We start from the raw sequence: 57,671 nt of genomic DNA, 5'->3' as shown, positions 1-57,671 counted from the left end.
TTGCCTGGGCTTTTTTATTGCCTTGGGTTAGGTGTGGATGACCTATGGCGATTCGGTCGACGGTAGGATCGCGCAACGCCTCCTGTTATACTTGCCGCCTGATTTTTTGGAGGCAAGAATGGACGTATCTTCTTTACTCGACGGCTTAAACGACAAACAGCGCGAGGCCGTCGGCGCACCACAATCTAGCATGTTGGTGTTGGCGGGCGCGGGCAGTGGTAAGACCCGGGTACTGACCCACCGCATCGCCTGGCTGATGCAGGTAGAGCAGCAGAGTCCCTATTCTATTCTGGCGGTGACCTTTACCAACAAGGCTGCGGCCGAGATGCGAGAGCGTGTGGAGAAGGTGAGCGGCAGCAACATGGGCCGCATGTGGATCGGTACCTTCCATGGCCTGGCCCATCGCCTGCTGCGCACTCATTATCAAGACGCCAACTTGCCCCAGAGTTTCCAGATCCTCGACTCGGACGACCAGCTCAGGCTGATCAAACGGATCCTTAAGAGCCTCAACCTGGACGAGAAGCAATATCCGCCTCGTCAGGCCCAGGGCTATATCAATGGCAAGAAAGATCAGGGGCTGAGACCCAAGCATATCGATGCCGGCGGCTTCCCCATTGAGCAGAATCTGCTGAAGATCTATCAGGTGTATCAGGAGTCATGCGATCGTGCCGGCCTGGTAGATTTTGCCGAGATCTTGCTAAGAGCCCATGAGCTTTGGCTCAACAAGCCTCATATTCTGGAGCACTATCAGGAGCGCTTTAAGAACATCCTGGTGGACGAGTTTCAGGACACCAACGCCATCCAGTATGCCTGGATCCGCGTGCTAGCTGGCAGCACGGCCAACGTGATGATCGTCGGCGACGACGACCAGTCTATCTATGGCTGGCGCGGCGCCCAGGTGGAGAACCTGCATCGCTTCCTGCAGGACTTCCCCGCGGCCCAGACCATACGTCTGGAGCAGAACTATCGCTCCAGCGGCAACATTCTTAACGCCTCCAACGAGCTGATCGCCAATAACCCGGACCGGCTGGGCAAGAAGCTGTGGACCGAAGACAAGGATGGCGAGAAGATCGGCCTCTACTGCGCCTTCAACGAGATGGATGAGGCCCGCTTCATCGTGGGTCGCATCACAGACTGGCAGGATATGGGCGGCAACCTCAGCGACTGCGCCATCCTCTATCGCTCCAACGCCCAGTCGCGGGTGTTGGAAGAGGCCTTGCTGCACAAGGGGATGGCCTATCGCATCTATGGCGGCCTGCGTTTCTTCGAGCGTCAGGAGATCAAGGATGCCATGGGGTATCTGCGGCTGATCAGCAACAAGAACGACGACGCCGCCTTCGAGCGTATCATCAACACGCCGACCCGTGGCATAGGCGACCGTACCCTGGAGATCCTGCGCAGCACGGCGCGCCAGCAGGAGCTGACCCTGTGGCAGACCTGTCTGCGTCTGCTCGATGAGAAGGTGCTCTCTGGCCGCGCTGCCAACGCGGTACGTGGCTTCATGGATCTTATCGTCACCCTGCAGCAGGAGACGGCGGAGCAGTCGCTGCATCGCATGACAGATCATGTGATCCAGGCCTCTGGCCTCAAGGCCATGTATGAAGCGGAGAAGGGCGAGAAGGCCCGCGCCAGGGTAGAAAACTTGGAGGAGCTGGTCACCGCGGCGCGCACCTTCGTGATGCCGGAAGATCTCGAAGACATGGGCGAATTAAATGCCTTCCTTTCCCACGCCGCACTCGAGGCGGGCGAGGGCCAGGCCGATGCCTTCACCGACGCCGTGCAGCTGATGACCCTGCACTCGGCCAAGGGTCTAGAGTTTCCCATGGTGTTCATGGCAGGCGTCGAGGAGGGGATCTTCCCCAGCCAGATGGCGATGGATGAGGGCGATAGGCTGGATGAGGAGCGCCGCCTCTGTTACGTGGGCATGACCCGCGCCATGAAGCAGCTCTATATCACCTACGCCGAGTCGCGCCGTATCTATGGCCGGGAAAATTATGCCCGTCCTTCACGTTTCATCAAGGAGATCCCTGGCGACTATGTGCAGGAGATCCGCATGCGAACCAGCGTGTCGGCGCCGGCCAGCAGCAACAGATTCAGTCAGGCCGAGTCCGCCTTTAACGATTCAGGCTTCAATATCGGCCAGCGGGTGAATCATCCCAAGTTTGGCGAAGGCAAGGTGACTAACTTCGAGGGCAGCGGCGCCCAGGCCAGAGTCCAGGTGGATTTTCTCGACGTGGGCAGCAAGTGGCTGGTGGTGGCCTATGCCCGTCTCGAGACCCTGTAAACCCGGGTTGATAAAGCGCTTGAAACTCTTAGGGTGTCAGTCATAATGCCAGAGTATTTTGATGAGCTTGCCCACATAAATCGAAAGGCCAAAGCAGTCGTTAGGAGAGCCTAGAAAATGAGCTTAAGGGATAAATTGGACGCCTATTTGCGTCTGGCGCGGATGGATAGACCCATAGGTACCTTCCTGCTGCTATGGCCATGTTTGATGGCGCTGGTGCTGGCGGCCGGTGGTATGCCGGATCTTAAGGTGTTGATCATCTTCGTTATCGGTGTGGTGGTGATGCGCGCCTGTGGCTGCATCATCAATGACTATGCCGATCGTAAGTTGGACTCGCATGTGGAGCGCACCAAGAGCCGCCCCCTGGCCAGCGGCGAGGTGACGGTCAAAGAGGCGCTTATCCTGTTCGTGGTGATGGGCCTGCTGGCCTTTGGCTTGGTGCTGATGCTCAACCCGCTGGTGGTGCAACTCTCCTTCGTCGGCATCATATTGACCATCATCTACCCCTTTACCAAACGTTTCACCAACATGCCGCAGATGTTCCTCGGCGTGGTGTGGAGCTGGTCGATCCCCATGGCCTATGCGGCGCAGCTAGGCACAGTGCCGGTAGAAGCCTGGTGGCTGTTTGCCGCCAACTGGTGCTGGACTGTGGCCTACGACACCATGTATGCCATGGTGGACAGAGACGATGACCTCAAGGTGGGTATCAAGTCGACGGCGATCCTCTTTGGTCGCTTCGACCGGCAGATCATCGGCCTGTTTCAGCTGGCCGCCCTGGGCTGTTTCATTATGGCTGGGCTCAGCGCCGATCGCGGCCTGGTTTTCGCCCTGGGGATTCTCACCTTCATCGGCTTCGGTCTCTACCAGCAGAAATTGATCTTCGACCGCGAGCGTGCCCCCTGCCTGCAAGCCTTCTTAAATAATAACTGGGCCGGTATGGTGCTCTTCGTGGCCCTGGGCGCCGATTACCTCATCTAACGTCTTTAGGATGAAAAACAAAGCCATGGCACTGCTTATAGGCGCGGCGTCATGGCTTTTTTAATGCCTGTCTCGGGTAAGTTAGCCCGTTCACCAAACTGACATCATCCCCCTATAGCATCTTGTCTGACGAGCCAAGAAGGCTATCGCCTTCTACACTTACTTAACGCAATAGCTCAGGCTACAGGAAAGCTCAATGGGCGCAGCGTTGAGGTGAGGCAAGGGATGATGTCATATTCGAGTCTGGTGTTTGAGGTGGGTGAGTGGCAACTCTATGAGCTGCTCTTGCTGTGTGTCGGCCTGGGGATCTTGCTGCTGAGTCTGCTGATTGGCCATTGGTGGCCACTGGGACTCTGGCGCTGGGCCCTGGTGCTGATCGTCAGTGGCGGCCTAGTAACCCTTTGCGCGCAGAGCCGTCTTCAGGTAAGTCAGCTCAGCGACCTGCTGGTAAGAGGCGCCAAGCTTGAGGTGGTAGAGGGCAACTTTCACTACGGCGACTATCAGTTTTCTAACGTGGCCAAGCATGGCATAGATTACCGCGAGATCAGCCTGGATGAGCGAGCCATCAAGCTGTATCACTCAGGTTATCTTCCCAGCGCCCGCTGCTACCGCGCCCTGTATACTCAGAATCAGTTTCATCCCGACGCCCACCTGCGGCTCTCAATCTACTGGAGCGAGTACCACTACACCTATCGCAGTAATCGCTATACTCTCAAGGCGCCCTGTATCGTCAAGGTGGAGCAGCTGTTCGACGATGAGGGCTTGGCGCTGGCCGCCAGCCGTTAACTGTCATCCTAAAACTTGCGCGCAGAAACAAAAAAGCCAGCGACTCGCGTCACTGGCTTTTTGTTTAAAGAGATAGCCTTACTTGTTATCGGCTTCTTTGAGCCACTGGGCGGCGCGCTTGGCGAAGTAGGTCAGGATGCCATCGGCACCGGCGCGCTTGAAGCACAGCAGTGATTCCATCACGATCGCCTTCTCTGCCAGCCAGCCATTCTCGATGGCCGCCATGTGCATGGCATACTCACCGCTCACCTGATAGGCAAAGGTAGGCACGGCCAGCTCTGTCTTGACGCGGTTAACGATATCCAGGTACGGCATGCCAGGCTTAACCATCACCATGTCGGCGCCTTCCTGAATGTCCAGCGCGACCTCGTGCAGGGCTTCGTCGCTGTTGGCCGGATCCATCTGGTAGCTGTGCTTGTTGCCGCCCTTGAGGTTGCCGGCAGAGCCGACCGCATCGCGGAATGGACCATAGTAGTTAGAGGAGTACTTGGCTGAATACGCCATGATCTGGGTATTCACGTGACCCGCTGCTTCCAGCGCCTGACGAATCGCGCCGATACGGCCATCCATCATGTCCGATGGCGCTACGATATCGGCACCGGCCTCGGCGTGAGACAGGGCCTGCTTCACCAAGATCTCTGTGGTGATGTCGTTCAGGATATAGCCGTCTTCATCGATGATGCCGTCTTGACCATGGGTGGTGAAGGGATCCAGCGCCACGTCTGTCATCACCCCAAGTTGTGGGAAGGCTTCTTTCAGGGCGCGAACCGCGCGCTGCGCCAGTGCGTCGGCGTTGTAGGCCTCTTCGGCCATCAGGGTCTTCTTCTCGGCTGGCGTCACAGGGAACAGGGCCACCAGGGGGATCCCCAACTTAACGAGTTCTTCCGCTTCCTTGAGCAATAGATCGATTGAGTAGCGCTCGATGCCAGGCATTGAAGCGACCTGCTCAGTACGGTTATTACCTTCGAGCACGAACATAGGGTAGATCAAGTCGTTCACCGACAGCTGGTTTTCAGCCATCAGACGGCGACTAAAATCGTGTTTACGCATGCGGCGCATTCTGCGCTGAGGGAAAGCACTGGTAATGATGTTCACATTCGACTCCTAATTTAGGGTTGTTTGCTTTATTGGGCTACACACTTCACAGCTCATCCGTGGATGGGGCATAGCCACTAAGTCGGTTACTTTATTCTTCGAGTTCGGGCGAATAGACGCATACGCGATTTCGGCCCTCATGCTTGGCACGATAGAGTGCCTTGTCTGCCTGGTCGACCAGCAGCTGAGTGTGCTGATCATCGACGATCACTTCGGCGCAGATCCCGATACTGATGGTGAGCGGAATAGCCTGCTCTCCCCATGCCAGTGGCAACTCACAGACGGTGCTGCGCATCAGCTCCGCCACCTGTAGCGCCCCGTCACAGGAGGTATTAGGCAGTATCATAGCAAACTCTTCACCACCGAAACGTGATACCAGATCACTTGGGCGTCTTAATTTTTCCTTTAGCGCCTGGGCTATGGTCTTCAGTGCCTGATCCCCGGCCAGGTGGCCATAGGTGTCGTTTATCGCCTTGAAGCGGTCGATATCTATCATGAGGATCGCCAGCGGCGTCTGTTGACGACGACTCAGGCGGCCTTCGGCCTGCAGGCGTTTCTCGAAGGCGGCACGGTTTTTCACGCCTGTGAGACTATCGACCGTGTTTTGTTCGGTAAGTTTCTGGTTGGCCTCATTTAATTCTCGAAGTGCGATCTCGAGCTCTAACGTGCGCTCCTGCACCATCTGCTCCAGGCGTTCGTTGCTGTCGGCCTCGACCTGCAGCGCCTCCTCTCGGGCCTGACGGATCCGCTGGGCCTGCAGCAAGGCTTCCTGCTGGATCTTGAGCTTGGCCTTACGCTCGTCGTTGTAGCGAATCGCCAATACCGCCGCCATGAAGACGATCTCGAAGCTCAGGCCGACCATGATAGGCGTCTGATGCATGATGGGCAGGTAGATGACCCCCAGATACATCATGGCGGTAACGAAGGAGCCTATCAGCATCCCTGACCAGGCAAAGGTGTAGAGCCTGGCCAGCTTATGGCCTCGCAGGCTCAGCAGCAGGGCGATCAGCATCAACATGCTGGTGGTGATCAGCACGGCGACTATGTTGACCTTGAGGGCCACAGAGTAGCTTAAAAACGGCGTGACTAAGGTGAGGAACAGCCCGGTAGCGGCGCTGTAGCGACAGAGCCTCAACATCTTGAGGTTGTGATACTTGAGCTGCAGCACCTTCTCGGAAAACATCAGCACGAAGGTGAGGGCGATCGGGATCAGTATGGGGATCATCACCGCCTGCAGTACGGGCCAGTTGGGCCAGAGATAACGAAACGACAGGCCATGCAGGCTGGCCACCAAGAGGGTCACCGACAAGACATAGCCAGAGTAATAACTGTAGCTGTAGGAGCGCGAGGTGAGTGCGATAAACAGGCTAAAGAGGCCAATCGCCATCAGGGCGCCCAGCTGGAATCCCTGATAGAGGGACTGAGTCTCAGTGGCCTTGACGATATGGTCCGGCGACAGCAGGGAGATGGGCAGGTTGGCGCTGCCCTCGGTATCGACCCGAATATAGAAGGTGTGTACCACCTCGGGCGCCAGTTCGAAACGATAGAGGAAATCGTTGTTGATGATGGGCCGTTGGCTGAACGGATAGCTGTCGCCCATCTCCAGGTGAACTGTCGGCTTACCTGTCTGTAGGTGGAACAGGCTGACCCTATTCAGGTGTGGGTTGCCTAGCTTAAAATAGCGCCGCATCTGGGTATCTGTGGCGTTGTAGAGGCTTATCTTGACCCAGAAAGGCTCTACCCCCAGGTGCTGGTTAAATTCCGGGGTCAGTCGTTGCCAGTGGCTGGAACTTAACTTGCTGACCTGCTCCAAGCTGGTCAGCGAATCGTCCTGCACATAATAGAGCCAGGAGGCGAGCTCGATAGACTGGTTTTTATTGACCGCCAGCAGCGACTCCCCCAGGCTAAAGCCGGGGAAGCTCAGGGTGATCAATAGTAACAACAGCTTAAAGGGGCTCATAGTCCGCTTCTAGGCCGAAGAAGGCGCAGCTGTTGTGATAGGCCTGACGGGCAAAGGCCTCCTCAGTTTCGCCCCTGAGCTGGGCGATGACCCGGCTGATGTAGGGCAGGTATTGGGGTCTGTTCTTGCTCGATTTCGGCTTGGGTCGCATGCTGCGGGGCAGCAGATAGGGACTGTCGGTCTCTATCATGATGCGCTCGGCGGGAATGTCGACCACCAACTCGGCTAATTCCTGACCGCGGCGCTCGTCGCACACCCAGCCCGTGATCCCAAGGTGCAGATCCAGCTCGATATAGCGCTCCAGGCTGGCGCGATTGCCGGTAAAGCAGTGCAGTAGGGCGCCCTTAAGCTGCGGGCGATAGTTCTGCAGTATGGCGGCAAAGTCTTCATGGGCATCGCGCTCATGCATCAGCACAGGCATCTCTAACTCGACGGCCAGGGCCAGTTGCTCCTCGAAGGCCTCGCGCTGTTTCGGCCGGGGCGAGAAGTCACGGTTATAGTCCAGGCCACATTCGCCGATGGCCACAACGCCTGGCTGCCTTGCCAGCTGTATGAGTCGTTCACGGCTAGCGGCATCCCACTCGCTGGCATGGTGCGGGTGTACCCCCGCCGTGGTGTAGAGGGCGTTTGGATAACGGGCGACGCAGTCGATCGCCTGCTGGCTCTCGTCTAGGCTAGAGCCAATAACAATGAGCGGCGAAACCCCATGGGCCGCCGCATCACTGATTAGCGTGTCACATTCTTGTTCTAACGGGCTGCCAACCAGGTTGACAGCTATGTCTATGTAGCTGGGCATTAGTCGATGCGTTTGACCCTGATGGTGGCGTTAGTGTCATCTTTACCCAGTAGGAAAGAGCCTAGGGCACCCTTCTCGATAAATACGGTTTCACCCGCCTTGAGCTTGAAGCGGTTGGTGTCATTCTGTTTCCACACCTGACCATTGTCGAAGCTGATGGTCAAGACGCCGTGTTGGTTCTTCTTCACCGTTTTGACTGTCATGACAATCTTATCGACTTCGGCTTTCTCTTCCTTATAGACCTTACCGAAACTGGCTTCCGGTGCGGCCGGAGTACTGGCTACGACGGCTGCTGCCTGTGGTGCAGGCTTAGGCTGAGGTGTCGGTGCGGGTTTAGAGACAGGCGCCACATGGCTGCTGGCCAGAGACTGGTTGCCGACCTTGGCTGCCAGGTTGTCGTAGCAGATCAGTCTGTCTAGCTTGTCCTGCTTTGCCGCACATTGGCTGAGTTGCTGCTCGATACCGGCAGAGGCGTTGAGTGAGAAGAGAAGAGTGGAGAGTGCTATCCAGCTGGTTGGTGCCGCAAAACTTAAGCGCATATAGAGTTCCTTTTTATTATGGAGGGCTCGCGGCGAGACAGGCTGATGATGGGGTAATAAATAACGACAAGCTATCCGTTGCCGGATAGCTTGCAGCAAGATTCAGTTTTATTACTCAGCGTTGTCTTGCTCGGAGAGCTCGTCTTCGTCAGAGTCCTTTTTACTGTAGAAACGCGCGGCAATCAATCCCCCCTCAAACAATATCAGCATAGGCACGGCCAACATGGTTTGTGAGATGATATCTGGCGGCGTTAACAGCATGCCGACCACAAAGGCGCCGACAATAATATAGGGACGTTTCGCCCTGAGATCTTCAACCGTAGTAACCCCCGCCCAACAGAGCAAGATCACCGCGATCGGGATCTCGAACGCCAGACCGAAGGCGAAGAACAGCTTAAGCACGAAGCTCAGGTAGCTGCTGATATCGGTCGCCACCTGCACCCCTTCGGGGGCCACGCTGGTGAAGAAGCCGAATACTACGGGAAATACTATGTAGTAGGTGAAGGCGATACCCAGGTAGAAGAGTATGGTGCTGCTAGCTAATAGTGGCACCATCAGACGCTTCTCATGCTTGTAGAGGCCTGGCGCGATAAAGGACCAGATCTGGTACAAGACATAGGGAATGGCGATAAAAAACGCCAGGATCAGTGTCAGTTTAAAGGGAGCAAAGAAGGGCGCGGCCACATCGGTCGCAATCATACTACTGGACTCGGGTAGCGCCTGCATAAGCGGCGTGGCCATGTAGTGATAGATATCGTTTGCCCAGTAGACTAAGCAGATAAAGACCAGGAGGACACTGCCAATGGCTTTGAGCAACTTGTTGCGTAACTCAAGCAAGTGGCTGATTAACGGCTGCTGTTGCGACATGAACTACCCGTCAGATTTTTCGGTTGAATTGCTGGCCTTGGCTGTCTTGGTCTCTGCAGGTTTCGCCTCGCTGCTGGCGGGTTCGCTGCCAGTGGCAATATCTTCTACCTTATAGGGACGATTAACAGATTGGGCTGCTTCTTTTAATTGATCGATTGAATCCTGTAACTCGGGGGAGAGGTTCTTTAGCCCCTGGCTTTCTGCCTTCTTAAGATCTGCGTGCAGCTGCTCAATTTTAAGCTCTTGCTCCAGCTCGTCTTTTACCGAGTTAGCCATGCGCTTCATGGCACGAATCCAGCCTGTAATTGAGCGCACTGCGACCGGTAGTCTTTCGGGGCCGAGTACGACCAGCCCCAAAACACCAATCAACAGCAGCTCCATAAAGCCGATACCGTCGAACATAAGGAATTACGCCTGTTCTTTATCCTTGGACTCAGTCTTTTTCTCTTCAGTCTGAGCTGTTTTTTCTGCGCTGGTGTCTTCGATAGCCTTCTTCTCATCTTCAGAAGACATAGCATTCTTGAAGCCTTTAACAGCACCGCCGAGGTCACCACCTAGAGAGCGCAATTTCTTAGTTCCGAAAAGCAAAACAACGATTAAAGCAATGATAAGAAGTTGCCAAATACTGATGCCACCCATGTAACTTTCCTCTTGATGTAATACTGGTCCTATTATGACCCTTTGGTTATTTAGTGCTAGCTAAAATTTGCGATTCTTTGGTCTAGATCGCCATCCGAGTAACCACAAGGTTGCGCCGATGCCGATACAAGCATAAGAGGCCCATAGTGTAGCGTTTTGGGAAAACAAAATACTGCCACAGATCACTAAAACTGCTGATGTGATTAAAAGGTAGTTGCTTTTATGGGCTTTTTGTTGCTGCTTCAGGTAGCGATCCAGCAGCTGATTCTGACTGTTGACGAAGTTTTTACCCATCTTCAGGTTGTCATAGACCAGCTCAGGCAGCTCAGGCAGCTTATCTGTCCAATAGGGGAACTGCTTCTTAATCTTCTTCGCCATGCCCAATGGGCCCATCTGCTCCGCCATCCAGCTTTCCAGGAAAGGCTTGGCCGTCTGCCAGAGATCCAGCTGAGGATAGAGCTGACGCCCCAGGCCTTCGATATAGAGCAGGGTCTTCTCCAGCAGTACCAATTGTGGCTGCACCACCATGTCGAAACGGCGCGCGGTGCGAAATAGCTCCAGCAGCACGTGGCCGAAGGAGATCTCATCCAACGGCTTGTTAAACATGGGCTCGCACACCACCTTGATCGCCTGCTCGAAGGCGACTAGATCTGTGTCTGCCGCCACCCAACCCGACTCGATATAGAGCTGGGCGATGCGGGTATAGTCGCGGTTGAAGAAGGCGAGGAAGTTCTCCGCCAGGTAGCGCTTATCCTGCTCGGTTAACGTGCCCATGATGCCGCAGTCCAGCCCTATGTAGAAGGGATCTTCCGGATGCTCTGTACTGACAAAGATGTTGCCGGGATGCATGTCGGCATGGAAGAAGTTGTCGCGAAATACCTGGGTGAAGAAGAGCTCGACGCCGCGCTCTGCCAGCAGCTTAAGGTTAGTGCCCTGGGCTTCCAGTGCCGCCCTGTCGGATACGGGCACGCCATAGATGCGCTCCATGACGATCAGGCGGGTAAAGCAAAATTCTTCATACATCTTAGGGATGTAGAGGGCGCCCGAGTCGATGAAGTTGTTTCTGAGCTTGATGGCGTTGAGCGCCTCAAGCTTGAGGTTGAGTTCGCCTTCGATTGTGGTGCGATAATCTTCTACCACCTCGGCGGGGCGCAGACGGTTGCCGTGGCCAAGCAGGGTTTCCAGCACCTGGGCACTCTGAGTCATCAGCAGCAGGTCGGCGTGGACCTTCTCTTCCACATTGGGTCTGAGTACCTTGAGCACCACCTCTTCGCCGTTAGACTTGAGGGTGGCGGTATGCACTTGGGAGATAGACGCCGACGCCAGTGGTGTGTCGTCGAAGTTATCGAAATAGGTCTCTATGGGGGCGCCGAGTTCGGTCTCTATCTGGGCGCGGGCGATGGCAGAATCGAAGGGGGGCACCCTGTCCTGCAACATGGCCAGCTCTTCGGCCCACTCGTCGCTCAGCAGATCCCGGCGGGTCGACAGCATCTGACCAAACTTGATGTAGACGGGGCCCAGCTCCTGCATCGCCAGCTTGAGACGCTCGCCGCCCACCTTGTCTTTATGTTGGTTGGTTAACCAGAAGAAGCTCCAGCGTAGCAGCCTGAAATACCAGGGTTTGAGCTTAGTGGGGATAAGATCATCCAGACCATATTGAAGCACCGTCTTTACGACTTGGTATGCGCGCCGCATGCTTTTGATTGTCATCTGTTGCTGTTTGCCTTGTTTATGAGTCGCTCAATCCGTTGGCTCAAGGCGTTGGTATCGGCCTCAAGTTGCTCGATTCTATCACTAAAATGAACAAGTTCTATCTTGTGTGGGCTCAGGCGATATTCTTCTGTGGCCAGCTGGCCCATATGATCCCAGCTCTTGCTCAGCACCTGACTCAGCTGTTGTTTTAGCTGCTTGGCGCCCTCGGTGAGCAGGTGAGTCGGCGCATCGCCTATGTAACGCGACAGAGGCTCGGCAAAGTCGAACTCCACCTGCTGCATGAAGTGGCTAAAGCTCTGTAGCAGGTTGAGATCCCCTTCCAGGGTCAGCTTGTCTTGCTTGATCAGCTCGGTAAGGTTGGCGCCTTCGGTGAGCTTATAGAGGGTGGTCAGATCGGCATACACCTTGGTGGTCACCTCGCCATCATACTGACTAAAGACTTGAATCTCTTTGGCAAACAACAGGTAGATGGGCCAGCCAAGTTGGCTGAGTTCGAGGCAGAGTACTCGCCCCTGCAGGTTGTGGAGTTTGGCGTAGGCGCCGGGAGACTGCTGTGTCACTTTTTTGAGTGCGGTTTCGAGGGCCGCACAGATCAGCAATGCAATTTCACGTTTCATGCGTTACCTAAGACCTGAGAATCTGTGGCTGCTGGGCTCATCATCAACTGATGACGGCGCAAAGGTGACGCTATTCTACACTAAACTGGCGACAAAAGGGCTAGGTAAAAATGTCATTTATTCAGTGAGATTGCGGCGAGGCGGCCAAAGTAGGCGACAACAAAAAGGCGACAACAAAAAGGCCCCGATTGTGCGGGGCCTCTTTCGATATAAGAATTGGTATTGGAACCAATATTAGAACTTGTAACCCTTGTGCAGGGCGACGATACCGTCTGTCATATTGGTGTATTCCACCTGCTCGAATCCGGCATCTATCATCATTCCTTTAAGGGTTTCCTGATCCGGATGCATGCGGATAGATTCGGCCAGATACTCATAGCTGCCGGCATCCTGAGTGATGATATCGCCCATCTTAGGCAGTACCTTGAAGCTGTAGAGATCGTAGACCTTACGCATCAGGTCGTGCTGTGGTTTAGAAAACTCGAGGATCAGCAGCTTACCGCCTGGCTTAAGCACGCGCAGCATAGAGCGGATCGCCGCATCCTTGTCGGTCACGTTACGAAGACCGAAGGCGATGGTGATGATATCGAAGTGGTTGTCAGGGAAAGGCAGCGCCTCGGCGTTTGCCTGCACATAGTTGACGTTACCCACAACGCCACGGTTGCGTAGCTTTTCGCGGCCCACTTTCAGCATGGAATCGTTGATGTCGGCCAGGGTCACCTGACCTGTGTTACCCACGATATGGGAAAACTTGGCGGTTAGGTCGCCTGTGCCACCGGCGAGATCCAATACCTTCATGCCCGGACGCGCACCCGCACTCTCTATGGTAAAACGCTTCCACAGACGGTGAATACCAAAGGACATGACATCGTTCATGATGTCGTATTTGGCGGCGACCGAGTGAAAGACGTCGGCCACTAGGTCTGCTTTCTTTTCAGCATCGACCGTCTTATATCCAAAGTGGGTACTGTTTGAGCTGCCCTCTGACATTACTGGCTTCCTGTTTATTGCTGCTGTTAACCGCGAGTGTAAGTGATTGACTCAGTTTGCTGAATCATTGGTCTATCACTCTGTGATCGATGTAAATAATCCGTGCACAATTAATTGAAAAATGCGTGATAGCGCAGAGTTTCAACCAGAGTTTCAACCAGAGTTTCAACCAGAGTTTCAAAAACGAGGAGCGCATTACAGCACAATATTAGCAATATGCCAAATGCGCAGAGTGACTTACCCCAGGGGATGCTGTGCCAGTCGTCCCTGGATATAGGCGTAGATCAGCTCGCCGATGCTCTGGCCCGTCTCCCGGCGACCGGCCTCGACACCCGCCACGTGACAGCTTGGCGCCGCCTCGGCCAGATGCAGGTAGGCGGCCGGCGTCTTGCTGGCTACCTGATTCACGTAATAGAGGGCGTCGAGCAGGGGGATCCCCGCCGCCGTCGAGGCGCTGCTGGGCATGTTAGTGATGGCGTCGAGATCCAGCTCCAGCGCCACCGGTAGATCGCTGGCGTTGAGGTCCTCGACTATCGTCTTGAGCGCCTGTTCCAGGCTGATCTCGCGTCTGACCCAGATGGCCTGTAGCGTGTGCCACTTGCCGCCGAAGGCCGTTAGCTGCTCCAGGGTCTGCTGACTGTTTTTCAGCTCATGTAGCCCCAGCACATGATAGTGTCCCAGGGCCCCGCTGGCGGCGGCATAGCTGAAACCATTGCCGCTGTGGCGGCCCTCTCGCGGGCGAAAATCTGAGTGGGGATCCAGGTTGACCGCCGCTACCATTTTTCCTGTCGCCTGCTTGGTGGCCATCAAGAGGCCATAGGCGTTGTTATGTCCGCCGCCGATCACAATCGGCTCCATTCCGGCCGCCATGATCTCGCCGACTATCTCGATCACCCGCTCATCTAGCTTGTCGACGTTCTGTCTCAGGGCCTGCGCGCTGCTGCCCTCAGGCAGTTGTAGATCGTCTGTGGCGATCTGCCCCAGCACCAGGCAGTGGCTGCCGTCGAGAAACTGGTTCGATTGAAAGTTGCAGAACTGCGCCATGGCGGCCTCGAAACCATCGACGGCGCCGCCGCGCCCCAGGTTGGCCCTGGGACCGATATCTTCGCCTATGCCTAAAATGACGAAGCGCACCCCGTCGGCCTTGGCCTTTGTCAGCTGCTCGCCGAGCGGCGCCTTGCCCTCATAACAGTGAATTGTCTGGCCTATCTTGGTTTCGCCCTCGCGCTTGGCGACAAAGCCCTGACAACGCTCGGCGGTAAATGGAATTAGGGTTTGCATTATGGGTTCTGTTTTTTGTTGTTGATGCAAAGGTGGGGTAATTTTAATGGATAAAATTTAGAAAAGTTTGATTTTTTTGTGGGCTGCACAAATTTCAGTTTTTTGGATTAGATTTTGGGTGGGTAAGTTTTGATTATAGTTGTAAAGTTTGGGTGATAGCCCCAGGCAGTATGCTTGTTGGGTGTATGTTTGAAGGTCGTACCTTCATTGTTATTTAACGCCTGCCCGGCGGGGGACGTGCAAACACTATTTTGGCTCGCCACGAGCACATCCATGTGGGCTCTGCGAAATCATCCCTGATTTCGAAGGCCAAAATCGTGTTTACACTGGGTATCTAACGTCTCTTCGATTTGGCTTTAATTGGATTGGCTAGCTTTCTCGTTTTTTCCAACTGTAGCGTTTAGCTGAATGCTTGTTGGAAGGGAGTTTGAAGATCGCACCTTCATGGCAATTTAACACCTGCGGTGGGCATATGTGTAGATATATCTGCTACATGCCGACTCTTTATTACAAAGAGAGTCATCCGTGGAGGCTCGACGACGGCATCCATGCCATCGACGTCCGCAGATGCATCTACACCGGGGTATTTCATCTCTTCGATTTGGCGGCATAGTAGACAAGCATTCAGTCGTATTTAAATTATGTGATTTTTAGTCGATATAGTGTACGTTTTCCCATTGCTGTCAAAATTAACACTCTTAAAATTAATTACTTAAACTTTTGCTTAAGTCGATTATAGGTTTGGAAAACGCGCATGCGCGTTTTTCCAGATGGTGAACTTAGCAAAATGCTGATAAGTTCATTGTATACAGATAGTTAACCGTGAGCGTTTTTACTGGTCCAACGAGATAAACGCGCATGCGCACTAATAAAATGTTAGGGGATTAGCGTGATCCGAGAAGAAATCGTCATTGATCTAGGAAGAATTGGTCGAACTAATGACCATGGCCAGTCGGATGAGATTTTCATAAAAGAAATAGAATTGTGGGGAAAGATTAACGAACGGCTTAATTCTAAAAGCTATACACATGACGGTGTATCAGCTGAAATATACACTGATTGGTCACCAGTTATTGAAGAACTAAAAAAACAGCAGACAAGAGAAAGGGAGTTTAACAAGCTTCTTGAAGAAAATGGAGAAGCAGCATGGGAAATATATAGATTCGACATCAAAGAGCCAAAAGTAAAATTCTTAGTCAGCATCCAAGGTAAGAACGAAGTATCTGAATACAAGTGGTACCCTCGGTTTTTTGTTGAGAAATACTTATACGATATATTCTTGATTGCAAACCTCTCGCTGCCAGGGTCATGTGAATTTCTCAATGTAAGGTTTATATCTGAAAGAGAAAAAGAGAGTGAACGGTATCTTCTTTCCTCATATAACTTTGAAGAGGCGCTATACAACCAATTAGATGGAGTTCGCCCATCGCCAATTTGTTTGCCGGTCAGCTCTGTAATAGATTGGTATGATAACTTAGATACTGGTATTAAACAGAAAGCCGAATCACCAATTGAAAAAGCTATCTTTTCATTATTGCATCTTTGTAAATCAGACGTAGATGAGACATCGGTGGTATGGCTTTTTCATGCTTTAGAAGCAATTTATGGTACTAGAGTTGGGGAAGGTTTCAGCAACTTGATTAATAGGCTTTCCATTCTTCTTCAGCTAGATTCTAAAGAAAAAGCCAAAACGAAGAAGAAATTGAGGTCAATGTATGACTATCGAAGCTCCATTGTTCATGGAGGGTATCAGGTGCATCACCCACTAAGAAATGAAGTTATAGATAAAAGGCTAAATGAAGATTGGTTGCGTACTTATGAGCTATTTCAAGATGGATTTAATTTGGTTGTACTTTCAATCCAGATAATGATCCAAAATGGCTGGTATGGCATAGAGGTTAAAGAAAGCTTAATTGGCGTGAATGCCCCTAACAAGCAAAGTAAGTCGGACGTGTAAATGCGCCGTTTCGTTGGGCGTTAAATGGCAAACATGAATATCGACGCTATTAAAAAAGTTCTGAAGTCTTGGATAAATGAAGGCTTCCTCGAAGGTGAGCTCTCAGTAGAGCCAGAGTGGTATGTCTTGTGGCACCCGGATGAACTGGAAGAGTTCAATCGTGATTATCAGCTCGCTGAATATGTGCCTGGCTTCCTAACCTTCGGTTGCAATGGTGGCGGTGAACTTCTGGTTGTGAATGAATTAGGCGAGGTGTTTTACATGCCGTGTATAGGCATGGCACTAGATACAGCAATTAAAATTGCAAACAGCCTTCAAGAATTCAAAGACTATATGCAACAATGAGCAAAGCATTTAACAAAGCCATTAAATACGCTCCTGACGTCGCGCGGTTTATGGCGGCGTTACTGACCAGATATTCTAACGCGTTTCTGTCCAAAAACGATTTAGCTTTTAATGGGGTTTGGACATCCAGTAAGGTCAAATCGAAGAGATGGAGAATTCGGGTGCAGGTGCGGCTGAGGCCTTCGATTTCAGGGATGAAATCGTAGAGCGCCCAGGGATGGGTCTATAGCGTGCCTCAGCAGTACCTGCACATAAGCTCACCGCAGGTGATAAGTACACCATGAAGTTATGGTTTAAAGCACCCTTTTAAATTTCAAGTTAGTTTGGCGTTTTAATCACTAACAGTGTTCTTTACAATCAAGCCAGTATGGTAATTAACTTATTGATATTAATTGGTTAAGGTCTTATCCTGTCTGCCTCATTTCATGAGAACATTTACTTAATTTTCGAGGTAAGGATGACCCGATTAATTCTCTGTTGCGTGCTGCTTCTGAGTGCGCTGTCCCTGCAAGCTAAGCCTCTGCCTGTCGAGGCTTTTGGCAAGTTGCCCCAATTTGAACAGGTAAAGTTGTCTCCCGATGGCAAAAAGTTTGCCTATGTTCGTCACACTAAAGGGTATTCCCTTGTCGGTGTCATGGACTTGGGATCGGGTCGTAACAGCTATGTTGTCAAGACAGATAATCAAAAGTTTAAGATTAGTTGGTATGTGTGGGCCAACAACGACAAGTTATTGGTCAGTGCCGATTATCCAGTTTATCGTGATGGCGTGAAATACAAAGAGTCTAGGTTGCTTAAGGCGTCGGCCGATGGCGGCAGTGCACTCGAGCCTGTGATTACTATTCGTCAAGGTGAGCAGTCGCCGCAATTTCAAGATAACGTTATCGATCTGCTGCCGGACGACCCACACAATATCCTAATGGGTCTAAGGTTGACGAATGGCAATACTCTGGACGTTTACAAGGTGGATCTCTCTTCCGCTAAAAAGCGACGCATGGTACTGCGGGGAAAACATAATATTTCCAACTGGATGACGGATCAGCAGCATAGAGTACGTCTGGGTTTTGGCCGTGATGAGACGCGGATATTTTATCGTTTGTATGACTTAGCATCGGATGAATGGCGCAGCATTTGGGATTACGAGATTTTTGATGCGCCGGATATCACTCCGCTAGGTTTCGGCTTGGATCCGAATACGCTCTACATCAGAGCCTTACACAATGATCACTACGCCATTTTTAAGGTTGATGTGTCAAAGCCAGACTTGCCTCGAGAGCTGGTCTACGCCGATGACAACTATGACATCGAAGGTTCGCTCATCTACTCGCGTAAGACCCGAGACGTTATTGGCGTCTACCATGGTGAGGCCAATAACGCCAAAATCTTCTTCGATCCTGCCTACGCACAATTTCAAACGGCGTTAAATGCGGCGATTCCAGATGCCTTTAACAGTGTCGTGAGTATGAGTGACGACGAGCAACGTTACATACTCTATAGCAGCAATGTGCAGACGCCAGGCGCCTATTTCTTAGGGGATCGTAAGGCCAACACTATGGACTTCATTCTAGAAGAGTATCCATTGTTGTTTGAGCAGCCGCTGTCCGATAAGCAGAAGGTTAGCTACAAGGCGCGAGACGGCCTGATGATAGAGGGGTATGTCACCCTACCTCCGGCCAATGTCACACCCAATAAGGCGGCACTTGTGATTCCTCACGGTGGGCCTATGGCGCGCAACTATTCGGGGTTTGATTGGTTTTCACAGTTTTTCGCCAGCAGAGGTTATACCGTATTCGAGCCTAACTTTAGGGGCTCTTCTGGGTATGGTTTTGATTTTGAGATGGCCTCGATTCGTCAGTGGGGCGGGGCGATGCAGGACGATCTTGCCGATGGGGCGCATTGGTTAGCCAAGCAATATCCCATCGATTCACAGCGCATCTGTATCCTAGGGGCGAGCTATGGCGGCTATGCGGCCCTGATGGCGGCGGTAAAGCAGCAGGATACCTTTAAGTGTGCCGCGAGTCTGGCTGGGGTGTCAGATCTCGAATACTTGGTGCGAAAGGCGCGACGTTTTACCAATTACAAGGTAGTCAAGAAACAGATTGGTAGTGATTCAGATCTGCTGGAACAAAACTCTCCCATCAACTTTGCCAAGCAAATCAATATTCCTGTGTTACTGATCCACGGTGATAAAGATAGGGTGGTAGATGTTTACCATAGCCGGGAAATGTTTGATGAGTTACAAGATGAGGGCAAAGAGGTCGAGTATATTGAGCTGGAAAACGGCAATCATTACCTCGAAATAGAGGAGAACAGGCTGAAAACCTTGAGTGCATTCGAGGCTTTCTTACACAAGCATCTGTAGCAGATACAAAAAAGGACGACTCTTGGTCGTCCTTTTTGCTTTCAGACTAGGGCTAACTTATCTAGCCTAAACAGCTTAGCCAAAATCATCATGCCATTTCGGGCATCAGCTTAATCGATATCTAGAGGCTCGGGTGACAGGATGATGCCAGTGTTGTCGGCGTAGATATGGTCAGCCGGTAGGAAGGTGACGCCGCCGAAGTTAACCGGGATCTCCAGTTCGCCCACGCCATGGCCGTCTGCGCCCACAGGGATAGAGGCCAGGGCCTGTATGCCTATGTCCAGATCTTCCAGTGCGTCGACATCGCGCACCGAACCATAAACAATAATGCCTTCCCAGTTATTTGCCACGGCGATCTCGGCAATGTTGGCGTCGACCAAGGCGCGGCGCAGGGATCCGCCACCGTCGACCAGCAGTACTTTGCCTTCACCATCCTGTTGCAGCACTTCAGCGATTAATCCATTGTCTTCGAAGCATTTAATGGTGCTAATTGAACCGCCGAAAGAGCTACAACCACCGTAATTACTGAACATGGGTTCAACAACATCGACCACATCAATGTAAGTGTCACAAAGTTCTGAGGTGTTGTATTCCATAAGTCATACTCCTGTAGAGAGGCATTTTACTGGGATAAATCAGCAATATATTGTTACCAGCCAGTATATAAGGGATTCTTAAAAAGAAAAGCGTTATAACTCACGCTATTGGCGATAATAGCGGCGTTTGGCTAACTTGTTGTAATCTTTCTTACATTGCTTTCTTATTGTGCAAAAAACATGACCGAGGTCATTAAATAACGTATTTTAATTACAAGCTGGGGCTAAATTTGTTAGCATGTAGGCAGTCAACGATTAACTTAACTTTAACTTGCTTTAGGGGCACGGATCCCCCAGTTAGCTTATGGATGGCAGAGGGCCTTAAGAAGGTGCCTTATGGAAGCTTCAAACACAATTGAACTAATTGGCTATTCCGCCTCAGTAATGGTGGCTATCTCTTTGATGATGAAAGATATAGTTTGGCTAAGATGTCTTAACTTTACCGGTTGTGCACTGTTTGTGATCTACGGGATCTACATCTCGGCCTGGCCGGTTGCCGGCATGAATGCCTTTGTTGCCTGTATCAACGTCTATCACCTAGTGAAGCTGTTCCGTGCCAAGACTCAGGTGGGTAAAACCGCCGAGGCCTAGTGTCTGCCGAGCTTTGCTGTCATAAATATTTAGGCTAGATGTCACCTAGGCGTCATAGCGAGTTTTTAGGCTCCTGATCATATCATCATGATCCGGAGCCTTTTATGTTTCAGACCTTAGCTAAGTTCGATCGTCAGGCCTTTGCCGCGATCAACGCCTATGGCGTGGCTTACCGTCTAAATCCTAAGGCCAGAGTCATCTCTGCCACGGGCGACGGGCCATATTATCTTTATCTGTGTGTGCTCCTACTGCTGCTCGATGAGCGCGGCGAGACACTGTTCGACGCGGCGCTCACGGCCTTCATCATAGAATTGCCCCTCTATCTGGTGCTGAAGAACAGCATTCGGCGCACGCGTCCCTGCCATCAGTCGCTGCCCGGCGGCGATAGCCTGATGCTGACTTTCGAGCCGTCAGACAAGTTCAGCCTGCCATCGGGCCACACAGCTGCGGCATTCGTGATGGCCAGTGCCATCGCCTGGTGTTATCCCACTTTTGCCTGGCTCGCCTTCGCTTGGGCCACGGCTATCGGTGTTTCGCGTATCATCTTGGGCGTGCATTACCCGCTGGATATTCTGGCTGGTGCCCTTCTGGGCGTGACGAGTTGCTACCTGGCATTACCTCTCGTCGGTCAATAAATCACTAGCAGGAGTCAGCACAAACATGCGTATTCTTTACGGCGTGCAAGGCACAGGGAATGGCCATCTTAGTCGTGCCAGAGTCATGGCAAAAGCCTTTAAAAATCAGCAGGTCGATGTCGATTTCTTCTTCTCGGGACGTGACAGTCAGCGCTACTTCGACATGCAGTGTTTCGGCGAATATCGTACCCAGGCCGGATTAACCTTCGCGACCCAAAATGGCTGCGTCAGCATTGCCAAGACGGCGCTGCAGAACTCGGTGAGCGCCCTGGTGAGGGACGTGCGCGGCCTGGATCTCAGCGGTTACGATCTGGTGCTTAACGATTTCGAGCCCGTCTCTGCCTGGGCGGCGCGCATCCAGGGGGTGCCCTCTATCGGGGTGAGTCATCAGGCGGCGCTGCAATATGATGTGCCTAAGGTGGGCAACGGTTGGTTTAATCAGATGTTGCTCAACTACTTTGCCCCGGTTGATAGGGCGCTAGGCTGCCACTGGCACCATTTCGGCTTCCCTCTGCTGCCCCCCTTCGTGGAGGTGAGCGAGGCGGTGGCCTACAACTCCCACGATATTCTGGTCTATCTGCCGTTCGAGTCGCCCGAGGATATCCATCAGCTGCTCAAGGACTTTAGCGAGTATCGCTTCTACGTCTTTCACGGCTCCGGCGCGCCTGTGGAGTGCGCCGACAATGTGATCTGGTCCGGCTTTAACCGTGAGGGCTTCAAGGCCAGGTTGGCCCAGTGCGGCGGGGTGATCGCCAGCGCCGGCTTCGAGCTGGCGAGTGAGGCGCTGACCCTGGGCAAGAAGCTGCTGGTGAAGCCGCTACACGGTCAGTTCGAGCAGCTGTCAAATGTGGCGGCGCTTGAGCTGCTTGGTGCGGCCGAGAGCATGAAGTGGCTCGACCCTGCGGCGGTTAAGCGTTGGCTGCGGGCCTCCAAGCCCGAGCCTATAGACTATCCTCAGGTGGGGGATGCCCTGGTGACCTGGATAAAGCAGGGCAACTGGCATCAGGGAGAGCAGCTGTGTCAGGAGCTGTGGCAGCAGGTGGAGTTGCCCGAGTCCTGGCGCAAGAAAAGTCCCTAATCTGTGATTTTTTAGGGAGTTAATTCACTTTAATCGTGAGGCATGTGGATCTCTGACTATACTCATTGGGTCGGATACTCATGGGACAAGGACACCGCATGCTGGGCCTCACCTTAGCCAAACCCAAGCGGCTTACCATACGCGTTACCGTGGTGGGCACCTTTATCATCGCCACCCTGTTCACCGCCGTGGTGGCCATCGGCCTGCAGTATTATTTCAGCCAGCGTCTGGCCACCGAGGCCAGCCTCAAGCTCTACAACCAGAGCGCCGACAGCACAGGCAGTTACCTCAATCAGCTCGATAGCCAGGCGATCAATACCACTAAGCTGGTGGCTAACTTCGAGGGCCTATACACCCCCATGGGGCTGAGCCAAGAGGCCAAGCAGGTATTTAGCCAGGCGATGCGCTCGGCCAGGTTTATCTACGCCATCTATCTTGGCAGCCCAGATGGGGATCTGTTCGAGCTGGTGAATCTCGATGCCCACCCTATAGTGCGGCGGCAGCTCAAGGCCTCCCTGGAGGATCGCTGGGTGATCATCAGCATTCAAGGTAAGGGGCAGGGGCGTATCCGCGCCTTTCATTACTTAGATGCCGATTTTAATCAGCGCGCCAGCAGGATGGAGCCCACGGATTACGACGCCAGCATTCGGCCCTGGTTTATCGACGCCCGCCCGGACAAGGTGTTTAAGACAGAGCCCTACCTGTTTCAGAACCTGCAGGCGCCGGGGATCACCTATTCGATCCGCCTGCCGGGTAGCGACGCCGTACTGGCGGTGGATGTGGCCCTGTCTAGCCTGGATGATTATCTGGCGCAGCTGGGAAGGGGAGATACACAAGATGGGCGCGAGGTCTATGTCTACCGCGCCAGCGGCGCCCTGGTAGCTTCCAATCGTCAGCAGGCGACTCAGGGGGATATTCCCATGGCTAAGCCGCTGGCCCTGACCCCAGAGGAGCAGGCGTTGGTGGCCAATACCCCGGCGCTTATCGCCTCCAACGAGACCGACTGGCCGCCGATCGACTTTGCCGTGGCCGGTCGCCCCATGGGTTACAGCATAGACGTGCTCAATCTGGTGGCCGAGATGACGGGGCTAACCATCAACTACAACAATGGCTTCACCTGGCCGGAATTTGTCGACAAGTTCAAGGCGCGAGAGATCAACCTGCTGCACTCTGTGCTCAATAGCGAGGCGAATCAATCGCTTGGGGTCTTTAGTCAGCCCTTTCTGAGCATGCCCTTCGCCGCCGTGACAGAGCCGGGCCAGGCGCCGATTAAGCATGTGGCCCAGCTGGCGGGCAGGCGGGTGGCCATCCCCAAGGGCTGGTCTATCATCCCCATCATCAGACAGTATTTTCCCGAGATCGAGGTGGTCGAGGTGTCATCGACCCGAGGCATACTGCAGGCGGTGAAAGAGGGGCGGGTGTTTGCGGCCATAGATAACAGCATAGTGCTGCACTACACGGCGCAGCAGTACTTTATCGACGATCTGCAGTTTCACGAGGATCTGGATTATGCCCCCATCGACATTCACGCCGGGCTGAGCATAGTGATGCATCCAGAAAACGCCGATCTTATTGCGCTGATCGACAGGGCGATCGCCCAGATCAGCCCAGAGCAGGTGCGGGCACTACGTAACAAATGGTTTGCCGAGGGGCAGCAGGTGGCCCCGGCCAATGTGCAGGGCACTGTGCCCTACAAGGCGCTGATCGATATCGCCGCCGATCCGAGTCGGCAGAAGCAGCTTATCGCCATCTCGCTCGATGGCGAGCCCAGTTTTGTCTATGTCTCGCCGCTCGGAAGTCATGCCGCCGAGCAGGAGTTTTTTGCCATTCTGGTGCCCCAGGAGATGCTGCTGGCTTCCAGCCTGGATAAGGTGAAGAAGTCTATTGCCATCACAGGCCTCTGCTTGCTGCTGGCGCTGCCATTTTCCTGGGTGTTTGCCTCCCCCATCATCTCGCCGATAAAACTGCTGGCGCTGGAGAACCTCAAGGTGAAGTTTCGCCGCTATGACGAGGTGACCAAGGTGGATTCCTACATCAAGGAGATCGATGAGCTGGCGATCTCCCTGGTGGATATGTCCGAGTCGATTCGTCAGCACGAGCAGGACCACAAGGCGCTGATGGACGCCTTCATCAAGCTGATCGCTCAGGCGATCGATGACAAATCGCCCTACACCGCAGGTCACTGTAACCGGGTGCCCGAGCTGGGACTGATGCTGGCCGAGTATGCGGCCAAGTCGGATCTGCCCGCCTTTAAGGAATTTCGCTTCAAGAACGCCGACGAACACAGGGAGTTTCGTATCGCCGCCTGGCTTCATGACTGCGGCAAGATCACCACGCCTGAGCATATCGTGGATAAGGGCAGCAAGCTGGAGCTGATCTACAACCGCATCCACGAGGTGCGCATGCGCTTCGAGGTGCTGTGGCGCGACGCTGAGATCCATTATCTCGAGCAGTGCCAGGCAGATCCCGAACATGAGGCCGAGCATAGAGCTGAGCTTGAGCGGCGCCGCGAGCAGCTGACGGAGGATTTCGCCTTTGTTGCCGGGGCCAACGTGGGCGGCGAGTTTATGGAGCAGGCCGATATCGTCAGGTTAAAGGCCCTGTCTAAAATCACCTGGCTGCGCCACTTCGACGATCGTCTCGGGCTGTCGCCGGTGGAGGAGCTCAATCACCCTGAATTTTCCGCCGAGATCAGCCTGCCGGTGACAGAGCAGCTGCTGGCCGATAAGCCTCAACATGTGATCGCCCGTCATCGCCCCGAGCTGTTCGACCCTAAGTTTGGCATCAAGATGACCGTACCCGAGGCGCTCTACAATCAGGGCGAGATCTATAACCTCAGCATCTCCCGCGGCACCTTGACCGATGAGGACAGATTCAAGATTAATCAGCACATTACCAGCACTATCAAGATGCTGGAGAACCTGCCCTTCCCGCCAGAGCTGGCCCGTGTGCCTCGCTATGCCTCCACCCATCACGAGACGCTGAAGGGAACCGGCTACCCGAGAAAGCTTACCGGCGATGAGCTGTCGATACCCGAGCGCATCTTGGTGCTGGCGGATATCTTCGAGGCGCTCACCGCCGCCGACAGGCCCTATAAGAAGGCCAAGCCGCTGAGCGTCGCCATCGATATCCTGCATAAGATGGTGCTGGACAGCCACGTGGATGGCGAGGTGTTTAAGCTGTTTCTCTCTAGCGGCATCTATCTGGAGTATGCCGAGCGTTATCTGGAGCCGGAGCAGATAGACGTGGTGGATATCGAAAAATATCTGGCGGCTTAGCTTGTTGGCATTAGCGGTTGTTGGCATTAGCGCGCGGAGAAAGCAAGGACACTCATCTTCCAGGAACTTAACTTCCAGGCATTTATCGTCTAGGCAGGAAGGTATCTTCCAGATAATGAATCGAGGTCTCTCCCTGCTGCACTTGAGGATCGGCCAGCAGCGCCCTAAGTAGGGGCACATTGGTCTTAACGCCAGTGATAGTCAATTCATCCAGTGCGGTGCGCATGCGGGCAATCGCCTGGGCTCTGTCGTCGCCCCAGGTGATCAGCTTGGCGATCATGGCGTCATAATAGGGCGGCACACTCGCGCCGGGGGACAGGTGGGACTCCCAGCGCACCCCCAAGCCGCCGGGCACCATCAGTCTGTCTATTCGCCCTGGCGAGGGGGCGAAGCTGGCGGGGTCTTCGGCGTTGATGCGACACTCGATGGCGTGGCCCTGAGGCCGAATTAACGACTCTTTCAAGGCCAGGGGCTGGCCCTGGGCAATAAGCAGCTGCTGCACTAACAGGTCGACTCCGGTGACCATCTCAGTGATGGTGTGCTCCACCTGAATGCGGGTATTCATTTCCATGAAGTAGAACTCGCCATCCTGATAGAGAAACTCCAGGGTACCGGCGCCGCGGTAGCCGATGGCCTCACAGGCCCTGATGCAGCTCTCACTTATCTGCTGGCGCTGCTCGGACGTTAACCCGGGCGCCGGGGCGGATTCGATCACTTTCTGCTGGGCTCTTTGCAGCGAGCAGTCTCGCTCGCCGAGTGAGATGCAATGGCCCTGATGGTCGCACAGCACCTGCACCTCGATATGACGTGGGCGGGTGAGGTATTTCTCCAGGTAGACGCCGCCATTGCCGAAGGCGGCCTCGGCCTCCTGGCGGGTGAGTGCAATGGCCCCAAGCAGCTGAGCCTCATCCTCGACGACCCGCATTCCCTTACCGCCGCCTCCGGCGGTGGCCTTGATGATTAGCGGGTAACCTATCTGGGCCGCGATCTCTAGACTCTGGGCTTCGTCATCACCCAGCAGGCCGTCTGAGCCGGGCACGGTCGGCACGCCTGCGGCCTTCATGGCGGCGATGGCGCTCACCTTGTCGCCCATCAGGCGTATGGTGTCGGCCTTGGGGCCGATGAAGTGAAAGCCGCTGTCGGTGACTTGCTGGGCGAAGTCGGCATTTTCGGCCAGAAAGCCGTAACCTGGATGGATGGCATCGACCCTGGCGAGATCGGCGGCGCCTAGGATGGCGGCGATGTTGAGGTAGCTTTCTTTGGCGGGGGCGGGGCCGATGCAGATCTGCTGGTCGGCGAGCCTCAGGTGGCCGCTATCTTTGTCGGCGCTGGAGTAGACGGCGACCGTCTTGATGCCCAGCTGGCGACAGGCGCGTATGATGCGCAGGGCAATTTCGCCGCGATTGGCGACCAGGACCTTGTCGAATCGACGCATCAAAGCTGTCACCTTAGCCTCCTGGAATTTAGATCTGCCTCTAATCAATCACCATAAGCGGTTGATCGAACTCGACGCCATCGCCGCTCTGGCAGAGAAGTGCGGTTACCACTCCAGCGTGGGGCGCCTGAATTTGGTTCATCATCTTCATCGCCTCTATGATGCAGACGGGTTCGCCCTGTTCGACCCGCTGACCCAACTTGACCAGCGGCGCGGCATCGACTGCGGGGGCGAGATAGAAGGTGCCCACCATGGGAGAGCGCAGCAGCGTTTCCTCATCATAATCTTCCTGCTCGGACGGTTCTCCTGCGCCGGGGGAACTCACGAGAGTGACGCCAGCCTTTTGCCCGCTGGCCGAGGCGGCTGGCTGGCGGCAGAGGCGAATCGACTCCTCGCCCTCTTTGATCTCCAGCTCTGTGATGTCCGATGCCTGCACAAGCTCGATCAGTTTTTTTATCTTGCGAATATCCATGGCTGGCTACTTCTCCTGAGCGGCTCTGACGCGGGCGATGGCCGAGTCCAGGGCGTAGCGATAGCCTTGTTCTCCCAGGCCGCAGATGACGCCGACCGCCTTGTCGGAGAAGTAGGAGTGATGCCTGAAGGCCTCTCTGGCGTGCACGTTGGAGAGGTGCACCTCGATGAAGGGAATGGCGACGCCGAGCAGGGCGTCTCTTAGGGCCACGCTGGTGTGGGTAAAGGCCGCCGGATTGATGATGATGAAGTCGGCGTCGCTCTGATGGATGGCGTCGATCAGCTCATGTTCGGCGTTGGACTGAATATGATCCAGGCTGGCGCCTTGTTCGGCAGCCAGCAGCTTAAGCTGCTCGACGATCTGCGCCAGGGTGTGATGACCATAGTGGCCGGGCTCGCGTCGACCCAGCAGGTTGAGGTTGGGGCCGTTTACCAGGAGAATTTTCACCGCTTTACTCATGCACAACACCTTATGGATTCAGTCTTTTAAGTCAGATACCTGCAACTTAGCACACTTATCGGCGATTTTGGCGTCCCGTTAGCAAAAATCAAGGTGAGGCAAAGAGAGAGGATGGATTAGAACTGCTTCTGTCTGAGGGCCTTGGTGGCGCCGCGCTGTTTCTTGGTATCGATCCGTCTGCGCTGACTGGCCTTGGTCGGCTTGGTGGCGACACGTTTCTTGGCGGTATGGCCGACGCTGGCCACCAGGGCGATAAATTGTTCCAGCGCCGTCTGACGGTTGGCGTCCTGGCTGCGGCTTGCCTGACACTTGATGATGATCTTGCCGCTCTTGGTGATGCGGTGGTCGGCCTTGGCGAGCAGGCGTTGCTGGTAAAACTCCGGCAGCGAGGATTGGCGAATGTCGAAGATCAGCTGAGCCGCGGTGGAGACCTTGTTGAGGTGCTGGCCACCGGTGCCGCTGGAGCGGATGAATTGCCATTCCAGTTCGTTATCGGCTATTTGGACGCGCTGAGAGATCTTTATCAACTAGGGCTCGCTTGCGGCATGTTCGGCTTATTTGATCTAGACCTGTATCATTGGCTAGTCAAAATGATGCAAAATGGTCGCCAAATTAGGCGCCTTCTCGGAGTGTGAGTATGTTATGTCAAATCGCCGATATCACCAATGGGGTGATCAGTTTATTTGCCAGCGGGCGATTGTCGACCCAGGACTATTGCAACAAGATAGTCCCCATCATTGAGGAATATCAGCAGGCCTCGGGTAAGGTGTGCCTCTATATCGAGGCCGACGTGCTGCTGGAAGGCTGGGAGAGCCAGTCGCTCTCGGGCGTGGGTGAGCTGCAACTGCCCAGGTTCGATGCCTTGGTGCTGGTGGGCGGGCCCGATTGGTTTGGTAACGCCGTGCGTCTCATGGGCCCCTTTATGCAAGGGGAGGTGGCGTGGTATGCTCTCGAGGATAAGCCCCAGGCTATTGAGTGGATCACCGCTAAGCTGAGTTGTCCGCTGGTGCGCGAGTCTTAGGCTCGGTGACTGGGAACAACATTATCTGACCTCCTAAAGGAATATCTTCATGTTAAAATCTTCACTCTCTCTGACATCTGCTGCACTGGCCCTGGCTCTGATGGCGTCACTTTCTGGTTGTGCTCCCGAGGTAGGTAGCGAAAAGTGGTGTAAGCAGATGGAAGATAAGCCTAAGGGTGACTGGACGGCCAACGAAGCCGCCGACTACACCAAGCACTGCGTATTCAAGTAATGGCGTAGCGGGTGGCAAGTGTGATCTGGCTGGCATGACGGGAGGAATCTCCTGTCAATTTAGCGATAGCCGTGGAACTATTTGCCACCCCTTGAGTCTGATTACTCGACCTTTTTACGCTTTTCCCCTTTGGAGTTTGCTTGAGTCGCTTCTTTCGACAACTGGTTTACAAGATTGCCTTGATGATGATCGCCGTGGTCGCACTGCAGTTTGCAGGGGCGAATCTTGGCGCGCATCAGTTGCATCTTGGCAGCCATGAAGAGGAGAGCGAAACCCATCCCCATCTGCAGTTTACTGCCGAAGTGGTGAGCCTGGCTCAGTGTGTCGATTGCCAATGCGCCTTCGATGAGCCCGAGCTAGAGACGCCACATCAACACCAGATCAGCAAGACAGAGACTCAGACCTTCGATCTCTGCCTCGACTGCCAGTGTCATGGCGGTCACGTGACCTTAGTGTCTCAGCTGGCCCTGACCCCTTCTGTGCCCGTGAGCGATGAACCCGCGAGCGCCAGATTGCACTACCTGCCACCAGAGCAACAAGCGGCCTATCGCCCACCTATCTTACTTTCTTAATCTTCTGAAAATAATGCCTTTTCAGGCCCTGTGCATGGCGCGGGCGCTGTTGGGTTACCGTTTTTTATCGGGCGTTTTCTGTTAACTGCCAGCCCTGGGCCGTGGTGAATTATCTTGCCGCAGGTCGATGCTGTGCATTGCCTGCCTGGCTAAGGTTAGCCATGCCTTGGCGGGCAGCAGAGAAGCCTGATCCTTAAGATTAGGAATTGCGATGAGAAAAAGCTTAATCGCCACCGCATTATTGGGCGCGATATGGGGCGCGCCACTGTTCGCCGAGCCCCTTTACTCAGAAGCGGGAGAAATTGCGCCGGCCCCCTTGCTGGCACAGATAGAGCAGACAGGTTTTCAGGGCTGGGTCGCTCCCTTGATGAGCAAAGTGAATCAACTGCCTGAGATCCAGGCGCAGCAGGCCAAGGTGCGTCAGGCCCAGTTGTTGGTGGAGGCCGCCGATAGGCCCGTCTATAACCCAGAGCTGGGGGTGAGCTACCAAAATGCCAGCGAAGATACCTATACCCTGGAGGTGAGTCAGACCCTGGACTGGGGCGACAAGCGCGGGGTGGCGACACGTGTTGCCCAGCTTGAGGCCGAGATCTTGCTGGCCGATAATCGTCTGGCCCGCAGCCAGCTCTATGGCGAACTCCTGATGGCGTTGGTGGAGCAGACCCAGCAGGCGAAATTACTCGCCTTTCAGGGACGTTTGCTAGAGAGCGCTAAACAGCAGGTCGCCATCGCCAAGCAGCAGCTGGAGGCGGGGGCCATGTCACAAGCCGAGTTGCAGCTGATGCAGCTGGATCTGGCCAGTAAGGCCGCAGATCACGCCGCTGCCGAGCAGGCCTCGCTGGCCGCCGATGCCAGCGTGCTCAGCCGCTTTGGCGAGCTGGAGCTGCCTTTCGCCGAGTTCATCGGCGCCCTCAGCGTCGACACCAGTCAGGAGGTCGGCCCGGATCTGCCCGCCCTAGCCGGAGCCTACCAGCAGGTGATGATGGCCAAGTTGGCCAGCCAGCAGGTGGCGGCAGATACCAGCGCCGATCCCAGTATCAGCCTGAGCGCCGAGCGTGAAGGCGAGGAAAACAAGCTGGGGCTGGGGCTGTCGATCCCGATTCAGATCCGCAACGATTATCGCGAGGCCAAGGCCGCGGCCGGAACCCAGGTCGCCATCGCCGAGCAAGACTATCTGGCCCGTGAGCGTAGCCTCACCCAGGCCGCCAAACTTTTTCACCTAAGCCTACCCAGGCTGCAGCAGCGTTACCGCGAGTGGCGTGAGTTGGTGCTCACCTCTGGCGCTGGTGTGCAGGATGCCCTGTCACAGCAGTGGCGTGCGGGCGACATCAGCACCAGCGACTACCTGCAGGGGCAGAGGCAGCTGGCTAACAGCTATCTGGCTGGCCTCTCTCTCGAGAGCGCCCTCTACCGCAGCTGGCTCGACTGGATGGGGCAGAGCGGTCAGCTCGAGAACTATCTGCAGCGTCAGCTCGGCCGCGAAGGCGTTTAGTCGCGCTAAGACGCTAAAGCTAGCGAGCACATTTTAGCGAGCAGGCTTTAGCAAAACGGATAAAGAATTTAGGTGAAAAGTATGAAAAATCAATCAAATAAAACACGTTTCCTTCAGTTAAGCCCACTGATGCGGGCCATGGGTTTCGGCGTCTTGATGAGTATGACGGCCGTGGGCGGGGTTGCCCTCGGCGCCGAGGTGCATGATCACAAAGCAGAGTCAGCCGAGGGGCAAGTGTCTCAAGAGCAGGCTCACGACAAGGAAAGAGAGCAGGGCGATGAAGCAGCGCTGGGTGGTGAAGAAGCTCATGGCGGTGAGCTGGTGCTCAGCGAGGAGCAGCGCCAGCTGGCGGGAATTCGTGTGGAGCAGGTGAGCAGTCAGGGCTTCAGCCTGGCGGCAGTCGCGACAGCCACACTAGTGGTGGACAGGGAGCGTACCGTGACCCTGGCGCCCCAGCTGGATGTGCGGGTGTTGGCGCGTCATGTGGTACCGGGACAGGAGGTCGCCAAGGGCCAGCCCCTGTTGACTCTGGGGGGCGCAGCCGTGGCTCAGGCCCAGGCGGATTACATCAATGCCGCGGCCGAGTGGGACCGGGTTAAACGCATGAGCCAGAGCGCGGTAAGTGCCAGCCGCCGTCTGCAGGCGCAGGTGGATGCCGAGCTCAAGCGCGCCATACTCGGCGCCCTCAAGATGACGCTGGCGCAGATCAAGGCGCTGGAGTCTGATCCCGAGACCATAGGCAGTTATCAGCTGCTGGCGCCGCTCGGCGGCCGGGTACAGCAGGATGTGGCCATGAAAGGTCAGGTGTTCAGCGGTGGCACCGCCCTGATGCAGCTCACCGATGAGTCTCACCTCTGGGTCGAGGCCCAGGTGACGCCGACCCAGTCTCAACAGATCAAGGTAGGCAGTAAGGCGCTGGTGAAGGTGGGCGACTTTAGCCTGGAGGCCGAGGTGATCGGCCGCTCCCATGAGATCGACAGTGTTACTCGTACCGAGCAGATCCTGGTGGCCTTCGCCAATCCGGGCCACGTGCTGCACGCCGGTCAGTTTGCTGAGATCTATCTGGCCGACAACAGCCAGGATGGGGTGATCTTGCCCGATGCGGCGCTGACCCGCGGCGGTGACGGCGACTGGCAGGTGTTTGTCGAAGAGGGGGATGGCTTCGAGGCCGTCGAGGTCGAGGTGAGTGAGCGCCAACGCGGCATGAACCTGGTGCAGGGACTGAGCCCCAAGATGCGGGTGGTGGTCTCGGGCGCCTTCTTCCTGGCGTCAGAGCAGGCCAAGTCAGGCTTCGACATTCACAACCACTAAGAGGTAGCCCTTATGCTTCAGAAACTTATCGATAGCGCGATACGCAATCGGCTTCTGGTGGCCCTGGCGCTGCTGTGTGGTGTGGTAGCCAGCGTCGCCATGTTACCTAAGCTCAATCTCGATGCCTTTCCCGATGTCACCAATGTGCAGGTGACGGTTAACACCGCCGCCGAGGGGCTGGCGGCCGAGGAGGTGGAAAAGCTGATCAGCTACCCGGTGGAATCGGCCATGTATGCCTTGCCGTCGGTGACCGAGGTGCGCTCTCTGTCACGCACCGGCCTTTCCATAGTGACTGTGGTGTTTGCCGAGGGCACAGATATCTACTTTGCCCGTCAGCAGGTATTCGAGCAGTTGCAGGCCGCCAGGGAGATGATCCCTGACGGGGTGGGGGTGCCCGAGATAGGCCCCAATACCTCGGGACTGGGACAGATCTATCAGTATATATTGCGGGCTACGCCTGAGTCCGGTATAGATGCCGCCGAGCTAAGGAGCCTTAACGACTATCTGGTGAAGCTCATCATGATGCCGGTGGGGGGCGTGACCGACGTGCTCTCCTTCGGGGGCGAGGTGCGTCAATATCAGGTGCAGATAGAGCCCAACAAGCTGCGCAGCTATGGCCTCTCCATGGCCCAGGTGACCCAGGCGCTGGAGAGCAACAACCGCAACGCAGGTGGCTGGTTTATGGACCAGGGACAGGAGCAGCTGGTGGTTCGCGGCTACGGCTTGCTGCCTGCGGGTGAGGCTGGCCTGGCGGCGATCGCCCAGATCCCACTCACAGAGGTGGGCGGCACGCCGGTGCGGGTGGCCGACATCGCCAAGGTAGACTTTGGCGCCGAGATCCGTGTTGGCGCGGTCACCATGACCCGCCGCGACGATGCCGGAACGCCAAAGGCGCTGGGCGAAGTCGTCGCCGGCGTGGTGCTTAAGCGTATGGGGGCTAACACCAAGGCGACCATTGACGATATCTCGGCCCGCACCGCCATGATAGAGCAGGCCCTGCCCAAGGGCGTCTCCTTCGAGGTGTTCTACGATCAGGCGGATCTGGTGAACAAGGCGGTAGAGACGGTGCGCGATGCCCTCTTGATGGCCTTCCTGTTTATCGTGGTTATCTTGGCGCTCTTCCTGGTGAACCTGCGTGCGACGGCACTGGTGCTGCTCTCTATCCCAGTCTCCATCGGTCTGGCTTTGATGGTGATGGCTTACTTTGGCATGTCGGCTAACCTGATGTCCCTCGGCGGGCTGGCGGTGGCTATCGGCATGCTGGTGGATGGCTCAGTGGTGATGGTGGAGAACATCTTCAAGCACCTGACCCAGCCGGACAGACGCCATATCGATCAGGCCAAGGCGCGGGCCTCTGGCGAGTGTGACCCCTACCACGGCGAGGAAGATGGCCTGGGAGAAGGAGAGCGCAGCGGCATCGCCCTGAGGGTAATGCTGGCGGCCAAGGAGGTGTGCAGCCCCATCTTCTTCGCCACCGCCATCATCATAGTGGTATTTGCGCCGCTGTTTGCCCTGGAAGGGGTAGAGGGCAAGCTGTTCCAGCCCATGGCGGTGAGCATCATCCTGGCCATGGTGGCGGCGCTGTTTGTCGCCCTGATCGGCGTGCCAGCCCTTGCCGTCTATCTGTTTAAGCGCGGCGTGACCCTGAGGGAGAGCCCGGTACTCAAGCCGGTGGAGGCCCTGTATCGTCACCTGCTCAGTGCCACCATGGGCAGGCCCAAATTAGTGCTAGTGACGGCGGTGACCCTGTTCGGCATCAGCATGGCGCTGCTGCCGAGGCTAGGTACCGAATTTGTGCCCGAGCTCGAGGAGGGCACCATCAACCTGAGGGTGACCCTGGCGCCAACCGCCAGCCTGGCCACCTCGCTGGATGTGGCGCCCAAGCTAGAGGCCATGTTGATGACCTTTCCCGAGGTCGACTATGCCTTGAGCCGTATCGGCGCCCCGGAACTGGGGGGCGACCCTGAGCCTGTGAGCAACATAGAGATCTATATCGGCCTCAAGCCGATCGAGGAGTGGGAACACGCCGAGACCCGTCTCGAGCTGCAGCGCAAGATGGAAGAGAAGCTGAGCGTCTTCCCCGGCCTGCTGTTTACCTTCTCCCAGCCCATCGCTACCCGTGTCGATGAGCTGCTATCTGGGGTGAAGGCCCAGCTGGCGATCAAGCTGTTTGGCCCGGATCTCGAGGTGCTCTCCAGCAAGGGGCAGGAACTTAGTGAGCTGGTGTCGAGTATCGAGGGGGCGGTGGACGTCTCCCTGGAGCAGGTGTCTGGCGAGGCCCAGCTTGTGGTGCGTCCCAAGCGCGATCTGCTGGCCCGCTACGGCATCAGCGTCGATGAGGTGATGAGCCTGGTGAGTCAGGGAATAGGCGGTGTCAGCGCCGGGCAGGTGATCGACGGCAACGCCAGATACGACATCAATGTGCGTCTGGCCAGCCAATATCGCAGCGCGCCCGATGCGCTGGAAGATCTCCTGCTCAGCGGCGTAAACGGTGCGACCGTACGCCTGGGCGAGGTGGCCGATGTGGTGGTCGAGATGGCGCCGCCTAATATCCGCCGTGACGATGTGCAACGCCGGGTGGTGGTGCAGGCCAACGTGTCGGGACGCGACATGGGCTCTGTGGTGAAGGATATCTACGCCATAGTGCCTCAGGCGGATCTGCCGCCGGGTTATACGGTCGTGGTCGGCGGTCAGTATGAGAACCAGCAGCGGGCTCAGCAGAAGCTGATGTTGGTGGTGCCCATCTCCATCGCCCTGATCGCCCTGCTGCTCTACTTCTCTTTCGGCTCCATCAAGCAGGTGGGCCTGATCATGGCCAACGTGCCGCTGGCGCTGATTGGCGGCGTGGTGGCCCTCTATATCAGCGGCACCTATCTGTCAGTGCCCAGCTCTATCGGCTTTATCACACTGTTTGGCGTGGCGGTGCTTAACGGCGTGGTGCTGGTGGACTCGATCAACCAGAGGCGTGCCTCGGGAGAAGCCCTCTACACCAGCGTGTATGAAGGCACTGTGGGCCGCTTACGCCCCGTGCTGATGACGGCGTTGACCTCGGCGCTGGGGCTGATCCCAATACTCCTGTCTAGCGGTGTGGGCAGCGAGATCCAAAAGCCGCTGGCGGTGGTGATCATAGGCGGCCTGTTTAGCTCTACCGCGCTGACGCTGCTGGTGTTGCCGACCCTGTATCGCTGGCTCTACGAGACCAAGGCGCTTAAGGGGGGCAAGGAGTTGGAAGCCCTAGACTAGTTTGTTGCACCAAGACCAAGTGATTCGATGGGGCCAGGGACGGCCGGAGGCAGCGGTGCTTTCAGTTTGCCATCGCGGTTGCGTCTCCTTGGTGACGCTTTGGGGCACAAGAAGTCTCCTTTTCTGTTTCTCCCTATCCCTAACCTGTGGGGAGAGGCTGCAAAGGGGAGTGCCCTTTAGTGAGCACGCGCGGCAGGATGCCGCGCTTTTTCCTATTATCTCCTATCTCCTGTAGCAGAGGTTTTGTTACATTTTATTGACAATTCTGGACTCCCACTTTAGATTGACCGCCAAGGAATTCTCGTCAAATTAAGGATGATAGATGTTTGCCATCACCCGTAAATTATTGCTCCCTCTACTTGCTCTTTTGAGCGCTTTTCCGTCTCTTGCGGTCACTAACTGGGTCGATTTCAAGATTATCGACGGCCACATAAACCTTCCCGTGACCATTAATGGCATAGAGGGACGCGCCATCTTAGATAGTGGCTCCCAGGTCAATGCCATCAATTTGAGTTTTATCAATCGCCATGGTTTTGAGTTTGCCAAGGGGGGCAAAATCAATATCAAAGGGGTTTACGGCACCGAGACACGTCAGCTGTTTAACAATGTTAAAGCCAACTTGTTTGGCGCCGATATCGAGCTCGATCAGCTGGCGGGCCTGAGGATCGGTCATCATGAGGTACAGCTGCTACTCGGGGCCGGATTGCTTGAGAAATTTATCTTTCAGATTGATTATCCTAACCAGAGAATGAGGTTATTTGAGCGAGACTCGGTGGATCTGGCTAAGCTGGAAAATATTCGCATGGAGATGGATCGTGGTACGGGTCAGCCAGTTGTTCAGGTCGGCCTCAATGGCGAGAAGAAAGCCTGGCTTATCTTAGACACTGGCAACAGCGGCGGCTTGTTTCTAAAGCGACTGATGGCCACGGAAAATGATTGGTTAGACAAGTTTGGCAAGGAATCCGGTATGGGTGTTGGGGTGAATGGCATGGCGAGTACAGACAACTTTCGCATGCCCGAGGTGGAGTTTGGCCCCTTCACGCTGGAAAATGTAATGGTAAGCGTACCCGGTGAGGGAGAGGTTGAGCAAATATCTGGCCAGGCGAGTACCAGCTTCTCTCACATCAGAGGCAAGAATATTAAAGGTCTAGTGGGTTACGACGTGCTTAAACATTTCGTGTTAACCATAGATTATAAGAGTGGCCATATGCATGTCGGTCTGCCAGAAGAGTCGTAAGGCGCTAAAGTTTTTCACTTCGATTTTATCTGAAGCTGACAGAAGCTGTGCTTCTGTCAGCGCACGTTTTATGCTTGATAGGTTCAAGGTTCACAGCAGTCTCTCTAGTCTCTGTCGACAGAGAATCCGCTTCAGTTCACTTTAGTTGTTGGTCCGGCATTCACAAATTTCCTAAAGAAATCTAGCCGCATTTGATGACAAACTGTCCGTTGCGATAGCTAGGCTTGAGGGTTATCGAATGTCGCAGCTGTATCTCTCTTCTCTAGTTTATTTGACGTTTTGTCACTCGTTTCTCTGAGCCCTCTCTTTGGGCAATTCTGCCGTTTAAAATAACTTTTAAACTAGTCATTATTTCGAGCGCCTACTCCTTGCTTGGTTTGAGTTATTATTAGTTTTTTCAGGTTTCATCTCGATGGTTAGAGTTTCATGGTTTTGGTTAATATGTAATTTATGGGCTATTTGTGTTACATTTTTGCCTATAAGCTTTCACTTGCGCCCTGTGTTGTCGGATTTTGTCAGGTCAATATGTTGGTTCTGATGGCGCCGACAGTTATTTTTATAGTTTGAATTAAAATGATTATGACTAAGTCTTTATTGGGGCTTTCCGGAGTTACTAAGCCTTGATGGAGCTCAGTCTTGATGGGGTAAGGCACAGTGGCGGACATGTCCCTCACTATCCATGGGGCAGATGGCAGTGTGAAAGTAGAAACCTAAGTCAATCGAAGAGGATGAATCATGATTCGCTATACCCTTGCGGCCAGTTGTATTGCGCTGGCGCTGAGCGCTAACGCAGGTGCCACCACGGTAGATGAAGAGCTTAAGGCGCTCAAGGCACGCATCGAGCAGCTGGAGGCCGAAAAGGAGCAGGCACCCGAAGCAAAGGAGATGGACAAGTCGATCAAGTTTGGCGGCGCGGCCCGTTTCCAGTATTCCTATGAGGACTATTCCGATGCCAACGCCGATCGCGGTGGTGATTTCGACTTCGATCTCTTCCGTATCGATGTGAACGGTAATCTGGATGACGTTATCTTCTCCGCTCAGTACCGTTGGTTCGAGTATATGAATGTGATCCATCACGCCTGGGTGGGTTACAACTTCGACGATGAGCAGCAGGGTAAGATAGGGGTGACCCAGGTACCTTTCGGTATCCTGACCTACGCCTCGAACAACTACTTCTTCAGCTCTAACTTCTATCTCGGCCTGGAAGACGATTATGACCTGGGCCTGAACTACACCTATAAGAGCGACAGCAACCGACTGGATCTGGCCTTCTACAAGAATGACGAGCAGGGTGGCCTGGACGGCTACGTGTCGGACCGCACCCACAGATATGCCTATGACGTAGTGGGCGTTCGTCTGCCGGGCGAGGGGATCTACGATGCGCCAACGGCGGGCTATGCCGCCGGTGAGAAGAACACCTTCAACGCCCGCTACAGTCATAGCTTTCAATTCGATGAGGTTAAGCTTGAGCTGGGGGTATCGGGCCAGCTGGGTCAGCTTGAGATCGAGAACGGCACAGATGGCGATCAGGTCGCGGCGGCGCTGCACGGCGTGGTCAACTACGATCGTTGGAATCTCAAGTTGCAGCTCACTGACTACAAATATGATGTCGATGGCATGGATGTGGAGCGCATGGTGGTGGCCGCCTATGCCTTCTATGACTCGATCCCCGCCGAGGCGACCAGTTATGTGGCCGACCTAGCCTATAGCCTGCCGGTGGCCTGGGGGCCTGTGTCAAACCTGACCTTCTACAACGACTACTCGCTTGTTACCGATAAGCCTGGCGGGCAAAAAGATACTTTCATGAACGTGACTGGGGTGGCGGTCACCGCAGGTGGCCTCTATACCTATTTCGATTTCGTGGTGGCCGAGAACCAGCCCTTCATCGGTGGTTCCATGGTGGGTGATGGCGGTACTAATAAGCGCTTTAACATCAACTTTGGCTACTACTTCTAGTGGGCTAGTGTGTGAGCTAATAAAAAACCGCATCACTTGATGCGGTTTTTTTGTGTTGGTCAGCTAAGGGGTAATAGCAAGCCTTAACTGTCGCTCAGCGCGTAGCCGCCTTTGAGGTGGGCTATCTTGTTAAAGCCGAGTCTATGTAGCGCCTGGGCTGCCACCAGTGAGCGGCTGCCGCTACGACAGACCAGCACCCATTCGGCGTCGCTCTCCTGCTTATGTTCCTGCACGAACTGCACTAGCCTGGTCATAGGCACGTTGATCGTCTGCTCACCCAGAGCCCCCAGCTCATGTTGCAGGGCGTATTCGTGGGGCTCGCGAATATCCAGTAACTTAAGCTGCGGCGACTGACCCACCTGTAGCTGCAGCGACTGGCTATCGTACTCTTTCACCTTGGCCTTGCTGCAACCGCCGGTGTAGGCGCCGCAGATGATCTCGCTGCCGGCTTCATCCTTGAGATGGGTATCCAGTCTCGCTTTTTGCTGCTCGAACTGCGTCATAGAGATGGTGCCGTTGATCACCTCGTTGAGCAGCGGATTGACCCTGAACTCGGCGGCGAAGCTGGTGGTGAACTCGTTGTTGTAGTCGTGGCTCGGGCAGAGCAGGGTGTCGTCACCAATCAGGCTGTGTAGCAGCTTGAGGCTGTTGTACATCTGCTTGGCGCAGCTGCTGTCGAAGTTGGTGCGGCCCAGGCTGCCCATCAGGACGAGGTCGCCGCAGAAGGCGTAGATCACCTCGCCTTGGGGCGAGCATAGCAGGAGGCTAATGCTGTCATTGGTGTGGCCAGGAGTAGCCAGCTTCACCAGAGAGTACTGACCTAGGGAGATTGCCTGCGCCGGTCTGGCGCCTATCTCGGTGAGCTGGTGATCCACTGGCCAGCCCAGATGATCGCTTGCCTGCTGTGGCAGATAACGGGCGGCTAATGCCACGCGGCCCGAGACATGATCGGCGTGACCATGGGTGTCGATGAAGGCGATAGGCTCGAGCTGCTGGCACTGCAGCAGGGTGTCGATACGCTGATCGAGTTCCGGCAGGGGATCGATAACCACCGCCTGTTTACTCTCTTGGTCGGCATAGATCCAGCTGCAGCTGGAGCCAGACTTGAGCTGGACCAGGCCGTTCAGCGGCTGCTTATCTGCTGCTGCCTCATTACTGCTCAGGGTGAGACAGCTGTTGCCTAGGGCGTTGGCGGCAGATTGAATGCGCTCGCAGGCTAGATCCACCTCAGATTGGGTCATGGCCGGGCCGAAGGAGAGGCGAATGGCTGACTCGCTCTGCCAGGCCGGGAGGCCCATGGCATCGAGCACGAAGCTGCGGGTGACCTTAGAGCTACAGGCCGAGCCTGAGCTGACACGGATATTGGCGGCGTCGAAGAGATCCATGATCTCCTTGCTGCTAAAGCCGGGCACGGCAAAGTTTAAGGTGGTGGGCACGCTGTTGTCGAAGCTGTGGTTAAACACCAGGGTCGGGAAGGCGCGCTTCAACGCCTTGGCCAGCTGCTCACGATAATCGATGAGGGTAGACAGGCTATGGAAGGCGCTGTCTTGCTCGGCCAGCAGCATGGCGAACACCTGATTCAGGGCGGCCATGCCCGGCAGGTTCTCTGTGCCCGAGCGTAGTCCGCCCTCCTGGCCGCCACCTGCGATGAAGGGGGTGAAGGGGGCGCCATCACGTATATAAACGAAGCCGATCCCCTTGGGGGCATACAGCTTATGACCGCTGAATGGCGCATAGTCTATGCTGGTCTGCGCCAGGGCTAAGGGGCGTTTGCCCAGGGCCTGGACGCAATCCACCATCCAGAACACCTCAGGGTTGTGCTTACGAATGCAGGTATCGAGTGCCTTAAGATCTTGATAGACGCCGGTTTCGTTATTGACCGCCATGGTGCAGATCATCAGGGCGTTGGGCACCTCTGCGGCGATGAAGTCGAGATCCAGTGCGCCCTTGTCGTCGACGGGAATCGCCTTGAGCTCGGCGCCTATCTCTAATAGTTGATTCCAGTGGGCCAATGAGTTGGGCACCGCCTTATGTTCGGTCGCGCCATAGAGTAGGCTGTACTGCTTGTTGGGATCCAGGCTGGCCTTGGCCTTGGTGAGGGCGGAGAGAATGGCGGTCTGTATGCCTTCGGTGGCGCCGCTGGTAAAGATGATATTGCCCTGGCCGCTTCCCAGGATCTGCTTGGCGCGCAGGCGGGTCTGCTCCATCAGGCTCTTGGCTTTCAGGCCCGTGATATGGCTGCTCGAGGGGTTACCGAAAAGATCTTCCATGGCACCCAGTGCGGCCTTGGCTGCCTGAGGCAGTACCGGAGTGGTCGCGTTGGCGTCTAGATAGATCTGGCTAAGCGGGGATGTGTGGTGCATGGGATACTCGCTTCTTGCTGTTTTTATTATTAGAAAAAATTCCCATATAACAAAAAGGTATATGTAATTCGATGTGGCTATATTAGCAGCTTGTGAGTATTGATCAAGATCATGTTTTTGGCGCCAAACAGGCATTTCTAAGTGAGGTTTGTACAAGAGGCTTGGAATGAGAATGCAGTGGGAGTCGCATAAGAGAAGCGGCATCAGAGGCTATGTGGCTGGGGCTGAGCGTCGGTATCCGGCATGGTGGGCGAGGATAAGTCCAGGTAACATTTTGTATCAGATGGGGATGAGGCGAGAATGAGATAATGCAAAACGCCCGCGACAGGCGCGGGCGTTAACATACAGCAAGAGCCAATAGACTCTAAATCTTTACCTTGATGACGACCTTGCGCACCTTCTGCGGCGTCGCCGACACGCCCGGCATATGCATGTCCTGGGGGAAGAAGAGGGCAAACATCCCGGCCTTGAAGGGAATAAAGGCGGCGCGCGCCTTGTTCGACTCATAGTCAAACTCGGCGTAGTCGTGTTTGTCGTAGTAGGGTTTCGATGGGGTCTGATCCGCCAGGGGCAGATAGCCAAACTCCTCTTCGCCGCTCACCACATACTGGACGTCGATATATTTGCGATGCACCTCGAAGGGTTCGACCTCTCTGGGTTTGGTCTCATAGTCGTTGACGATGACAAAGATATCTTTGCCCTCCAGCTCATAGTTGCCCACCGGTAGCTGGTTGAAATCTGTCTCTTTGAGGTGTTGCAGTGCCTTGGCAATGCGCGGTCCCAGGTGGGTGTAGTGTGCCAGGTTATCTAAGGTGTCTAAGATCATGATTGGAGGCTCGGGCTTGTAAAGAGCCGATAGTGTAGCAGGCTTTTTGGTCGGCAAGATAGCCTGGGGTGTAGCAGCTTATCTAGCGGTTAGGTGGAGGAATTAGGCGGGGGAATATTGCAGCTCTCCCTGAAGGCCTGCCACCACTTGACGTGTCTGCGCATCTGGGATTTTAGCTGCTCCGGCAGGGCGCCTGGTTGCTCGCCGAAATAGTGCTCGATGAAGGCCTGATGGTTACTGCCTGCAAAGAGGGCGAGTAGCGGTTCACTCAGGCGATAATGCAGCTGATTGAGCTGTGACAGATAGGCCTGAGTCTGGGCCAGGTAGTATTTATGAAACACATTCTGCAGTATCTCCTGTTTGCGGTTGGCATGATTGGGACGACAGGCGACCGACGCGCTGTGTCGCTGCAGATAGTCGTTGAGGGCAACAAGTTGTGCCTGACTGTAGGCGAGGGATCTCAGGTATCTCTGTAGAAGTGTTTGGTGAGCCATGAGAGCGAGGGCGGGCTCTATCTGGGCCGTGTCTATCTGCTGCCACTGGCGCTGCTTGATGTGACCTTTGATGCTCAGCAGCTGGCCGATGGATGATTCGAGCTCGAAGCGACCAGCGCGCATCTCATCGAGTACCAAGGAGTCGTAGCCGATAAACAGGCTCTTGGTGATGCTCTTGTCTCCGGTGAGCACCCGATTAAAGTAGGTCATCGCATCAGCTTGTTTCTGCTGGAGTGCCTGTGTCAGCTTGGTCTTGAGCTCCCCCTCATCCAAGGTGTCGATACAGGCGGGTGCCAGCTGAATAAAGCTTATCTGATAGATGAGTTGTTGACTGGGCGGTGCCACCTTGCCCAGGGTGCTGTTGTGGTCGGCGATGAGGCGGCCCAGGGGGCAGTGGCCCAGAGACAGGGTGTCGAGAATCGAGATGGTGATCGAGGCCTGTTCCTGCCTGTCGGCCTTGCCAAGCTGCATGGGCTTAAACTCCGGGGGCGAGTAGGGCTGGTCTATCACATGGGCCAGTCGCTGACTGTAGTCCTGCCAGAGATAATCCACATCCTTGGCGCGCTGACAGCCAGGCAGCCAGAGCAAGAGACAGAGCAATAGCAAGAGACAGAGCATCAGCAGGCCCTTGGTCGTTCGTCTGATGTGAGTCTGTGGCAAGTTGACTCCTTCCGAGAGTGGGGTGAATTCAGGCTAGGTTTTTCTGCACAGCCTCTCGGGTCGCTTGCAGGCCGTGGCGCTCGAAACTATCACTGAGGCAGGAGATGAGCCTGTCGTTGAGCCTGAGGCTAACCCTGATGGCCTCTGTGTTTGTGGCTATCTCCAATCCGGCGAGCATTAGGTGGCAGCCAGAAATATCTCTATAGGCGATCTGGGTTTCCTTGCCAAGGCTAGCCCTGCCTGTGAGGGGGATATTGATAAAGGCGATCGCCCGAGGGGTAAAAACGATCTCTTGTTTCAGTAATGCGCCAGCCCAGATGAGCATGGCCAGGCAGTAGCCTATGAAGAGGCACCATTGGTCATCGAAGGCGCTTAGGAAAAGCTGCTTTATGATAAACAGGCTGGCCGTCAGCGTGATGATGACGTAGGCGAGTGTTTGATAGGGCTTAATTGTTACCGTGTCGTCCATTTTGATCCTCAGTGACCTCCTGCCACCGGCCTATTTTAATCGCGCTGACAAGTTTAGTGCAATTCTTATAGAATGGCTTAAGTCACGCACACAGATAAATTCAGGGAGCCGAGTTAGGTGCTTAAGTTACGTTTTCTTGCCGGGCCGACCGCCTACAAACAGATCGCCGAGCAGGGGCTGAAACCCGAGCTCTTCACCCAGGTGTTGGCTGCCTCGGGTGGGCCAAAATGGCTTGGCATAGCCGCGCTGGATAAGTATCTGTTTGGCACCTTCTTCAAGGCGAGACAGACGCCGCTCTATACCCTGGGTGCCTCATCTGGCGCCTGGCGCCTAGCTTGTTTGGCACAGCAGGAGCCCCTGGCGGCCTATGAGCGGTTGGAGCGGGAATATATTGGCCAGCGTTACGAGACCAAGCCCACGGCGAGCGAGGTGTCGCATAAGGTAGCCGGTATCGTCTCTGGCATATTGGGGGCGCAGCAGGGGGCGGATATCGTCGGCAATCCTGTGATCAAGAGCCATTTCATCGCCTGTCGTGGCCGTCATCTCAACCGTTTGTCCCACAGAGCGGCACTTGGCGCCGGTCTTGCCACCACGGCGGTCACTAATCTGCTGAGTCGTCGCACCCTGGGATGGCACTTCGAGCGTTACCTGTTTGGCAGCGGCGGCGCAGCCTCGCCTTTTAATGAATTAAAGGATCTGCCTGGTCGTCACCTGGCCCTGACCGGGGAGAATATTGCCCAGGTTCTGCTGGCGACCGGCTCTATCCCCTGGGTGCTGGCACCTGTTGAGCGCATCGAAGGCGCTCCCGCCGGGCACTATTACGACGGTGGCATCACAGATTATCACTTCGATCTGCCCCTGGCCCACGCGCCTGGATTGACCCTGTATCCCCACTTCTACAGCAAGATCCTGCCCGGCTGGTTCGACAAATCCTTGCCCTGGCGACGGGCCAAACATAACTATGACAATGCCCTGATCTTGGCTCCTAGCCAGGAGTATTTGAGCCAACTTCCCTATGGCAAACTGCCGGACCGAAATGACTTCAGTCGCCTTAATACAGAGGAGCGGATACGCTATTGGCGACAGGCGGCGCAGATGAGTGAGGTGCTGGCAGAGGACTTAGATAAGGTATTAAATAGTGGCGATATTATGCGTCACATTAACACTTTCTAATGAAGTGGCTGCAACAAAAGGGAATCTTTCTGGGTCTAATAAGCGAAGGACCTGGTATTTTGATTGGCATGGCATCGCCGATCCAATAATGGCGTTTCGAGCAGTAATTTTGACAACTGCTACACTTTATCATTATTGCTCCTTGGTTAATTTTTAGTCGCACTGACTCGACACTCACGGCGATCACCGACCAAGGGGGAGGAGGTTGCTATGTTGACTCAAGAGATGGCGTTGATCACCCGCGACGAACTACTTTTGCCCGACGGCAGAATAGAGATACGAGTGGCGGGGCCTAGCAGCTTGAAACTGATTGCCGAGGTGCTCAAGGGGCACTTCCCCCTAGCCTTTGCCATGTCCCGGCCTCAGGCCAATCCCCCCTGTTATCCGCTGGCGACTCAGTGCGAGATCATAGATTTTAATCAGCTCGAAGACGATTGTTTAGGCCTGGTGCTGGAAGGCAAGCAGAGGGTGAAGATCTTCTCGGCGGCCAAGCGGCGCGACGGTAACTGGATCGCCAGGACGCTGAGCTGTAACAATTGGCGTGAAGAGCCTATCAAGGGCGAATTTGAGCTGATCAGTGCAGCACTAGAGCAGTTCTATCTGGTCAATCCCGCCCTGCAGGAGCTATATGCGGATCTGCACTTGGAAGATGCCACCTGGGTCAGCCAGCGTTGGCTAGAGGTGCTGCCCCTGTATAATCGTGACAAGCAGGTGTTGGTCAATCAGCCCGATTGTCACAAGACGATGGATTTTGTACTCGAATTGATCAAGTCCCACGCCGGGCAATAATTTGCTCTCATCCGGGCTGCAATTTTTGTTACCATGGCCACTCCTTCATCTTTAGGCCTTTCTGTCATGGTTCGCGCGGCTCAAGCCTCCTTCATAGTCTTACCTCAAACCCAAAATCCCCCGGCGAGTGTTTACGACTATTTCTGTCAGCGGTTCGATAATATTTCCGCAGATATTTGGCGCGAGCGCTTCATCCAGGGCAAGGTGCATTGGCAAGATGGTCAGCCGCTGGAACTTACCACAGCCTATCGACCCCAGCAGAAGGTTTACTATTACCGCGAGGTCGCCCATGAGGAGACGCCTCCCTTTAGCGAGTCGATTCTGTATCAAGATGAGCAGATAGTGCTTGCTAACAAGCCCCATTTCATGGCCCTGCATCCGGGTGGCGAGGTGATCAATCAGTGTTTAATCAATCGGCTAAGGGAGCGCACCGGCTGTGAGACGCTGATCGCCGCCCATCGTCTTGATCGCGCCACCGCGGGCATAGTCCTGCTGGTCAAGCAGAGTGACAGCCGCGACGCCTACCATGGCCTGTTTCGCCATGGACAGATCACCAAGGAGTATCAGGCTTTGGCGCGTCTTACCCCAGAGCTACTGGCTGAGTATCACGCCGGTAAACTTAGCCTGCCCAGACGCTGGACGGTGAAGAATCGCATCGATAAGGGCACCCCCAGCTTTACCATGCGCATCGTCGACGGTGAGGCCAACAGCCACTCGGAGATCGTCCTGGTGAGCGTCGAGGGAGAGATTGGTCGTTTCGAGCTGATGCCGATCACCGGCAAGACCCATCAGCTGCGCCTGCACATGAACAGCCTGGGGATGCCGATCCTTAACGATAATTTTTATCCGACTCTATTACCCAGAAGCGCCGAGGATGTTGCCCAGCCGATGAAGCTGCTGGCGCGTCGTCTCGCCTTCACAGATCCAGTCACCGGTCGAAAGCTGGATATCTGCCTGCCGGAACTGTCTCTTTAGCTCTGTTGCTGACCGGGCCTAGCCCTTGCGAGACTTAGTCTTTGAGGGACTGGCGCGGCGGCAGAAACTCTGTGGTGCTCATGTCGCCATGGAGTACGGCTATCTTGGACGGCGCCCCATCTTTGGCGAAGCTGACCAGGCCTATGCCGCTGGCGTTGATCAGCCGCTGACTGCGCATGCCGTTGGGGCGGCGGCCGCGAATCGACATGCGTTTGCGTTTGGTGAACCAGTTCAGCGGCGAGAAATGGCCATAGAGCCAGCCGTTAAACTTGTCGAACACGGGTAACAGCTTCTCGGGAAACTGATTCTTGATGCCGCTCGAGGTGATCTGATAGATCTGCGGCCCCTGAGTGCGAAAGCGAATGCCTATGTCGTAGGCGAAGGAGTAGTGCACATCGCCGGAGAGGATCACGAACTGCTGCGGCGTCTTGCGGTGCAGGAAGATGCTCAGCAGGGTGTTGGCCGTGCCAGGGTGCGCCATCCAGTTTTCGGCGTCCACCAGGAGAGAGGCGCCGATAAAGGTGGCGGTGCGCTGCACCGCCTCGATCAGCTTGACGCCGAACATGGGGGCCGCCGAGACGATAATCACCTTCTCCTGTCCCACCAACTGCTGCTGAAATTCCATCAGGGCTTCCCAGTCCATCAGGCCAGAGGGCTTGGCCAGATTGGATTCGCTGCGCCATCTCTGGGTGCGGGTGTCGAGCACCACCAACTTGGGCGAGGTATTGAGGCTATAGTGCCACTCGTCGAAGCCGAGCAGGGCATCGATCAGCTCATCGTGCTGCGCCTCCTCTCGACCGGCGAGAAACTGTTTGAGTTTAGGCAGAATTGCGGCGCTAAACTTGTTCTTCTGATTGCCCAGCCCCTGAAACACCAGATAGCCGATCAGCGCATTACCTATGATGCGTTTAGAAAAAGCATGGCCGTAGGCCGCCTGTTCCCATTTTGCCGTGAGGTTCCAGTCGTCTGTGATGTCGTGATCGTCGAAGATCATATAGGTCGGCAGATGCGCCAGCAGACGTCTCACCTTGGTCAGCCCCGCCTTAAACTCGAGTAAGTGAACCCACTCCCTCTGCCATCTCTGCTGATTGGCGGGCGACAGGCCGGTCACCTCCTTAGGAATATCGATGAGCTGCCACAGCTCCGGCGACCAGGAGAGCAGATAGAGGGCGACGATTTCCGCCAGACTCACCAGGTGATTCTCGGCGATGGAGGAGGTAAAGATGGGGTGGTTGATATACCAACGCACCAGGGCGCTGCCGGCCGGGTATTCGGTGCGCGGCAACAGCTTCTTGTGCCTCTGGTACATGGCCGCCGGGTGGTAGCTTATCTGCTTGCTATGGGTGAGCGGCGCCTGTTGAAACTCCTCCTCATACAGGCCCAACATCTCTATGACCCTGCCGATGGCGTAAAGCATGGGGCCGGCGACATCATCGACATAGATCTGATCGCCACTCAGCATCATCAGCGCCGGCCGCTCGGCCGCATCCGGGCCATTCTCGAGCAGGGTATCGGCGGCGACCATGGCATCGCTGCTGTGATGATGGGCGTTGCGGCAGGAACCGTGCAGCAGGGTATCGATCTCTGGCTTGATCACCAGATTCGGCGTCTGATTGTCGCCATAGGTCAGCTGTGCCAGCGACGTGAGCAGGTCGCCGTGGCGACTGTCGCTAAGGCCATAGGGAATGCTGGTGCCGACAGGGTTGAGCCCGGGCTTGCTCAGATAGATGAGGTAGAAGAAGGCGTGAGTACCTAGCTCCAGACACTCGATTGCGTCATCAGCAAGCAGGTGTTGAGTCTCACCCAGGGTGAGGGTTAACTGCGACAGCGGCTCACTGGTCACCAACGTCAGGGTGAAATGGTCTGCGTCGCAGTGACGCAGCATGGGGCCTGTCAGCAGCAGAGGCAGGGTCATGATCAGTCGGCGAGCTTACAGAGCATCGGCTCGGCGCCATAGCCCCAGGTGATGCGCGCCTCACCTTGGTGCTCCCATAGCGACTCGTTGCGCCCCTGATAGCGGCTACCGCTGCCACTGGGCTGGCTGTACATGAGCGAGACGCTATCGCCGAACTCGGCGATCAGGGTGGCAGGCTCGCTGGCAAAATAGCTCACCACCACCTCTTTGGCGGCTATGCCATCGCACTGGTAGCTGACCTCGGCGCTGGGGGCAATGAGGCGATACCTGGCCTGCAGCTCGGCGATACGCATCTGGTAGTTGTCAAACGCGCACCTATGTTTGTCGTCGCTCTTCCAACACTCGTCGCGCCCCTTTATCCAGCCTCTCTGTTCGGCTTTCAAGAGTGGCGGCTGCTCGTTGACGGCCTTGGCGCTGGCGGCCTGGTAGACCTCGGCTAATTGGCGGTCCAGCGCGGCAAGTTCGCTGTCTTGGCAGACAAGGGCCTCTATGCTGGAGAGTTTGTCGCCGTTACAGTCGAAGCTGGGCTGGTTGGCCGTCTGATTCTCTGGCTTGTTAGGCGCCTGGCTCTCGGTTTGCGGCGCGCTTTGCACTGCAGAGGGCACTGTTGAAGAAGACTCGCTATTGGCTTGTGTGGCCTGCTGGCTGCAGGCTGGCAGCAGTATGCTGGCAATGGCGAGTAAGACTAATCTGTTCATGGTTAAGCTCCGAGCTAGGGCCTGATATCCTTGATAATTTAAGAGGATATCCTGTTGCGCCGAGCGCGGCAAATTCCCTTGGATTAAACTCGTTTAATGCTGTCGTCCGGCTGCAAGTCAGGTTTAGCCCGTCGCGGCTTGCTGCTATCATGGGTCGAGTGCTTGGCGCCTTGTCAAAGGCAATTCAGTAGGAGAGTAAACGTGAAGCTTCGCATCATACTCAATGGTAAGAAGGCCGGTGACGAGCTGCTGCGCCAGGCGATTGCCAGCGTACGCGTCGATCATGAGATTCAGGTGAGGGTCACCTTCGAGGCCGGGGATGTGGCCCGGCTGGTGGATGAGGCTATCGCCGAGGGCTGTCAGCGCTTGGTGGCGGCGGGCGGAGATGGCACACTCAACGAGCTGGTTAGCGCCCTGATGGATCATGATAAGGATAAGCGCTGCGAGCTGGCAATTTTGCCGCTGGGTACCGCCAATGACTTTGCCACCGCCGCCCGGGTGCCAGTTGATCTGGAGGCGGCGCTGAGGCTGGCGGCCGAAGCTTCTGCCTACAGCGTGGATGTGATCCGCGCCAACGACAGGTATGTGGTGAATATTGCCAGTGGCGGTTTCGGCGCCCAGGTTACCGCCAACACGCCGCTGGCGCTGAAACACTTTCTCGGTGGCGGCGCCTATACCCTGTCCGGGCTGGTGCAGGCGCTCAATTTCAAACCCTATGACGGCGAATTTACCATACATGGCGAGGCCAGCCAGCAGCAGTTGTTGGTGGGCGCCGTGTGTAATGGCCGTCAGGCAGGTGGCGGCCAGGTGCTGGCGCCGGACGCCTATATCAACGACGGCCTGATGGACTTAGTTGCCCTGCATCAGTTTCCCATCGAGGCCCTGGCCCAGGTGATCGCCGAGTTGCAATCGCCCAAGGCTGACAATGAGTATGTGAAATATCACCGCGATACCCAGGCCAGCTGGCGCTCCAATCCGCCAATGCCCATTAATCTCGACGGTGAGCCTATCGCCGAGTCTCATGTGGAGTTCGAGCTTAAGGCCGGTGCGATCGCCATGGTATTACCCGAAAAATGCCCCTTGCTGCAACCGGGCAGCGAGCCGATTAACAGAGAATCCCATTAATGTTGAAGATAATGATAACCGGCGCCACCGGCCTGCTGGGGCGCGCTTTAGTAGAGCGATTTGCAAAGGAGCCGGTGACTATACTGGCCTGCGGTTATTCGCGCGCCGGTAAAGATACCCATAGGCTGGATCTGACCGACGAGGGGGCGGTGAACCGATTTATCGAGACCCACAAACCCGAGGTGATTCTACACTGCGCGGCCGAGCGGCGACCGGATGTATCCGAGCGCGACCCAGAGGCGGCAAAGGCCCTCAACCTGGCCGCGACTCGCCAGCTCGCCCAGGCGGCTAAGGCTAATGGTGCCTGGCTCTGTTACATCTCCACAGATTATGTGTTCGATGGCACCTCGCCCGATTATGGCGAAGAGGATCAGACCCACCCGCTCAATTTCTATGGTGAGACCAAGCGTGAGGGGGAGATAGCCTTGCTTGGGGGGTCCAGAGAGTTTGCCGTGCTGCGCCTGCCCATCCTTTATGGTCGGGTCGAGTCGCTGGAGGAGTCGGCGGTGTTGGTGATGTTAAAACAACTAGTCAATCAGGCGCCTACCCAGCAGGATGATTGGGCGGTGCGCAGCCCCACCTCGACACTGGATATCGCCAACGCCCTGGTTAAGCTGGTGGCACGTCAGCAACAGGCGGGCGATGTGGCGGGCATCTATCATTTCACCGGCGAAGAGCGCATGACCAAGTATCAGATGCTGCTTAAGATGGCCGAGATCCTGGGGCTGAGCAGTCAGCACATCTCGCCTCAGTCGAGCCCGAGCGACCTGGCCAAGCGACCCAAGGATTGCAGCCTGAGTATGGCGCGCCTCAAATCTTTGGCAATAAAGAGTGAAATCGACTTCGAACAGGGCGTAAAATACAGCCTGTCCCGCTCGGGTGACGCCCTGGCGAAGATAGGATTAGTCTTTGATCTCAAATAGGAAAGCAATGTGACGACTCTGAGTTATGGCCGCTACCGGGCCGCCGACCAACTGGCCTTGCTGCGCATCATGGCCTTGATGCTAAAACTCTGTCTCACCTTCCTGTTTGCCGACACCTTCGGCCTGTCGCTTCACAGCCCTGCGCTGAATCTCACCCTGATCCTCGAGGCCTTCTATTTAAGCTTCACCTTCTGGTTGAGAAAGCCCTTGCTCAGTAGCGAGTCTGGGCTGTTTATCGCTCTGGTGCTCGACACCCTGCTATGGATCTCCTGGCTCTATTTCTCCGGTGGCGCCACCAACGCCTTCATCTCCCTGCTTCTGCTGCCGATAGCCATCGCCGCCGTGCTGCTGCCCTTCTGGGCGCCCTGGTCATTGGCCCTGCTGTCGAACCTGGCCTACAGCCTGATGCTGTTTACCATGCCTGAGAGTGCCATGAGTCATCACGGCATGGATATGCAATCCCACTATCTGGGGATGTGGGTCAACTTCATCATCTCATCCCTGGTGTTGACCACGAGTGTGGCCCTGCTGGCCAAACGCATGCGGCGTCAGGATGCTCAGCTCGCCTTCATGCGTGAGGCGCAGTTGCGTCAGGAGAAGTTGATCGCCCTGGGCACCGCCTCGGCGCAGATGGCTCACCGGCTGGCGACCCCACTGGCTAGCATGAGGTTGCTGGTGGATGAGTTGCAGGAGGAGGCTCATGGTAATGGGCCTGCGCTGCAGGAGATGCAATCGGCACTGACGGTGTGCGAGTCCACCCTGACGGCGCTGCGCAGCGCCACCGAATCGATCCGCGAGGGGGCGCAGCGGCTGGAATCCGCCGAGCAACTGCTGAGCGGCTTGAGTGAGCAGGTCAACCTGCTGATGCCGGCGGTGAAACTGTCGTTGGAGCCAGATGATGGCCTCGACAGGCTGCTGTTGCGGGTCGATGCCAGCCTGCAGCCCGCCTTACTGGCGCTCATCGAAAATGGTGCCAGGGCCAGCCAGGAGGCGACGGGGGAGCAGAAGGTGAGCTTCTCCGCCCAGCGTCAGGGGAATGAACTGGTGCTTGGGGTGCGCGACTTTGGCCCGGGTATTCCGGCGTCTTTGGTGCAGCAGCTCGGGCATCAGATAATCGAGGAGCCCAAGGGGATGGGGGTTGCCCTGTTGCTCAGCCATGCGAGCCTGGAGCGTCTGGGCGGGCGCTTGATTCTCGGCAGTCATGTGGATGGCGGCGCCGTGGCTCAGGTCTACCTGCCGATACAGGGGGCCGCATGAAGCGCTTATTGATCATCGAAGATGAGCAGAGTTTCGCCGGGATCCTGGCACGGCGCATGGGTAAGCACGGTTTTGAGTGTGAATTGGCCCACGATGCCACCCAGGCGCTGCTTAAGGCGCGTCAGTTTAAGCCCAGCCATATTCTGCTGGACATGAAGCTGGCCGAGGACAATGGCCTGGCACTGATCGCGCCGCTCAAGGGGGCCGTGCCCCAGGCCGTGTTGGTGCTGCTGACCGGCTATGCCAGCATAGCCACCGCCGTCGAGGCGATGCGTCTGGGGGCCGATAACTATCTGACCAAGCCGGCGGATACCGCGACCCTGCTGAGGGTGCTGGACGATAAGGCGCCCAAGGCGATCGCTCCCGAGGTGGATGAGGCGCCACTGAGCCCTAAGCGGGTGGAGTGGGAACATCTGCAGCAGGTGCTGACCGCCAACAAGGGCAATGTGTCGGCGACGGCGCGGCAACTGGGAATGCATAGGCGAACCCTGCAGCGCAAGCTGCTTAAGAAGCCTCAAGATATCAGTCAATAAGCTTGTTAGAGCATTGCTCTAGTGAGCATTTCATCCCATAATTTAATAAAAGATGTATTTATAATGTTTATTATTTGGGTTTGAATTGCTCTCCGTTGACCTCTATGCTCTAAGGCATGGCTAGTTCACAGGCAGGTGTGTTTGACCTGAGGTCAAGACGCTAGGAAGGCGATTTCGTTATCCTCAAGATAAGGAAAGGCGATGTCGACAGAATCTTTGTATAGCAGTGAACGCTTTCTTCTCGATAATCCTATCGATCTCATCTCGCTCGATAAATGGCAGAAAACCGTTAACCTGCTGGCCCATGTGTTTAACGCGCCGGCCAGTTTCTTGGTGCAATACACCCCGAAGGGATTTCAGGTGACCATCGCCAGCAAGCAGGTCAGCAATCCCTATCCGTCCGGGGTGGTGATCCCGCCCGATACCAATATCTTCTGTCGGCGCATTGTCGAGACCCAGGCGGCGCTCTATGTGCCCGACGCCAAGATAGATCCCTGCTGGGACACCAATCCCGAGGTACAAAACGATGGCTTCTCCTCCTATCTCGGGGTGCCGGTGTTTTGGCCAGATGGCCGCTGTTTCGGCACCTTCTGTGTGATGGATTATGCCAAGACTGAGTATCAAGACAGCTATATCGAGCTGATCCACGAACTCAAGGAGATCCTCGAGGCGGATCTCGCCCTGCTGGATATTTACGGTGAGCTCAAGCAGCTGGCGCATCTGGATGACCTGTGTCATATCAATAATCGCCGTGGATTTAGTGGGTTAGCCAGGCAGCGAATGAAGCTGGCTCAGCGCAACGACAGCCGTCTGGCGATGCTCTATATCGATGTCGATAACTTTAAGGGGATCAATGACGGTCACGGCCACTCGGTGGGCGACGAAGTACTCAAGCTGCTGGCGGGGATCATCAAGCAGAGCGTCAGAGGGTCAGATGTGGTGGGGCGTATCGGTGGCGATGAGTTTGTGGTGCTGCTCATGTGTCAGAGCGATGAGGATGTGATTGCCACCGAGACACGCATCATGCAGGGGCTGGATAATGCCATGCTCGACAGCCATCTGCCCGAGGTGACAGTGACCATAGGCCATAAGATAGTGGATCAGGATGCGCGACTGGATACCCTGCTGGCTCAGGCCGACGAGGATATGCTGCGCCGTAAACGTGACAAACAGGCGTTGTAGATAAAAAAAGCCCCGAGCGTGCAGGGTGCTCGGGGCCGGGAGCGCAGTGGAGGGTTCCCAAAAACGAGTTAACTATTAGAAGCGATACTCCCCGGTGAGCCAGGCATTCATGCCAGTGCCCGGCATGCGTTGGCCAGGCGCCAGGTCGGCATTGAACACCCGGTTGTAGCCGCCGAGATGATCTTCGTAGTCGGTATCGAACAGGTTGTTGACCCCAGCTTTAACCAGCCAGTTTTGTCTGTCATAGGCCAGTACCAGGTTGACCAGGCCGTAGCCCGCGCTTGCCTGCTCGGATTGACTCTCTGATACCTTGTCCTGAGCCGCCACCATCACCCCTTCGATGCGGGCAGACCAGTTGCCTTCTCTGAAGTTGAGCCCCAGATTCACCTTTGGCGGCGCTATGCGGTAGAGGTTGTCGTCGATGTCGCGGCGCTCACCGCTGACATAACTGGCCAAGAGATCTAGCTGCCACTGATCTGTGATCTCATAGCTGGCGTTAATATCCATCCCTAGTAGTTGGGCATCGACATTGGCAAATTCCATCGGATCTTGGCTGCCCATCATGTTGGCGGCCATGATCACCGCGGGATCGGTAGACTTGACCCCCTGGATATAGTCGTCGATGCGATGCAGGAAGATTCGTGGGCTGATGCTTAGTCCCTGGCGGTTGAAGTCGGCGCCCAGCTCCAGCTGATAGGCGGTTTCCAGATCCAGATCCATCTTGCCCACATAGGTACGGCCATCGGCGAGTCCACCGGTCGATTGCATCGGGATCCACAGGTATCTCTGCTGATAGCTGGCGCTGTCCTGTTTGCGGGCCAGCCCGAGTATCCAGGTTAACTCCTCATTGACCCGATAACGGCCGTTGATCACCAGATCCAGCCCAGTCTGGGCCTGGGTGCGATCTGCCTGGTTATATCTGTCCATCAACACCTTGATGGCCGGCATGGCGCCAGCCATCGAGTGGCTGACCTCATCGGCATCGGTGCGGTAGTGTTTCACCCTGGCACCGAGCTGCCAATGCCACTGGTCGATATCCTGTTGCCATTGGGCGAAGGCGCTGTAGGTGTCGTCCTGCACCTTGTTGAAGTTGTCGACTCTGAACATGGGCTTGGTGGGATCTGTGATCAGCGAGTTGTGTTCACTCAGCTGACTGTCCAGGCCAAACAGCCAGGCATCTCTGCCCAGTGTCAGCGCCATATCATAACTCTGGCTCTCGGCGTTGTTGTAACGGGCGTTGGCACTCTCGGGCTTCTGACGTTCGCTGAAGTTGTCCATGCCGTGTCTGGCATCGCTATAGGCCAGATGCCAGTTGAGATCCCAGGTGTCGAGTCTGTGTTCACCTTCCACTTTTACCCTGTCGGTACGGATGAAGTCGATATCCATAGGCAACGCCGGAGTGCCCGCCTCTGTGGTTTCCAGATGTTGATAGCCGATGGCGATGGATTCATCGTCTAACCCCTTATCGCTGAGGTTGAAGCGGTATTGGCCGCCGATGATCTGCTTGTCGTAGCCGGTGGGAGAGAGGCGAAGATCGCCGCCGGATTTCATATCCTCATCTCCATGCATGAGGTCACCATAGATCAATAGGGCGTGGTTCTTGCCGCCCACATTGACCTTGGCTCCCAGATGGCTCTGGCCGCCATTGCCTTGATACTGGGCGGCGATGCGGCCCTGAGTATCGTTAAAGCTGGCCTGGGATTCGATCACCTTGATGCTGCCGCCCACTGTGTTAGTGCCGGCCGAGACGGGGGCTATGCCGCGGTGCATCTCGATGCGCTCGCTGTTGATCAGGCTGGCATAGCTCAGCGGCGTGTCCATGGCATTGGGGCCGGCGCCGGCGAGAGAGACACCATTGACCTGGGTATTGACTCTGTCGCCGAACAGGCCGCGATATTGGGCTATGCCGGTCAGCGGGCCGTTACCGTTGACGGCCGTGCCTGGGAGCTGGGTGAGCAGACCGCTGATGTCACTGACGGGTGCCTGGGCCTCGGGCGTCACAGAGGTATAGCTACCCTGATGGGCACCATGGACTTCGATGATCTCGAAAGCGGCTTCTTGAGCCTGGGCAAAGGGAAGGGTCAGCAAGGCTGTGCCGATTGAGAGCGTAAGGAAAGAGAGACGCAGCGCCATAATCTTGTAGTTCTTAGGGATTTAGGTGGCGGCATTGTGGCAGTCCTATTTAGGCCTGACAAAGGCAAACTCAGATAGTGCGACAAGGTGTCGCACCCGGTGCGCGCCCGAGTGGTTTGGCTTCCGATTCTTAGCTTTTAGGCTCGCCAGGAATTGATATTCAAACAAGTGTTTGCTTTATCAATCGGGTGAGTGGCGTTAATTTTGATGGTCAGAAGATTAATTTTTTTAAGGATACGAGTAGCTTGGTTTATGGTTTTTAAAAGATTGAATACAGGATTCAGTTTATAAATTTCTTTAAAATTAATACTTTGAAATTTACTGGTTTCTGCGCGCAGCTTTTGTTGGTTTATTTGTATGACCAATAAAATTCATTGACATCAATAGTTTTCAGTCATTTAATCAAATTTAAGTGTTTGATAAATTAAACGCGGTGGGCGTTTTGTTGTGCTCTCAAATGCTTAATTAGGGCCGGGTGAATTACCGGCGGGTGAAGATGAATTGGGTATTGATTATGGAACACGAAACAAACACAGCACACAGGGTTACCGAGACTGAATCTGATCATGGCGCCATGACACGTCGTCAATGGCTGCAGGAGATGTTGGCGGGCAACGAGACAGATCTTAAAGATGAAGAGCCAGATTGCTATATCCTGGGGTATAACTGATCGCCATTATCGCCAGCGGTAACCGCAGCCAAATCGGCCTTGTCTTGATATAAGAGAGTTAACCCTTTAGGTTAGGCATGACTTAAAAAATAAGGATATTTTGACATGCAGCTCTCTTGTCATTGTGGGCAGGTACAACTGACCCTGGCGACGCCTCCAGAAACCCTTACCTCTTGCAACTGCTCCATCTGCAGCCGCTATGCCGCCCTGTGGGGCTATTTTGATCCCAAGGAGGTCAGCCTGAACGAGCTGGCACCGTCCGGCCAGGAGGAGAGCGCGTCTGTGGGGTATAGCCATGGGGATAAGTATCTGGTCTTCTACCACTGCAAGCGCTGTGGCTGCGTGACCCATACCCTGACGACGGACAAGGTGAGTGAGCCCAGGATAGCGCTGAACTTCAGGATGGCGCCACAGGCGCTGCGCGAGAATATTCAGGTCCGCCACTTCGATGGTGCCGACACCTGGCAGTATCTGGATTAAAGGCGCCTAGATTAAAATCGCTGAGATTAAAGCGTCTCGATTTTATCGTTTAGACTAAGCTGTGTCGGCATAGGGCATCTGTTCTAACTTTCCAGCCCTATGCCTAAATCAATCTCGAAAGAGTGATTAGTCGACGGCGATCATCACATTGCTCGCCTTGATGATGGCATAGGCTTCGCCGCCCACCACCAG

At 55.4% G+C, this 57,671-nt stretch carries 52 protein-coding genes (1 of these 52 only partly in view); 28 read left to right on the top strand and 24 right to left on the bottom strand.

The annotated features are described in order from the left end of the window. The first annotated feature begins 118 nt into the window (after nt 1–118). From uvrD to K0H80_RS17265, 3 genes are all read left to right on the top strand, one after another. A complete protein-coding gene (gene uvrD, locus K0H80_RS17275; RefSeq protein WP_220072399.1) occupies nt 119–2,284 on the top strand; it encodes a DNA helicase II in 2,166 nt (721 codons plus the stop codon). A gap of 117 nt (nt 2,285–2,401) precedes the next feature. Then, complete coding sequence (gene ubiA, locus K0H80_RS17270; RefSeq protein ID WP_220072398.1) at nt 2,402–3,262, top strand: 4-hydroxybenzoate octaprenyltransferase; 861 nt, start codon at nt 2,402–2,404, stop codon at nt 3,260–3,262. Nucleotides 3,263–3,487: 225 nt separating this feature from the next. After that, nucleotides 3,488–4,048: a hypothetical protein gene (locus K0H80_RS17265; RefSeq protein ID WP_220072397.1), complete on the top strand. Its 561-nt coding sequence runs from the start codon at nt 3,488–3,490 to the stop codon at nt 4,046–4,048. A 78-nt stretch (nt 4,049–4,126) separates the two neighbouring features. Here K0H80_RS17265 and hemB read toward each other — a convergent pair whose 3' ends face one another. The 11 genes from hemB to K0H80_RS17210 form a co-directional block, all read right to left on the bottom strand. Continuing rightward, nucleotides 4,127–5,143, bottom strand: a complete 1,017-nt coding sequence (hemB, locus tag K0H80_RS17260; RefSeq protein WP_011867178.1) for a porphobilinogen synthase — start codon at nt 5,141–5,143, stop codon at nt 4,127–4,129. A gap of 91 nt (nt 5,144–5,234) precedes the next feature. Next, nucleotides 5,235–7,103 carry a sensor domain-containing diguanylate cyclase gene (locus tag K0H80_RS17255; protein WP_220072396.1) on the bottom strand — a complete coding sequence of 623 codons (1,869 nt, stop codon included), beginning with the start codon at nt 7,101–7,103 and terminating at the stop codon, nt 5,235–5,237. Beyond that, nucleotides 7,090–7,899: a TatD family hydrolase gene (locus tag K0H80_RS17250; protein WP_220072395.1), complete on the bottom strand. Its 810-nt coding sequence runs from the start codon at nt 7,897–7,899 to the stop codon at nt 7,090–7,092. Before K0H80_RS17250 ends, K0H80_RS17255 begins: the two co-directional genes overlap by 14 nt. Next, a complete protein-coding gene (locus K0H80_RS17245; protein WP_220072394.1) occupies nt 7,899–8,438 on the bottom strand; it encodes a hypothetical protein in 540 nt (179 codons plus the stop codon). Before K0H80_RS17245 ends, K0H80_RS17250 begins: the two co-directional genes overlap by 1 nt. A gap of 111 nt (nt 8,439–8,549) precedes the next feature. Continuing rightward, on the bottom strand, nt 8,550–9,305 hold the full coding sequence (gene tatC / locus K0H80_RS17240) for a twin-arginine translocase subunit TatC (protein WP_011867174.1): 756 nt from the start codon (nt 9,303–9,305) through the stop codon (nt 8,550–8,552). A gap of 3 nt (nt 9,306–9,308) precedes the next feature. Continuing rightward, nucleotides 9,309–9,707 (bottom strand): Sec-independent protein translocase protein TatB, encoded by a 399-nt coding sequence (tatB, locus tag K0H80_RS17235; RefSeq protein WP_220072393.1) that lies wholly within the window; start codon nt 9,705–9,707, stop codon nt 9,309–9,311. Nucleotides 9,708–9,713: 6 nt separating this feature from the next. Then, entirely contained in the window at nt 9,714–9,944 is a 231-nt protein-coding gene (tatA, locus tag K0H80_RS17230; RefSeq protein WP_011867172.1) for a Sec-independent protein translocase subunit TatA, read from the bottom strand. Nucleotides 9,945–10,004: 60 nt separating this feature from the next. After that, complete coding sequence (gene ubiB, locus K0H80_RS17225) at nt 10,005–11,654, bottom strand: ubiquinone biosynthesis regulatory protein kinase UbiB (RefSeq protein WP_220072392.1); 1,650 nt, start codon at nt 11,652–11,654, stop codon at nt 10,005–10,007. Next, nucleotides 11,651–12,274, bottom strand: a complete 624-nt coding sequence (locus K0H80_RS17220) for a ubiquinone biosynthesis accessory factor UbiJ (RefSeq protein ID WP_220043455.1) — start codon at nt 12,272–12,274, stop codon at nt 11,651–11,653. Before K0H80_RS17220 ends, ubiB begins: the two co-directional genes overlap by 4 nt. A 234-nt stretch (nt 12,275–12,508) precedes the next feature. Beyond that, nucleotides 12,509–13,264 carry a bifunctional demethylmenaquinone methyltransferase/2-methoxy-6-polyprenyl-1,4-benzoquinol methylase UbiE gene (gene ubiE, locus K0H80_RS17215; protein ID WP_220043454.1) on the bottom strand — a complete coding sequence of 252 codons (756 nt, stop codon included), beginning with the start codon at nt 13,262–13,264 and terminating at the stop codon, nt 12,509–12,511. A 237-nt stretch (nt 13,265–13,501) separates the two neighbouring features. Further along, on the bottom strand, nt 13,502–14,545 hold the full coding sequence (locus tag K0H80_RS17210; protein WP_220072391.1) for a formimidoylglutamase: 1,044 nt from the start codon (nt 14,543–14,545) through the stop codon (nt 13,502–13,504). Nucleotides 14,546–15,434: 889 nt separating this feature from the next. Between K0H80_RS17210 and K0H80_RS17205 the strand changes: the two genes are divergently transcribed. The 3 genes from K0H80_RS17205 (at nt 15,435) to K0H80_RS17195 (ending at nt 19,206) form a co-directional block, all read left to right on the top strand. Continuing rightward, on the top strand, nt 15,435–16,502 hold the full coding sequence (locus tag K0H80_RS17205; RefSeq protein ID WP_220072390.1) for a HEPN domain-containing protein: 1,068 nt from the start codon (nt 15,435–15,437) through the stop codon (nt 16,500–16,502). Between the two features lie 24 nt (nt 16,503–16,526). Further along, entirely contained in the window at nt 16,527–16,847 is a 321-nt protein-coding gene (locus K0H80_RS17200; RefSeq protein WP_220072389.1) for a hypothetical protein, read from the top strand. Nucleotides 16,848–17,304: 457 nt separating this feature from the next. Then, nucleotides 17,305–19,206 (top strand): alpha/beta hydrolase family protein, encoded by a 1,902-nt coding sequence (locus K0H80_RS17195; RefSeq protein ID WP_220072388.1) that lies wholly within the window; start codon nt 17,305–17,307, stop codon nt 19,204–19,206. 110 nt (nt 19,207–19,316) lie between these two features. Here the strand turns inward: K0H80_RS17195 and rraA are convergent, their stop codons facing one another. Then, on the bottom strand, nt 19,317–19,802 hold the full coding sequence (gene rraA / locus K0H80_RS17190; RefSeq protein ID WP_011867166.1) for a ribonuclease E activity regulator RraA: 486 nt from the start codon (nt 19,800–19,802) through the stop codon (nt 19,317–19,319). Nucleotides 19,803–20,138: 336 nt separating this feature from the next. On the opposite strand from rraA, the gene K0H80_RS17185 reads away from it, so the two are divergent. The 4 genes from K0H80_RS17185 (at nt 20,139) to K0H80_RS17170 (ending at nt 25,384) form a co-directional block, all read left to right on the top strand. Further along, nucleotides 20,139–20,393 carry a YgjV family protein gene (locus K0H80_RS17185; protein WP_011867165.1) on the top strand — a complete coding sequence of 85 codons (255 nt, stop codon included), beginning with the start codon at nt 20,139–20,141 and terminating at the stop codon, nt 20,391–20,393. A gap of 104 nt (nt 20,394–20,497) precedes the next feature. Then, on the top strand, nt 20,498–21,028 hold the full coding sequence (locus tag K0H80_RS17180) for a phosphatase PAP2 family protein (RefSeq protein ID WP_220072387.1): 531 nt from the start codon (nt 20,498–20,500) through the stop codon (nt 21,026–21,028). A gap of 25 nt (nt 21,029–21,053) precedes the next feature. Further along, nucleotides 21,054–22,106: an MJ1255/VC2487 family glycosyltransferase gene (locus K0H80_RS17175; protein ID WP_220072386.1), complete on the top strand. Its 1,053-nt coding sequence runs from the start codon at nt 21,054–21,056 to the stop codon at nt 22,104–22,106. Nucleotides 22,107–22,186: 80 nt separating this feature from the next. Next, entirely contained in the window at nt 22,187–25,384 is a 3,198-nt protein-coding gene (locus tag K0H80_RS17170; protein ID WP_220072385.1) for an HD domain-containing phosphohydrolase, read from the top strand. An 82-nt stretch (nt 25,385–25,466) separates the two neighbouring features. Here K0H80_RS17170 and accC read toward each other — a convergent pair whose 3' ends face one another. From accC to arfB, 4 genes are all read right to left on the bottom strand, one after another. After that, entirely contained in the window at nt 25,467–26,819 is a 1,353-nt protein-coding gene (accC, locus tag K0H80_RS17165) for an acetyl-CoA carboxylase biotin carboxylase subunit (protein ID WP_220074019.1), read from the bottom strand. Between the two features lie 40 nt (nt 26,820–26,859). Then, a complete protein-coding gene (gene accB, locus K0H80_RS17160; RefSeq protein WP_220072384.1) occupies nt 26,860–27,291 on the bottom strand; it encodes an acetyl-CoA carboxylase biotin carboxyl carrier protein in 432 nt (143 codons plus the stop codon). Between the two features lie 6 nt (nt 27,292–27,297). Beyond that, nucleotides 27,298–27,750: a type II 3-dehydroquinate dehydratase gene (aroQ, locus tag K0H80_RS17155; RefSeq protein WP_220072383.1), complete on the bottom strand. Its 453-nt coding sequence runs from the start codon at nt 27,748–27,750 to the stop codon at nt 27,298–27,300. A gap of 116 nt (nt 27,751–27,866) precedes the next feature. Beyond that, a complete protein-coding gene (gene arfB, locus K0H80_RS17150; RefSeq protein ID WP_220072382.1) occupies nt 27,867–28,277 on the bottom strand; it encodes an alternative ribosome rescue aminoacyl-tRNA hydrolase ArfB in 411 nt (136 codons plus the stop codon). Between the two features lie 110 nt (nt 28,278–28,387). Between arfB and K0H80_RS17145 the strand changes: the two genes are divergently transcribed. The 8 genes from K0H80_RS17145 (at nt 28,388) to K0H80_RS17110 (ending at nt 38,814) form a co-directional block, all read left to right on the top strand. Further along, complete coding sequence (locus tag K0H80_RS17145; RefSeq protein WP_011867157.1) at nt 28,388–28,771, top strand: SpoIIAA family protein; 384 nt, start codon at nt 28,388–28,390, stop codon at nt 28,769–28,771. Nucleotides 28,772–28,820: 49 nt separating this feature from the next. Beyond that, entirely contained in the window at nt 28,821–29,003 is a 183-nt protein-coding gene (locus tag K0H80_RS17140) for a DUF3012 domain-containing protein (RefSeq protein ID WP_011867156.1), read from the top strand. Between the two features lie 140 nt (nt 29,004–29,143). After that, a complete protein-coding gene (locus tag K0H80_RS17135; protein WP_220072381.1) occupies nt 29,144–29,575 on the top strand; it encodes a hypothetical protein in 432 nt (143 codons plus the stop codon). 211 nt (nt 29,576–29,786) lie between these two features. Next, a complete protein-coding gene (locus tag K0H80_RS17130; RefSeq protein ID WP_220072380.1) occupies nt 29,787–31,067 on the top strand; it encodes a TolC family protein in 1,281 nt (426 codons plus the stop codon). A gap of 81 nt (nt 31,068–31,148) precedes the next feature. Further along, a complete protein-coding gene (locus tag K0H80_RS17125; protein ID WP_220072379.1) occupies nt 31,149–32,378 on the top strand; it encodes an efflux RND transporter periplasmic adaptor subunit in 1,230 nt (409 codons plus the stop codon). 12 nt (nt 32,379–32,390) lie between these two features. Further along, nucleotides 32,391–35,621, top strand: coding sequence for an efflux RND transporter permease subunit (locus K0H80_RS17120; RefSeq protein WP_220072378.1), 3,231 nt, complete (start codon nt 32,391–32,393; stop codon nt 35,619–35,621). A 322-nt stretch (nt 35,622–35,943) separates the two neighbouring features. Then, a complete protein-coding gene (locus tag K0H80_RS17115) occupies nt 35,944–36,858 on the top strand; it encodes a pepsin/retropepsin-like aspartic protease family protein (protein WP_220072377.1) in 915 nt (304 codons plus the stop codon). Between the two features lie 735 nt (nt 36,859–37,593). Next, nucleotides 37,594–38,814 (top strand): OprO/OprP family phosphate-selective porin, encoded by a 1,221-nt coding sequence (locus K0H80_RS17110; protein WP_220072376.1) that lies wholly within the window; start codon nt 37,594–37,596, stop codon nt 38,812–38,814. A gap of 83 nt (nt 38,815–38,897) precedes the next feature. Here the strand turns inward: K0H80_RS17110 and K0H80_RS17105 are convergent, their stop codons facing one another. From K0H80_RS17105 to K0H80_RS17090, 4 genes are all read right to left on the bottom strand, one after another. Further along, nucleotides 38,898–41,177: an aminotransferase class V-fold PLP-dependent enzyme gene (locus tag K0H80_RS17105; RefSeq protein WP_220072375.1), complete on the bottom strand. Its 2,280-nt coding sequence runs from the start codon at nt 41,175–41,177 to the stop codon at nt 38,898–38,900. 364 nt (nt 41,178–41,541) lie between these two features. Next, nucleotides 41,542–42,003 (bottom strand): NanQ anomerase/TabA/YiaL family protein, encoded by a 462-nt coding sequence (locus K0H80_RS17100; RefSeq protein ID WP_220072374.1) that lies wholly within the window; start codon nt 42,001–42,003, stop codon nt 41,542–41,544. An 89-nt stretch (nt 42,004–42,092) separates the two neighbouring features. Continuing rightward, a complete protein-coding gene (locus tag K0H80_RS17095; RefSeq protein ID WP_220072373.1) occupies nt 42,093–43,157 on the bottom strand; it encodes a DUF3080 family protein in 1,065 nt (354 codons plus the stop codon). Nucleotides 43,158–43,185: 28 nt separating this feature from the next. Then, nucleotides 43,186–43,626 carry a hypothetical protein gene (locus K0H80_RS17090; RefSeq protein ID WP_220072372.1) on the bottom strand — a complete coding sequence of 147 codons (441 nt, stop codon included), beginning with the start codon at nt 43,624–43,626 and terminating at the stop codon, nt 43,186–43,188. Between the two features lie 117 nt (nt 43,627–43,743). Between K0H80_RS17090 and K0H80_RS17085 the strand changes: the two genes are divergently transcribed. The 3 genes from K0H80_RS17085 to K0H80_RS17075 all read left to right on the top strand — a co-directional run bounded on the left by K0H80_RS17085 (nt 43,744) and on the right by K0H80_RS17075 (nt 46,563). Next, complete coding sequence (locus K0H80_RS17085; protein WP_220072371.1) at nt 43,744–44,799, top strand: alpha/beta hydrolase; 1,056 nt, start codon at nt 43,744–43,746, stop codon at nt 44,797–44,799. A 210-nt stretch (nt 44,800–45,009) separates the two neighbouring features. Further along, a complete protein-coding gene (locus K0H80_RS17080; RefSeq protein ID WP_011867145.1) occupies nt 45,010–45,588 on the top strand; it encodes an LON peptidase substrate-binding domain-containing protein in 579 nt (192 codons plus the stop codon). Nucleotides 45,589–45,654: 66 nt separating this feature from the next. Beyond that, nucleotides 45,655–46,563, top strand: coding sequence for a pseudouridine synthase (locus K0H80_RS17075; protein ID WP_258406129.1), 909 nt, complete (start codon nt 45,655–45,657; stop codon nt 46,561–46,563). Between the two features lie 34 nt (nt 46,564–46,597). On the opposite strand, the gene K0H80_RS17070 is transcribed toward K0H80_RS17075, so the two are convergent. Both K0H80_RS17070 and K0H80_RS17065 read right to left on the bottom strand, forming a co-directional pair. Then, nucleotides 46,598–48,448, bottom strand: a complete 1,851-nt coding sequence (locus tag K0H80_RS17070) for an alkaline phosphatase D family protein (RefSeq protein ID WP_220074018.1) — start codon at nt 48,446–48,448, stop codon at nt 46,598–46,600. A gap of 32 nt (nt 48,449–48,480) precedes the next feature. Next, nucleotides 48,481–49,176 (bottom strand): MliC family protein, encoded by a 696-nt coding sequence (locus K0H80_RS17065; RefSeq protein WP_220072369.1) that lies wholly within the window; start codon nt 49,174–49,176, stop codon nt 48,481–48,483. Between the two features lie 201 nt (nt 49,177–49,377). Here K0H80_RS17065 and yegS point away from each other — a divergent pair, with 201 nt between their 5' ends. The 5 genes from yegS to K0H80_RS17040 all read left to right on the top strand — a co-directional run bounded on the left by yegS (nt 49,378) and on the right by K0H80_RS17040 (nt 54,196). Then, the gene (gene yegS / locus K0H80_RS17060; protein WP_220072368.1) at nt 49,378–50,301 is read left to right on the top strand and encodes a lipid kinase YegS; all 924 of its coding nucleotides are present in this window, start codon (nt 49,378–49,380) and stop codon (nt 50,299–50,301) included. Beyond that, the gene (locus tag K0H80_RS17055; protein ID WP_220072367.1) at nt 50,301–51,224 is read left to right on the top strand and encodes a dTDP-4-dehydrorhamnose reductase family protein; all 924 of its coding nucleotides are present in this window, start codon (nt 50,301–50,303) and stop codon (nt 51,222–51,224) included. The genes yegS and K0H80_RS17055 overlap by 1 nt, the downstream gene beginning before the upstream one ends. A gap of 69 nt (nt 51,225–51,293) precedes the next feature. After that, nucleotides 51,294–52,481, top strand: a complete 1,188-nt coding sequence (locus K0H80_RS17050) for a sensor histidine kinase (protein WP_258406259.1) — start codon at nt 51,294–51,296, stop codon at nt 52,479–52,481. Continuing rightward, nucleotides 52,478–53,014, top strand: coding sequence for a response regulator transcription factor (locus tag K0H80_RS17045; protein ID WP_011867138.1), 537 nt, complete (start codon nt 52,478–52,480; stop codon nt 53,012–53,014). The genes K0H80_RS17050 and K0H80_RS17045 overlap by 4 nt, the downstream gene beginning before the upstream one ends. Before the next feature lie 201 nt (nt 53,015–53,215). Further along, a complete protein-coding gene (locus K0H80_RS17040; RefSeq protein WP_220072365.1) occupies nt 53,216–54,196 on the top strand; it encodes a sensor domain-containing diguanylate cyclase in 981 nt (326 codons plus the stop codon). Between the two features lie 75 nt (nt 54,197–54,271). Here K0H80_RS17040 and K0H80_RS17035 read toward each other — a convergent pair whose 3' ends face one another. Next, nucleotides 54,272–56,329, bottom strand: a complete 2,058-nt coding sequence (locus K0H80_RS17035) for a TonB-dependent receptor (protein WP_220072364.1) — start codon at nt 56,327–56,329, stop codon at nt 54,272–54,274. A gap of 514 nt (nt 56,330–56,843) precedes the next feature. Between K0H80_RS17035 and K0H80_RS17030 the strand changes: the two genes are divergently transcribed. Together K0H80_RS17030 and K0H80_RS17025 are read left to right on the top strand one after the other, a co-directional pair. Further along, nucleotides 56,844–56,999 (top strand): hypothetical protein, encoded by a 156-nt coding sequence (locus K0H80_RS17030; RefSeq protein ID WP_190272400.1) that lies wholly within the window; start codon nt 56,844–56,846, stop codon nt 56,997–56,999. A gap of 105 nt (nt 57,000–57,104) precedes the next feature. Continuing rightward, on the top strand, nt 57,105–57,479 hold the full coding sequence (locus K0H80_RS17025; protein ID WP_220072363.1) for a GFA family protein: 375 nt from the start codon (nt 57,105–57,107) through the stop codon (nt 57,477–57,479). Between the two features lie 126 nt (nt 57,480–57,605). Here K0H80_RS17025 and K0H80_RS17020 read toward each other — a convergent pair whose 3' ends face one another. Next, nucleotides 57,606–57,671, bottom strand: the 3' end of a protein-coding gene (locus K0H80_RS17020) for a TOBE domain-containing protein (RefSeq protein ID WP_144202655.1). It continues 144 nt past the right edge of the window; only the last 66 of its 210 coding nucleotides appear in the window; the start codon falls outside the window, past its right edge — the gene reads right to left on this strand; the stop codon is at nt 57,606–57,608.

The sequence above is a fragment of the Shewanella aegiceratis genome (assembly GCF_019457495.1).
GTDB classification, from domain to species: Bacteria; Pseudomonadota; Gammaproteobacteria; order Enterobacterales; family Shewanellaceae; genus Shewanella; species Shewanella loihica.
This window is presented reverse-complemented; position numbering and strand designations above follow the sequence as displayed.

Coding starts and splice junctions, on each gene's coding strand:
- uvrD (WP_220072399.1), top strand. CDS start 119: ATGGACGTATCTTCTTTACTCGACGGCTTAAACGACAAACAGCGCGAG.
- ubiA (WP_220072398.1), top strand. CDS start 2,402: ATGAGCTTAAGGGATAAATTGGACGCCTATTTGCGTCTGGCGCGGATG.
- K0H80_RS17265 (WP_220072397.1), top strand. CDS start 3,488: ATGATGTCATATTCGAGTCTGGTGTTTGAGGTGGGTGAGTGGCAACTC.
- K0H80_RS17255 (WP_220072396.1), bottom strand. CDS start 7,103: ATGAGCCCCTTTAAGCTGTTGTTACTATTGATCACCCTGAGCTTCCCC.
- K0H80_RS17250 (WP_220072395.1), bottom strand. CDS start 7,899: ATGCCCAGCTACATAGACATAGCTGTCAACCTGGTTGGCAGCCCGTTA.
- K0H80_RS17245 (WP_220072394.1), bottom strand. CDS start 8,438: ATGCGCTTAAGTTTTGCGGCACCAACCAGCTGGATAGCACTCTCCACT.
- tatC (WP_011867174.1), bottom strand. CDS start 9,305: ATGTCGCAACAGCAGCCGTTAATCAGCCACTTGCTTGAGTTACGCAAC.
- tatB (WP_220072393.1), bottom strand. CDS start 9,707: ATGTTCGACGGTATCGGCTTTATGGAGCTGCTGTTGATTGGTGTTTTG.
- tatA (WP_011867172.1), bottom strand. CDS start 9,944: ATGGGTGGCATCAGTATTTGGCAACTTCTTATCATTGCTTTAATCGTT.
- ubiB (WP_220072392.1), bottom strand. CDS start 11,654: ATGACAATCAAAAGCATGCGGCGCGCATACCAAGTCGTAAAGACGGTG.
- K0H80_RS17220 (WP_220043455.1), bottom strand. CDS start 12,274: ATGAAACGTGAAATTGCATTGCTGATCTGTGCGGCCCTCGAAACCGCA.
- ubiE (WP_220043454.1), bottom strand. CDS start 13,264: ATGTCAGAGGGCAGCTCAAACAGTACCCACTTTGGATATAAGACGGTC.
- K0H80_RS17210 (WP_220072391.1), bottom strand. CDS start 14,545: ATGCAAACCCTAATTCCATTTACCGCCGAGCGTTGTCAGGGCTTTGTC.
- K0H80_RS17200 (WP_220072389.1), top strand. CDS start 16,527: ATGGCAAACATGAATATCGACGCTATTAAAAAAGTTCTGAAGTCTTGG.
- K0H80_RS17195 (WP_220072388.1), top strand. CDS start 17,305: ATGACCCGATTAATTCTCTGTTGCGTGCTGCTTCTGAGTGCGCTGTCC.
- rraA (WP_011867166.1), bottom strand. CDS start 19,802: ATGGAATACAACACCTCAGAACTTTGTGACACTTACATTGATGTGGTC.
- K0H80_RS17185 (WP_011867165.1), top strand. CDS start 20,139: ATGGAAGCTTCAAACACAATTGAACTAATTGGCTATTCCGCCTCAGTA.
- K0H80_RS17180 (WP_220072387.1), top strand. CDS start 20,498: ATGTTTCAGACCTTAGCTAAGTTCGATCGTCAGGCCTTTGCCGCGATC.
- K0H80_RS17175 (WP_220072386.1), top strand. CDS start 21,054: ATGCGTATTCTTTACGGCGTGCAAGGCACAGGGAATGGCCATCTTAGT.
- K0H80_RS17170 (WP_220072385.1), top strand. CDS start 22,187: ATGGGACAAGGACACCGCATGCTGGGCCTCACCTTAGCCAAACCCAAG.
- accC (WP_220074019.1), bottom strand. CDS start 26,819: ATGCGTCGATTCGACAAGGTCCTGGTCGCCAATCGCGGCGAAATTGCC.
- accB (WP_220072384.1), bottom strand. CDS start 27,291: ATGGATATTCGCAAGATAAAAAAACTGATCGAGCTTGTGCAGGCATCG.
- aroQ (WP_220072383.1), bottom strand. CDS start 27,750: ATGAGTAAAGCGGTGAAAATTCTCCTGGTAAACGGCCCCAACCTCAAC.
- K0H80_RS17145 (WP_011867157.1), top strand. CDS start 28,388: ATGTTATGTCAAATCGCCGATATCACCAATGGGGTGATCAGTTTATTT.
- K0H80_RS17140 (WP_011867156.1), top strand. CDS start 28,821: ATGTTAAAATCTTCACTCTCTCTGACATCTGCTGCACTGGCCCTGGCT.
- K0H80_RS17130 (WP_220072380.1), top strand. CDS start 29,787: ATGAGAAAAAGCTTAATCGCCACCGCATTATTGGGCGCGATATGGGGC.
- K0H80_RS17125 (WP_220072379.1), top strand. CDS start 31,149: ATGAAAAATCAATCAAATAAAACACGTTTCCTTCAGTTAAGCCCACTG.
- K0H80_RS17120 (WP_220072378.1), top strand. CDS start 32,391: ATGCTTCAGAAACTTATCGATAGCGCGATACGCAATCGGCTTCTGGTG.
- K0H80_RS17115 (WP_220072377.1), top strand. CDS start 35,944: ATGTTTGCCATCACCCGTAAATTATTGCTCCCTCTACTTGCTCTTTTG.
- K0H80_RS17110 (WP_220072376.1), top strand. CDS start 37,594: ATGATTCGCTATACCCTTGCGGCCAGTTGTATTGCGCTGGCGCTGAGC.
- K0H80_RS17105 (WP_220072375.1), bottom strand. CDS start 41,177: ATGCACCACACATCCCCGCTTAGCCAGATCTATCTAGACGCCAACGCG.
- K0H80_RS17100 (WP_220072374.1), bottom strand. CDS start 42,003: ATGATCTTAGACACCTTAGATAACCTGGCACACTACACCCACCTGGGA.
- K0H80_RS17090 (WP_220072372.1), bottom strand. CDS start 43,626: ATGGACGACACGGTAACAATTAAGCCCTATCAAACACTCGCCTACGTC.
- K0H80_RS17080 (WP_011867145.1), top strand. CDS start 45,010: ATGTTGACTCAAGAGATGGCGTTGATCACCCGCGACGAACTACTTTTG.
- K0H80_RS17075 (WP_258406129.1), top strand. CDS start 45,655: ATGGTTCGCGCGGCTCAAGCCTCCTTCATAGTCTTACCTCAAACCCAA.
- K0H80_RS17070 (WP_220074018.1), bottom strand. CDS start 48,448: ATGCTGCGTCACTGCGACGCAGACCATTTCACCCTGACGTTGGTGACC.
- K0H80_RS17065 (WP_220072369.1), bottom strand. CDS start 49,176: ATGAACAGATTAGTCTTACTCGCCATTGCCAGCATACTGCTGCCAGCC.
- K0H80_RS17055 (WP_220072367.1), top strand. CDS start 50,301: ATGTTGAAGATAATGATAACCGGCGCCACCGGCCTGCTGGGGCGCGCT.
- K0H80_RS17050 (WP_258406259.1), top strand. CDS start 51,294: ATGGCCTTGATGCTAAAACTCTGTCTCACCTTCCTGTTTGCCGACACC.
- K0H80_RS17045 (WP_011867138.1), top strand. CDS start 52,478: ATGAAGCGCTTATTGATCATCGAAGATGAGCAGAGTTTCGCCGGGATC.
- K0H80_RS17040 (WP_220072365.1), top strand. CDS start 53,216: ATGTCGACAGAATCTTTGTATAGCAGTGAACGCTTTCTTCTCGATAAT.
- K0H80_RS17035 (WP_220072364.1), bottom strand. CDS start 56,329: ATGGCGCTGCGTCTCTCTTTCCTTACGCTCTCAATCGGCACAGCCTTG.
- K0H80_RS17030 (WP_190272400.1), top strand. CDS start 56,844: ATGGAACACGAAACAAACACAGCACACAGGGTTACCGAGACTGAATCT.
- K0H80_RS17025 (WP_220072363.1), top strand. CDS start 57,105: ATGCAGCTCTCTTGTCATTGTGGGCAGGTACAACTGACCCTGGCGACG.